At 74.0% G+C, this 56286-nt stretch carries 52 protein-coding genes and 1 pseudogene; 37 read left to right on the plus strand and 16 right to left on the minus strand.

The window, feature by feature from the left end:
• Positions 1–471 precede the first annotated feature (471 nt).
• From DFQ13_RS30490 to DFQ13_RS30510, 5 genes are all read right to left on the minus strand, one after another.
• Entirely contained in the window at positions 472–1347 is an 876-nt protein-coding gene (locus DFQ13_RS30490; RefSeq protein ID WP_110082306.1) for an NAD(P)H-hydrate dehydratase, read from the minus strand.
• Complete coding sequence (locus DFQ13_RS30495) at positions 1325–2038, minus strand: histidine phosphatase family protein (protein ID WP_233427600.1); 714 nt, start codon at positions 2036–2038, stop codon at positions 1325–1327. Before DFQ13_RS30495 ends, DFQ13_RS30490 begins: the two co-directional genes overlap by 23 nt.
• A 761-nt stretch (positions 2039–2799) precedes the next feature.
• Positions 2800–4200, minus strand: coding sequence for a fibronectin type III domain-containing protein (locus DFQ13_RS30500; protein ID WP_110082307.1), 1401 nt, complete (start codon positions 4198–4200; stop codon positions 2800–2802).
• Positions 4201–4394: 194 nt separating this feature from the next.
• Positions 4395–5681, minus strand: coding sequence for a helix-turn-helix domain-containing protein (locus DFQ13_RS30505; RefSeq protein ID WP_110082308.1), 1287 nt, complete (start codon positions 5679–5681; stop codon positions 4395–4397).
• A gap of 427 nt (positions 5682–6108) precedes the next feature.
• Positions 6109–6540 (minus strand): L,D-transpeptidase, encoded by a 432-nt coding sequence (locus DFQ13_RS30510; protein ID WP_233438655.1) that lies wholly within the window; start codon positions 6538–6540, stop codon positions 6109–6111.
• Positions 6541–6844: 304 nt separating this feature from the next.
• Between DFQ13_RS30510 and DFQ13_RS30515 the strand changes: the two genes are divergently transcribed.
• The 4 genes from DFQ13_RS30515 to DFQ13_RS30530 all read left to right on the plus strand — a co-directional run bounded on the left by DFQ13_RS30515 (position 6845) and on the right by DFQ13_RS30530 (position 13365).
• Complete coding sequence (locus DFQ13_RS30515) at positions 6845–8038, plus strand: MFS transporter (protein ID WP_110082309.1); 1194 nt, start codon at positions 6845–6847, stop codon at positions 8036–8038.
• Positions 8038–9144, plus strand: coding sequence for an aminotransferase class V-fold PLP-dependent enzyme (locus tag DFQ13_RS30520; protein WP_110082361.1), 1107 nt, complete (start codon positions 8038–8040; stop codon positions 9142–9144). The genes DFQ13_RS30515 and DFQ13_RS30520 overlap by 1 nt, the downstream gene beginning before the upstream one ends.
• A gap of 268 nt (positions 9145–9412) precedes the next feature.
• Entirely contained in the window at positions 9413–11932 is a 2520-nt protein-coding gene (locus DFQ13_RS30525) for a hypothetical protein (protein ID WP_110082310.1), read from the plus strand.
• Positions 11929–13365 (plus strand): leucyl aminopeptidase, encoded by a 1437-nt coding sequence (locus DFQ13_RS30530; RefSeq protein ID WP_110082311.1) that lies wholly within the window; start codon positions 11929–11931, stop codon positions 13363–13365. Before DFQ13_RS30525 ends, DFQ13_RS30530 begins: the two co-directional genes overlap by 4 nt.
• Before the next feature lie 22 nt (positions 13366–13387).
• Here DFQ13_RS30530 and DFQ13_RS30535 read toward each other — a convergent pair.
• Positions 13388–13966 (minus strand): annotated as a pseudogene (locus DFQ13_RS30535) (TetR/AcrR family transcriptional regulator); the annotation flags it as partial.
• Positions 13967–14080: 114 nt separating this feature from the next.
• Here DFQ13_RS30535 and DFQ13_RS30540 point away from each other — a divergent pair.
• From DFQ13_RS30540 to DFQ13_RS30555, 4 genes are read left to right on the plus strand one after another with little or no spacing between them, the layout of a single operon-like run.
• Positions 14081–14974: an SDR family NAD(P)-dependent oxidoreductase gene (locus DFQ13_RS30540; protein WP_052021511.1), complete on the plus strand. Its 894-nt coding sequence runs from the start codon at positions 14081–14083 to the stop codon at positions 14972–14974.
• Positions 14974–16581 carry an AMP-binding protein gene (locus DFQ13_RS30545; RefSeq protein ID WP_110082312.1) on the plus strand — a complete coding sequence of 536 codons (1608 nt, stop codon included), beginning with the start codon at positions 14974–14976 and terminating at the stop codon, positions 16579–16581. Before DFQ13_RS30540 ends, DFQ13_RS30545 begins: the two co-directional genes overlap by 1 nt.
• Positions 16578–17465: a patatin-like phospholipase family protein gene (locus DFQ13_RS30550; protein WP_110082313.1), complete on the plus strand. Its 888-nt coding sequence runs from the start codon at positions 16578–16580 to the stop codon at positions 17463–17465. The genes DFQ13_RS30545 and DFQ13_RS30550 overlap by 4 nt, the downstream gene beginning before the upstream one ends.
• On the plus strand, positions 17462–18937 hold the full coding sequence (locus DFQ13_RS30555) for a flavin-containing monooxygenase (protein ID WP_110082314.1): 1476 nt from the start codon (positions 17462–17464) through the stop codon (positions 18935–18937). The genes DFQ13_RS30550 and DFQ13_RS30555 overlap by 4 nt, the downstream gene beginning before the upstream one ends.
• A 55-nt stretch (positions 18938–18992) precedes the next feature.
• Here the strand turns inward: DFQ13_RS30555 and DFQ13_RS30560 are convergent, their stop codons facing one another.
• From DFQ13_RS30560 to DFQ13_RS30570, 3 genes are all read right to left on the minus strand, one after another.
• On the minus strand, positions 18993–19841 hold the full coding sequence (locus tag DFQ13_RS30560) for a peptidoglycan-binding domain-containing protein (RefSeq protein ID WP_110082315.1): 849 nt from the start codon (positions 19839–19841) through the stop codon (positions 18993–18995).
• Positions 19842–19912: 71 nt separating this feature from the next.
• Entirely contained in the window at positions 19913–20686 is a 774-nt protein-coding gene (locus DFQ13_RS30565) for a GAF and ANTAR domain-containing protein (RefSeq protein ID WP_110082316.1), read from the minus strand.
• Positions 20687–20812: 126 nt separating this feature from the next.
• On the minus strand, positions 20813–21895 hold the full coding sequence (locus tag DFQ13_RS30570; RefSeq protein ID WP_110082317.1) for a branched-chain amino acid aminotransferase: 1083 nt from the start codon (positions 21893–21895) through the stop codon (positions 20813–20815).
• A 745-nt stretch (positions 21896–22640) separates the two neighbouring features.
• Between DFQ13_RS30570 and DFQ13_RS30580 the strand changes: the two genes are divergently transcribed.
• From DFQ13_RS30580 to DFQ13_RS30585, 3 genes are all read left to right on the plus strand, one after another.
• The gene (locus DFQ13_RS30580) at positions 22641–23579 is read left to right on the plus strand and encodes an alpha/beta hydrolase (RefSeq protein WP_110082318.1); all 939 of its coding nucleotides are present in this window, start codon (positions 22641–22643) and stop codon (positions 23577–23579) included.
• A gap of 132 nt (positions 23580–23711) precedes the next feature.
• Positions 23712–24092, plus strand: coding sequence for a hypothetical protein (locus tag DFQ13_RS33375; protein WP_146241415.1), 381 nt, complete (start codon positions 23712–23714; stop codon positions 24090–24092).
• Positions 24089–25306, plus strand: coding sequence for an aminotransferase-like domain-containing protein (locus tag DFQ13_RS30585; protein WP_110082319.1), 1218 nt, complete (start codon positions 24089–24091; stop codon positions 25304–25306). The genes DFQ13_RS33375 and DFQ13_RS30585 overlap by 4 nt, the downstream gene beginning before the upstream one ends.
• Here DFQ13_RS30585 and DFQ13_RS30590 read toward each other — a convergent pair.
• Positions 25290–26381 (minus strand): alpha-hydroxy acid oxidase, encoded by a 1092-nt coding sequence (locus tag DFQ13_RS30590; protein ID WP_110082320.1) that lies wholly within the window; start codon positions 26379–26381, stop codon positions 25290–25292. The two genes, DFQ13_RS30585 and DFQ13_RS30590, sit on opposite strands and share 17 nt — an antisense overlap.
• A gap of 354 nt (positions 26382–26735) precedes the next feature.
• Here DFQ13_RS30590 and DFQ13_RS30595 point away from each other — a divergent pair, with 354 nt between their 5' ends.
• The 9 genes from DFQ13_RS30595 to DFQ13_RS30635 are packed head-to-tail and all read left to right on the plus strand — an operon-like array spanning position 26736 to position 35141.
• Positions 26736–28121: a class I adenylate-forming enzyme family protein gene (locus DFQ13_RS30595; protein ID WP_233438656.1), complete on the plus strand. Its 1386-nt coding sequence runs from the start codon at positions 26736–26738 to the stop codon at positions 28119–28121.
• A 25-nt stretch (positions 28122–28146) separates the two neighbouring features.
• Positions 28147–28410 (plus strand): acyl carrier protein, encoded by a 264-nt coding sequence (locus tag DFQ13_RS30600; RefSeq protein WP_110082322.1) that lies wholly within the window; start codon positions 28147–28149, stop codon positions 28408–28410.
• Between the two features lies 1 nt (position 28411).
• Complete coding sequence (locus tag DFQ13_RS30605; RefSeq protein WP_181400232.1) at positions 28412–28675, plus strand: acyl carrier protein; 264 nt, start codon at positions 28412–28414, stop codon at positions 28673–28675.
• Positions 28668–29723, plus strand: coding sequence for a beta-ketoacyl synthase N-terminal-like domain-containing protein (locus tag DFQ13_RS30610; RefSeq protein ID WP_110082362.1), 1056 nt, complete (start codon positions 28668–28670; stop codon positions 29721–29723). The genes DFQ13_RS30605 and DFQ13_RS30610 overlap by 8 nt, the downstream gene beginning before the upstream one ends.
• Positions 29720–30262 (plus strand): beta-ketoacyl-[acyl-carrier-protein] synthase family protein, encoded by a 543-nt coding sequence (locus DFQ13_RS30615; protein WP_219994711.1) that lies wholly within the window; start codon positions 29720–29722, stop codon positions 30260–30262. Before DFQ13_RS30610 ends, DFQ13_RS30615 begins: the two co-directional genes overlap by 4 nt.
• Positions 30259–31866, plus strand: a complete 1608-nt coding sequence (locus DFQ13_RS30620; protein WP_110082323.1) for a class I adenylate-forming enzyme family protein — start codon at positions 30259–30261, stop codon at positions 31864–31866. The genes DFQ13_RS30615 and DFQ13_RS30620 overlap by 4 nt, the downstream gene beginning before the upstream one ends.
• Entirely contained in the window at positions 31863–33137 is a 1275-nt protein-coding gene (locus DFQ13_RS30625) for a beta-ketoacyl-[acyl-carrier-protein] synthase family protein (protein ID WP_110082324.1), read from the plus strand. The genes DFQ13_RS30620 and DFQ13_RS30625 overlap by 4 nt, the downstream gene beginning before the upstream one ends.
• A 54-nt stretch (positions 33138–33191) precedes the next feature.
• Positions 33192–34211, plus strand: a complete 1020-nt coding sequence (hppD, locus tag DFQ13_RS30630; protein ID WP_110082325.1) for a 4-hydroxyphenylpyruvate dioxygenase — start codon at positions 33192–33194, stop codon at positions 34209–34211.
• Between the two features lie 15 nt (positions 34212–34226).
• Entirely contained in the window at positions 34227–35141 is a 915-nt protein-coding gene (locus DFQ13_RS30635) for a phytanoyl-CoA dioxygenase family protein (RefSeq protein ID WP_110082326.1), read from the plus strand.
• A 62-nt stretch (positions 35142–35203) separates the two neighbouring features.
• Here DFQ13_RS30635 and DFQ13_RS30640 read toward each other — a convergent pair whose 3' ends face one another.
• From DFQ13_RS30640 to DFQ13_RS30655, 4 genes are read right to left on the minus strand one after another with little or no spacing between them, the layout of a single operon-like run.
• Complete coding sequence (locus DFQ13_RS30640) at positions 35204–35968, minus strand: ABC transporter permease (RefSeq protein WP_110082327.1); 765 nt, start codon at positions 35966–35968, stop codon at positions 35204–35206.
• A gap of 37 nt (positions 35969–36005) precedes the next feature.
• A complete protein-coding gene (locus DFQ13_RS30645; protein ID WP_110082365.1) occupies positions 36006–36962 on the minus strand; it encodes an ATP-binding cassette domain-containing protein in 957 nt (318 codons plus the stop codon).
• Complete coding sequence (locus DFQ13_RS30650; protein WP_035285607.1) at positions 36962–38170, minus strand: glycosyltransferase; 1209 nt, start codon at positions 38168–38170, stop codon at positions 36962–36964. Before DFQ13_RS30650 ends, DFQ13_RS30645 begins: the two co-directional genes overlap by 1 nt.
• Positions 38167–38409 (minus strand): phosphopantetheine-binding protein, encoded by a 243-nt coding sequence (locus DFQ13_RS30655; protein WP_052021507.1) that lies wholly within the window; start codon positions 38407–38409, stop codon positions 38167–38169. The genes DFQ13_RS30650 and DFQ13_RS30655 overlap by 4 nt, the downstream gene beginning before the upstream one ends.
• A 206-nt stretch (positions 38410–38615) precedes the next feature.
• Here DFQ13_RS30655 and DFQ13_RS30660 point away from each other — a divergent pair, with 206 nt between their 5' ends.
• Genes DFQ13_RS30660 through DFQ13_RS30700 form a run of 9 tightly spaced genes read left to right on the plus strand, consistent with a single transcriptional unit; the run spans position 38616 to position 47119 of the window.
• Positions 38616–39962 (plus strand): condensation domain-containing protein, encoded by a 1347-nt coding sequence (locus DFQ13_RS30660; protein WP_035285603.1) that lies wholly within the window; start codon positions 38616–38618, stop codon positions 39960–39962.
• Positions 39959–40978, plus strand: a complete 1020-nt coding sequence (locus DFQ13_RS30665; protein WP_084176054.1) for a 3-oxoacyl-[acyl-carrier-protein] synthase III C-terminal domain-containing protein — start codon at positions 39959–39961, stop codon at positions 40976–40978. The genes DFQ13_RS30660 and DFQ13_RS30665 overlap by 4 nt, the downstream gene beginning before the upstream one ends.
• Positions 40975–41247, plus strand: a complete 273-nt coding sequence (locus DFQ13_RS30670; RefSeq protein WP_035285600.1) for a phosphopantetheine-binding protein — start codon at positions 40975–40977, stop codon at positions 41245–41247. Before DFQ13_RS30665 ends, DFQ13_RS30670 begins: the two co-directional genes overlap by 4 nt.
• Positions 41247–42122 (plus strand): 2-hydroxy-acid oxidase, encoded by an 876-nt coding sequence (locus DFQ13_RS30675; RefSeq protein ID WP_110082328.1) that lies wholly within the window; start codon positions 41247–41249, stop codon positions 42120–42122. The genes DFQ13_RS30670 and DFQ13_RS30675 overlap by 1 nt, the downstream gene beginning before the upstream one ends.
• A complete protein-coding gene (locus DFQ13_RS30680; protein WP_110082329.1) occupies positions 42119–42772 on the plus strand; it encodes a 4'-phosphopantetheinyl transferase family protein in 654 nt (217 codons plus the stop codon). The genes DFQ13_RS30675 and DFQ13_RS30680 overlap by 4 nt, the downstream gene beginning before the upstream one ends.
• On the plus strand, positions 42769–43671 hold the full coding sequence (locus DFQ13_RS30685; RefSeq protein WP_110082330.1) for an aminoacyl--tRNA ligase-related protein: 903 nt from the start codon (positions 42769–42771) through the stop codon (positions 43669–43671). The genes DFQ13_RS30680 and DFQ13_RS30685 overlap by 4 nt, the downstream gene beginning before the upstream one ends.
• The gene (locus DFQ13_RS30690; RefSeq protein WP_233438657.1) at positions 43668–44681 is read left to right on the plus strand and encodes a thiamine pyrophosphate-dependent dehydrogenase E1 component subunit alpha; all 1014 of its coding nucleotides are present in this window, start codon (positions 43668–43670) and stop codon (positions 44679–44681) included. The genes DFQ13_RS30685 and DFQ13_RS30690 overlap by 4 nt, the downstream gene beginning before the upstream one ends.
• Before the next feature lie 24 nt (positions 44682–44705).
• Positions 44706–45689 (plus strand): alpha-ketoacid dehydrogenase subunit beta, encoded by a 984-nt coding sequence (locus DFQ13_RS30695; RefSeq protein ID WP_035285597.1) that lies wholly within the window; start codon positions 44706–44708, stop codon positions 45687–45689.
• Positions 45686–47119, plus strand: coding sequence for a condensation domain-containing protein (locus tag DFQ13_RS30700; RefSeq protein ID WP_146241416.1), 1434 nt, complete (start codon positions 45686–45688; stop codon positions 47117–47119). Before DFQ13_RS30695 ends, DFQ13_RS30700 begins: the two co-directional genes overlap by 4 nt.
• Before the next feature lie 184 nt (positions 47120–47303).
• On the opposite strand, the gene DFQ13_RS30705 is transcribed toward DFQ13_RS30700, so the two are convergent.
• Complete coding sequence (locus DFQ13_RS30705; protein ID WP_110082332.1) at positions 47304–48614, minus strand: condensation domain-containing protein; 1311 nt, start codon at positions 48612–48614, stop codon at positions 47304–47306.
• A 194-nt stretch (positions 48615–48808) separates the two neighbouring features.
• Here DFQ13_RS30705 and DFQ13_RS30710 point away from each other — a divergent pair, with 194 nt between their 5' ends.
• From DFQ13_RS30710 to DFQ13_RS30740, 7 genes are all read left to right on the plus strand, one after another.
• The gene (locus tag DFQ13_RS30710; RefSeq protein ID WP_146241417.1) at positions 48809–50395 is read left to right on the plus strand and encodes a CocE/NonD family hydrolase; all 1587 of its coding nucleotides are present in this window, start codon (positions 48809–48811) and stop codon (positions 50393–50395) included.
• A gap of 66 nt (positions 50396–50461) precedes the next feature.
• Positions 50462–50764, plus strand: coding sequence for an urease subunit gamma (locus DFQ13_RS30715; protein ID WP_110082334.1), 303 nt, complete (start codon positions 50462–50464; stop codon positions 50762–50764).
• A gap of 11 nt (positions 50765–50775) precedes the next feature.
• Entirely contained in the window at positions 50776–51087 is a 312-nt protein-coding gene (locus tag DFQ13_RS30720; RefSeq protein WP_035285677.1) for an urease subunit beta, read from the plus strand.
• Positions 51084–52799: an urease subunit alpha gene (locus DFQ13_RS30725; protein ID WP_110082335.1), complete on the plus strand. Its 1716-nt coding sequence runs from the start codon at positions 51084–51086 to the stop codon at positions 52797–52799. The genes DFQ13_RS30720 and DFQ13_RS30725 overlap by 4 nt, the downstream gene beginning before the upstream one ends.
• Positions 52800–52813: 14 nt before the next feature.
• Complete coding sequence (locus tag DFQ13_RS30730) at positions 52814–53482, plus strand: urease accessory protein UreF (RefSeq protein ID WP_110082336.1); 669 nt, start codon at positions 52814–52816, stop codon at positions 53480–53482.
• Positions 53472–54179, plus strand: coding sequence for an urease accessory protein UreG (gene ureG, locus DFQ13_RS30735; protein WP_110082337.1), 708 nt, complete (start codon positions 53472–53474; stop codon positions 54177–54179). Before DFQ13_RS30730 ends, ureG begins: the two co-directional genes overlap by 11 nt.
• Positions 54179–54910, plus strand: a complete 732-nt coding sequence (locus tag DFQ13_RS30740) for an urease accessory protein UreD (protein ID WP_110082338.1) — start codon at positions 54179–54181, stop codon at positions 54908–54910. The genes ureG and DFQ13_RS30740 overlap by 1 nt, the downstream gene beginning before the upstream one ends.
• A gap of 47 nt (positions 54911–54957) precedes the next feature.
• Here the strand turns inward: DFQ13_RS30740 and DFQ13_RS30745 are convergent, their stop codons facing one another.
• Positions 54958–55212 (minus strand): hypothetical protein, encoded by a 255-nt coding sequence (locus DFQ13_RS30745; RefSeq protein ID WP_035285582.1) that lies wholly within the window; start codon positions 55210–55212, stop codon positions 54958–54960.
• A 185-nt stretch (positions 55213–55397) separates the two neighbouring features.
• On the opposite strand from DFQ13_RS30745, the gene DFQ13_RS30750 reads away from it, so the two are divergent.
• Complete coding sequence (locus DFQ13_RS30750) at positions 55398–56177, plus strand: type 1 glutamine amidotransferase domain-containing protein (RefSeq protein ID WP_233438658.1); 780 nt, start codon at positions 55398–55400, stop codon at positions 56175–56177.
• Positions 56178–56286: the final 109 nt, after the last annotated feature.

The raw sequence follows: 56286 nt of genomic DNA on the forward strand, positions 1-56286 counted from the left end.
CACCCTGAAAACCGCTGGCCCGGCGAGCGATTGCCCGGGTGGGTGGAGGTCCTGAACGCAGGCCGGTCACCCTGAAAACCGCTGGCCCGGCGAGCGATTGCCCGGGTGGGTGGAGGTCCTGAACGCAGGCCGGTCACCCTGAAAACCGCTGGCCCGGCGAGCAAGTGCCTAGGTGGTGGAGGTGCTTGCCCAGCCGGCCACCCGGAAACCGGCGGCCCGGCGAGCCAACTGCCCGGGTGGGTGGATGTGTTTGGCCGGGGGTGGCGATCATGTGACAGCCTGCCTGGGCGGTGGGGCATCTTTTCAGCCCCACCTGACGCACTGGAGCACATGATCGCCATAGGGGCCCCGGCCAAACACATCCACCCACCCGGGCACCACCAACCAAACGACCGGGCTCTGAAAACACAGCCAAGGGAAGCAGACCCCCCCCGGGCATCACAGCAAGAGACCGGCCGCAACGAACAAGTCCTAACCCATCCGCAGCTCCACCAGCACCAGCGGCACCTCGTCGAGCAGTTCGCGCGCCAGCATCCCGGTGAGCCCGGTCCTCGGCACCAGCCGCTGACCCGCCATGGCGTGCGCGTGCCCGGCCCAGCACGCGGCCCGAGCCGGATCGACCGCGCAGGCGAGCAGCCCGCCCACGAGCCCGGCCAGCACGTCCCCGCTGCCCGACGTGGCCAACCCCACGTGCCCGGTCGCGTCCCGCCACACCTGCCCGCCCGGGTCGGCGACCACGCCCATCAGGCTCACCACGGCCCGGTGGCGTTCCGCGATCTCCATGGCCGCGTCCACGAAGTCCTCGACGGGGTCCTCCGGGCGGCCGAGCAGGTAGGCGGCCTCGACGGTGTTCGGCGTCAGCAGCAGCCTGCCGTGCACCGGTTCGGCGAGTTCCGGGTGGGTGCCGATGGCGCCCAGGGCGAACGCGTCGAGCACCACGGGCGTGTCCTCGGCGACCAGGGGCAGCAGCTTTTCGAGGAGCGCGCCGGTTTCGTCCACGTCGGTCAGGCCGGGGCCGAGCACGACGGCGTCGGCGTCGGCGACGAGGTCGGCCAGCACGTCGGCCGCGTCGCGGGACACGGCACCACTGTCGGCCTCCGGCAGGCCGACGACCAGGGCTTCCGGGACGGCGAGGCCGAGTGCGGACGCGTGGCGTTCCACCACCGCCAGTTGCAGGGTGACCGCGCCCGTGCGCAGTGCGGCGATGCCGCTGAGCAGCACCGCCCCCGGTGCGCGCCGGGCGCCGCCCACCACGAGCACGGTGCCGTTGCCGGTTCCGGGCGGCCCCCACTCACGCAGCAGCGCCGAGGTGATCGGGGTGGGGTCAGACCGATTCGGTTTCGGCATCTTCGCTCTCCGTCGGCGGGACGTTGCGCACCCGCAGGTGTTCGGTGGCGTGCTCGTGCTCCATGCGGAACCCGCCGTCGTCCTCGCGCACCCAGGAGGTCACCGACCCGTTGGCGACGACGGTGCTGTGCGCCACGGTGAGCAGTTCCTTCTCGGGGACGCCCTCCAGCAGGTAGCGCAGCAGGTAGGCGGTCATCTCGTGGGCGAAGAGCAGGACCCGCGCCCCGGGGTGGCGGCGTTCGAGGTCGGCCAGCAGGGACCGCAGCCGCAGGGCCACGTCGGCCCACGACTCGCCGCCCGGGGGGCGGTAGTAGAACTTGCCGAGGCGTTCCTTGCGGACCAGTTCGTCGGGGAAGCGGTTGGCCACCCCGCGCGCGGTGAGCAGGTCGAGCACGCCGAGTTCGCGGTCCCGCAGCCGTTCGTCCACCACCCACACCGGCTCGTAGTCGATCTCCGCCACCGCCAGTCGGCCGGTGCTGAACGTCCGCTGGTACGGCGAGCACACGATCACCTCCGGCCGCTGCTCCTCCGGCAGGGTGGCCAACCACCGCCCGACGGCCGTCGCCTGGTCCTCGCCGCGCGGGGACAGCGGCACGTCCGCGTCCCGCTCGGCGATGTCGATGACGTCGCGCCCGCCGTCCTCTGCCTCTTCCCTGGCCACGTTGCCGGTGCTCTCACCGTGCCTGACCACACCAACCCATCCAAGATCCGTCACGCGCCCGACATACCCGTTCTGGGCGGGCCGGAACCCCGGGTGGGGCTTGCCGTGGTCTTGTGCCGCTCGGGGGCTGATCCGCTCAGCGTGCCGTTGGTCTGCAAGCGCCGATCGTTTGGTGGGTGGATCTGCTTCGCGCGGGATTGCGTCGTGTGCTGTCGGTTCAAGGCCCGGTCGTTTTGTGGGCGTGCCCGGGTGGATCTGCTCAGCCGTGTCGTGGTTTCAAAGCCCGGTCGTTTGTTGTTGGCGCCCGGGTGGGTGGATCTGCTTGGGTGGGGCCCCTGCAGCGATCATGTGCCTGGTGTGACCGAGTGGGGCGAAAAGAGTGCCCCACTGCCCAGGCAGGCTTGCACATGATCGCTTCCCCCACCCAAGCACATCCACCCACCCGGGCATATCCGTAGCCGGGCCGGCGGTTGCGGGGGTGGTCGGTTTTCGCTGCGCCGATGAGGTTCGGCGTGGCGGGCCGCCCGGCCGGTGGTTGGCGGCGGCGCCGCTGGCGGTTCGGCGTGGGGGCCGCCTGGCTGGCGGTTGGTGGGGTGGTTGGCCGCTATGCCCGGTGGGATCGCGGGTGGCGGGCCGCCCGGCTGGCGGGTGGTTGGCGGCTGCGCCGCTGGGGGTTCGGCGTGGTTGGGCGCCCGGCCGGCGGGTGGCGGGGCGGTCGACCGCTGCGCGCGGTGGTGCTTTGCGTGGCTGGTTGTTGCTGCGCCGGTGGTTGCGGCTGTCGGGGACCGGGTCTACGACCCGGGGGTCGTCAGGGTGAGGTCGAGGGTGTTGCCGGTGCCCGCCGCCATGCTGCTGATCATCGCCGTCATGCCGCCGCAGCCCGCCAGGGGCGGGATGGTGTAGGTGCTGGAGAGGGTGCCGCCGTCGGCGAGGTCGAACGTGCCGTCGGAGTGCAGGGTGATGTCGGCCGGGACGCTGGTGCGGCAGGCGGGGCCGGTGCTGACCGGGTAGCCGAAGACGCTGATGCCGGGGAGGCGGATGGTGATCCGGGTGGCCACCGACAGGCCCTCCTCGGACAGGGTCCCGGTGGTGGCGCCGGGTTCGAAGGCGACCGTGGCGGTGACCGGGAGCACCCCGTACAGCCGCACCCGCACCGTCGTCGGGTGCAGGCTCAGGTCCACCGTGGAGATGCCGGTGGCCAGGTCGATCTCCGCGTGGGCCTCGCCGGTGAAGCGCAGGGAGACGTCCGAGGCGACGTTGTGGGTGACCGCCGCGATGTCGTAGCTGCGGTTCACCGTCCCCCTGCGGGTCCGGGCGGTGACCGGGTCGCTGGTGCGGGAGCGGCCGCCGGTGTCGTCGCGGGCCTGGATGGCGAAGGTGTACTCGGTGCCGGGGGCCAGGCCGTCGACCGTCGCCGTGGTGCCGGTGACGGCGGTGACGACCTCGTCGCCGCGGCGGACGTCGAAGCCGGTGACCGGGCGGCCCGTCGGGGGCGCCCAGGACAGGGTGACGCTGTCCGCGGTCGTCCCGGTGACCGTGACGTCGGTGGGGGCGGCCCAGTCGACCGCCGCGGAGACCTCGGTGGTGCCCAGGGCGGTGGTGGCGCCCGCGTCCGGGGCGCAGGCCACCTCGACCGGGCCCGCGTCCACGCCCGCCCAGCCCGGCGCCGAGTCCGGGGCCAGGCTCAGGGTGATGGCCGCGATCGCGACCTCGGCCAGGCCGGGGACGGGCAGCACCTGCTCGGGGAAGGTGCCGGTGGCCACGACCGTCAGCTCCCCGTCGGCGGGGACGGCGACCTCGGTGATCGCCGCGGCCACGTGCACGGTCCGCGGCCCCTCCGGGCCGGTGACCGCGGTGTCGACCCTGGCGGAACCGGCGAGGCGGCCGGTGCCCGCCAGCACCAGCGCCCGGGTCACCTCGTCGGGCACGGTGAGCGCCGCGGCGACCGCGAAGCCGTCGGACGGGGCGCCCAGCGGCACCGCGACGGGCAGGTCGGCGCCGACGACCACCCGCACCGGCTGCGCGCCGATCACCGGGAAGTCGCAGGTGTAGGGGATCGGCGCGGTCGGGATCGGCGCCCTGGCCACCGGGGCGGCCTGCTCGGTGGACGCCGGTGGCTCGGTGGCCGCGGCCGGGAGCGCGGGCAGCGCCAGCAACGCCGCCGCGAGCAGTGTCGACAGTCGTCGACCCATCACACACCCCCCTCGGAGCCCGGGTGCGCACCGCCGACCGAGAGAGGTCGGGGTGGGGAAACCGTGCCGTCACGAATCGTATTTTCGGCTGTCACCGGTCGGCAATACCGCGCAGGGTAATTGTCAGCAAACAGCACCCGGATGTGGGGAACCACGTCGGGGAGAACAAACGAACGGAAAAAGGCGAATATGTCTCAGGCTTTGTCGGACGGTTCGCGCATCCGCCGTGACCGCAGCGCGATCTCGATGGTGAACCGGGAGTCCGGGTCGGTGAGCCGGTCGCCGAGCAGCGCCTCCACCTGGTGCATGCGGTAGCGCACGGTCTGCGGGTGCACGTCGAGCCGGGCGGCGATCTCGGCGACCCCGCCCCGGGTGTCCAGCCAGGCCAGCAGGGTGGTCTCCAGCCGCTCGCGCTGCCGCTCGGTCAGCGCGTCGAACGGGGCCAGCGCGGTGGTGGCGATGTGGTCGACCAGGAACTCGTCCGCGGTCAGCGCCAGTTCGGTGAAGTGCTCGCCGGAGCGCACCAGCGGGGTGGCGCCGCGCAGCAGCCCGCGCCCGGACAGCTCCAGCACCCGCCGGGCGACGGCCAGCGACCGCCCCGCCTCGGCGGCTGGGACGCTCGGGCCCAGGGCGCCGACGCCGCGGGTGGCCGGGGTGGCGCCGCCGAGCCAGCGGGACACCTCGGCCAGGGTGGCCTCGTCCGGGTCCGGCAGCAGCACGCACGGGACGTCGCTCTCCAGGTCCAGCAGGCTCTCCGGGCCGAACGGGGCACCCTCGACCGCGGGCACGGCGCGCCGGTCGAGCGCGAGCACCGCGACCCGATCCGGCACGACCCAGTCGGCGGTCGCGGCGAACGAGGCCACCGTCGACGGCGCCGCGGCGGGGGAGCCGAGCAGCAGGTCCAGCAGTTGGCGGCGGCGGCGCTCGCGGGCGCCGGAGGCCTCGCCCTGCGCGTCGGTGTAGCCCTCGATGGCGATGGCCGACAGCTCGTCGACGTAGACGAACAGCGCGTCGGCGATGCCGAAGAGGGTGTCGGCGGGGACGCCCGCGTGCTGGCCCTCGACGCTGAGCAGCCGCCAGGCCACCCGGGTGCCGATGCGGACCGCGGTCTGCAGGGCGTCGCTGGTGCGGCCCTCCTGGAACTCGACGCGGCCCGCGCGGTGGAACTCCGCGCGCCAGCGGGCGTCCGGGGCGGTGGGGTCGATCAGGTGCTCGAAGGCCTGGCGCACGGCGAGTTCGACGCGGGCGGTGAACACGTCGCCGAAGCGGCCCTCCAGCGGCTGGCGGTAGGCGGGCACCGAGCGGCGGATCTCGCGCATGGCCTCGGCGGTCACCCGGCCGGTCAGCGCGCGCAGCCTGCCCGCGAAGGCCGGGGGCACGACCGCCCCGACCGGGGTCCGGTCCGGACCCGCCTGCGCCGGGACGCGCGCGAGGGCCGAGGTGATTCCCTGGCCGACGTCGACGATCCGTTCACTGCGCATTCAGGCCCGCTCCCGTGTGACAAATGGACGACGAATGTCTACTCATGCTGGTGCTGTTCCGGGCGGCGACACTAGGGAAGTCGCCACGATCGTGTCAATGATGCACCGAACAGTAGTCGATCGCCTACTCGGTGCCGCTGTCCGGGTCTCGGTGAACGGACAACTTCTCGCAGGTCAACCCGAAAGTGGGACACCGTCCACAGCGGAACGTGAGGCAATCCGCCAAACCGGTGAACCTCCACCCCCAATGTACAGCCACAATGGCGGTGAATGCTCGGTGACGCGGATCATTGCGAACACCGGTGTCGAAATACCGCGAGCATTGGGATGCCCCGGATTTTCGGCGCCTTCCGTTTTCGAGTGCGATATGCAAGAAGCAGGCCGCAGCTTGCGCTGCGGCCTGCTCCCCGGATCGCCCCGCTGCCGGTTACGGCACCACCTGGACCACGTCACCGGGCTGCAGCGAATCGAAGTACAGCTTCGCCGCGGCCTGCGAGAGGTGGATGCAGCCGTGCGACGCCTGCGTCAGGCTGCCCTCGTGGAACGCGATGCCGCTCTCGGTGAAGAACACCGCGTACGGCATGGGCGCGTCGTAGGCCTTGCTCCAGTGGTCGATGTTCTTGAAGGTCACGTGGTAGGTGCCCGGGGGCGTCTCGTACCCCGGCTTGCCGCTGGTGATCGGCACACCGCCGTAGTAGGCGACCCCGTCGGCCATCAGCCACGTCGTCTGGGTGCTCAGCGAGACGCACGCCTTGGCCTCCGGCGCGCACACCCGGCCCTGCTCGGCGGCGCTCGCGGCCGGGGCCCCGAGCGTCACCGCGGTTCCGACCGCCGCCGTCGCGGCGGCGATCCCTGCCATCCTCCGCAGCGTTCCCATCGGATTCCTCCCATCCGCCCGCCGGGGCGGGCTCGTGATCGGTGCTGCTTGCCGGTTACCTACCACCGTGGAGCGGCGGCATAACGCCAAACTTTCACGCAGCGTGTCAGCGGACACCGTCGCGGCGGACGACTCGCCGCTGTCGGTCGCACCGACCGGGGGTATCCGGATGATCTCCGGCAACGGGTGGTGATGATCGTGTCCACACCGGGCCGACGGGCGGAACACCGACCGGTTGTCGCGCGAAACCCTGTGCCCCGCGGCCGGTTGCCGGTTTGATGTGCCGATGACCTCCGCGGTGAAGGCCCGACCGGGCTGCGGGCAGCTCGGTGCGCTGCTGGCGGCCAAGGCCGTCTCGGACATCGGGTACGCGCTCGACTTCGTCTGCCTGTCGGTGTTCGTCTGGGAGCGCACGCGCTCGGCCCTGGCCACCGGCCTGGTCAGCGTGCTGCTCTACGCGGGCGCCATCGTCGGCGGCAGGCTCGGGCACGCCTTCGGCGACCGGTGGGACCGCCGCACCGCCATGATCACCGCCGACGTGCTGCGGCTGGTGGTGCTGGGGCTGCTCGCGGTGCTGCCGGACGGGGCGCAGCGGTGGTGGCTCTACCCGGCCGTGTTCGCCGTGGGGATCGGGCGGTCGGTGTTCGAGGGGACGCTGTCGGCGGCCACGCCGGTGCTCGCCGGGGAGCGGGCGCAACTGGTCAACAGCGTCCTGGCCGGGCTCAAGGGCGTGGCGTTCCTGCTCGGCATGGGGCTCTCGGCGCTGGTGGTGCCGCTGGTCGGGTTCCGCGGGGTGTTCGCCCTGGACGCGGCGACCTACGCGCTGTCGGCGGCGGTGCTGCTGGCGCTGCGGGTGCGGCTGCGCGAGGACGACCCCGGGGCGGTGGGCACCGCGCGGGTGGCGGCGTGGCCGGTGGTCGTGGCGGCCGGGCTGGTGCCGCTGTTCGCGCTGCGCGCCCTGGACGCCTTCGGCAGCTCCTCGCAGCACGTGGGCATCCCGATCCTCGGCGGCGCGCTGTCGGCGGACGGCGCCGAGCGCGTCGCCGGGCTGCTCTGGGGCGGGTGGGCGGCGGGGTTGCTGCTGGGCAGCTTCGCGCTGCGACCACTGGCCAACCGGCTCATCGCCCGCGCGCCCGGACTGGTGTTCTGCCTGTCCACGGTGGTCATGTCGCTGGGGTTCATCGGGCTGTTCCAGGCGGACACCTGGGGGCTGCGGATCGCGGCGGGGGTGGCCGCGGGCATCGGGGACGCGTTCAGCGAGATCGCGTTCAAGCAGGCCGTGCAGCGGCTGCCGGACCGCGAGCGCGGGTCGGTGTTCGGGCTGTCGCAGGTGGTGGTCAACAGCGGGTTCATGGCGGGCCTGGTGGTCACCAGCGCGGTCCTCGCCCCGTCCAGGGTGGCCGAGTGGGTGCTGCTGCTGCACGGCGTGCCGCTGCTGGCGGCGCTGGGCGTCGCCCTGCTCCGGCGCCGGGCGGCGTGATGGAATCCTACTTGGACTACGCCGGTCTCGGGCGGCTGCGGGAACCGGCGCGGGTGGCCATGGCCGCGGCTCTGAACGACGTGTTCCCCTTCGGCAGTGCCGAGATCGGGCGGGTCTTCCCCGCGCGGCGCCGGGCGCGCGCGCTCGCCGCGGGCCTGCTCGACTGCCGGGAGGACGAGATCGCGTTCGTGCCCAACACCTCCACCGGGTTGCAGTTGGTGGCCGACGGGATCGACTGGCGCCCCGGCGACGAGGTGGTGGTGTTCGAGGGCGACTTCCCGGCGAACGTGCACCCGTGGCGGCGCCTCGACGGCGTGCGCCTGCGCTGGGTCCCGCTGCGCGGCAACGGGTACCGGCTCGACGACGTCGCCGCGGCGCTCGGCCCGCGCACCCGGCTCGTCGCGGTGAGCCACGTCCACTTCGCCACCGGGTTCCGGGTGGACCTCGACGCCGTCGTGGCGCTGGCGCACGCGGCGGGGGCGCTGGTGTGCGTGGACGCCGTGCAGAGCCTCGGCGTGGTGCCGCTGTCGCTGCGGGCGACCCCGGTGGACTTCCTCGCGGCGGGCGCGCACAAGTGGCTGTGCGGTCCCACCGGCACTGGGATCTTCTTCTGCCGCGGGGAAAGGCTCGACGAGCTGCGGCTGCCCTGCGGGTGGGTCGGGTACGAGGGGGCCAACGACCTGTTCGACGGACCCGGCCTGCTGCGCTACGACCTGCGCCCGCGCCCGTCCGCCGCCAGGGTCGAGGGCGGCATGTACGACGTGCTCGCCATGGTGGGCCTCGCCGAGACCCTGGCCGAGCTGGCCGGGATCGGCCTGGGCGCGGTGGCCGCCCGGGTCCGCGGGCTCACCGCGAGGCTGCGCGCGGGGCTGCTGGAGGCGGGCTGCGAACTGGCCACCCCGGGCGAGCCGTCGGCGGACGAGTGGTCGGGGATCGTGGCGTTCCGGCACCCGGCGCGGACCGGCGGCGACCTGGTGGCCGCTCTGCTCGCCGACGGGCACCACGTGTCGCACCCGGACGGCTGGGTGCGCGCCGCCCCGCACCACTGGACCGGTGACGCGGAGATCGGACGATTCCTCACGGCCGTCACCCGCCGGGTTTCTTGACAGGACGGCCCCGGTGACCGTCTTGTCGGACGTGTTTCCCGCTGCTATGTTCCGCTCACGTTCGCCGTCGGGAAAAAGGAGCGCGAAATGTCCTACGAGTCCTGGGAATCCCTGGCCGACGAGGTCGAGATCAGCACCGGTGCCGCCGACTGCTGGGTCTGCCTCGTCGACGCCTGAGCCGCCGCGCTCGAGAAGGCACAACACGTCCGGGAGCCACCGCGGCGGGTGCACCGCCGCGGTGGTCGAACCGGTCCGAGGGGGAGTCGTCGTGGACCGCTGGGAACGCGCCCGCGGCCGGACCGGGGTGCAGGCCCCGAGCTGGCTGACCTTCGAGCTGTACCGCCCTTACCTGGACGGATCGGACTCACCGGCGGCCCCGGTGCACGCCCGCTCGCCGCTGCTGGCGGCCCGCCTGTTCCGACTGCGGGCACCGCTCGCGCCGCGCTTCGGCATGAGCATGCCCGCGAGCTTCCGCACCCTGCTGCACCGGGAGTCGGGGCTGCGCGAGCACCGCGCGACCGACCCGACCGGCCTCCCGGAACCGCTCGCGGGTGCTGATTGGCGGAAACTCACCACCGCATTCGTCCGAAAAGACGAACTGGATTCCGTCGACCGCGTCGGTTTGGCCTATTGGCTGATCGCCGTCTGTCTGCATTCCGCCGTTCTGGACGTGGTTCCGGCGGACCTCGCCGACAATGAATGCGCCGACCCGGTGCTGGCGAACCTGCAATTGGCGCGGGCCACCGCCCTTTTCGCCGTCGAGGGCTTGGGCGAGCGCACCCGCGCCGCCTACGCTCGGCTCGTCGACCACCCGCTGCCCACCCCGGCGCACGCCCAGGCCCTCGCCGCGTACGGCTACCTGCTCGCCCGGCACGCCGACAGCGACGCCGACGCCCCGCTGCACCTCGGCCGCGCCGCCGACCTGCTCAAGCGGATGGTCACCGACCTGTCCGCCTTCGACCACACGCTGCTCACCGCCCGGCTGCGGCTGCGCGAGTCGCTGCACGCCGAGCGCGCCCACGACCTGGGCCGGGCCACCGGGGTCCTCGCCGACGCCGCCGCGCTGACCGCCGCGCTCACCCCGGAGTCGCCGGAGGAGTCCCTGCTGGCGCTGGAGATGCGCCGCCGCGTCCTGGACCGCCGGGCCGACATCGCGGCGAAGTCCGGCGACCGCGCCGCCGAGGACGCGGTGCTCGCCGAGGCGGTGGCCCTGGACCCCACCGACATCAAGGTGCGGGCGCAGCTCGCCCAGGCCGCCGAGCGCGACGGCGACGACGAGACCGCCCTCGCCGGGTGGCTGCACGCCGCCCGGCTCGGCCCGTACGGGACGGCGTTCGCCCTCCTCGGCGCGGTGGGCGCGGCGCGGCGGCTGGGCCACGAGGAGTTCGCCAGGGTGCTCGCCGAGCGCGCCTTCCGCACCGCCCCCCGCTCCACCCGCACCCGCGACGTCCTGCTGGGCCTGTGCGCCGACGACGAGCCGCTGGCCGAGGTCGTCCGCCGCGCCGCCGCCCCGGACCCCGGCCGCCCGCACACCGGCAACTGGCACCACCGGATGCACGCGGCCTACTTCGACCTCGGGCAGTCCCTCTCACCCGGCCTCTACGCCGACCTGCCGACCCTGGCGCACGGGTTCGCCGAGCGCGGCACCCCGCCGGAACCCCACTGGCAGCGGCTGATGCCGCCCGCGTTCCGCGCCAACCTGGTCCGCGAGTCCGGCCTCGACGAGTTCGCCGTCGACCACCCCGCGCAGCTCCCCGCGCACCTGCGCACCCCCGCCTGGGACCGGCTCTGCGCGTGGGTCGAGGAGTTCCCGGGGGCCGACGCCGAGCGCCGGTACCTGACCGCGGCGGTGCTGTTCCGGCTGGGCTTCGGCAAGGTCGTGCTCGACCTGCTGCCCCCGGTCCCGGTGGCCGACCTCGGCGCCGACCCGGCGGAGCTGCGGCTGCGGCACTGGCGCGACGTCGTGGCCTACGTCGGCGGCGTCGGCACCGCCGTGGTGACCCCCACCGCGTCGTTCGAGATCGCCGGGCACCCCGCCTGCCCCACGCACCTGCGGTTCGTGATCGCGGTGTTCGCCGTGGTCTTCCACGCCCGCGAGACCCGTTCCCCCGACGAGGCCCAGGCCTGGCGCGACACGGCGGAGGCGGCGCTGGCGGAACTGCTCGCCGACGACGGGTACTCCGACTTCGAGAAGAAGATGATGGAGAGCCGCTTCTACCGCAGCGTCACCTACGTGCCGTTCCTGCGCGGGGACCGCGACCGGCTCACCCGGGAGATGGACCGCGCCGAGGAACTGGCCCGCGCCCTGGTCCCGAGCACCCCGTACGAGGACTTCCTGGCCCGGGAGAACCTGCGCGCCTGCCTGGAGAGCCGGTCCAAGGAGGCATTCGCCCTCGGCGACACCGCCCTGGGCGCGCGCCGGGTGGCCGAGGTCCTGGCCCTGGACCCGTACGAGCCCAAGACCCACATGGAGGTCGCCGAGGCCATCCTGATGGGGGAGGACCCCGACACCTACGCCGCCGCCGAGAGCTACCTGCGCACCGCCCGCCTCGGCCCGATCGCCACCGCCCGCGGCTACGCGCTGGCCGGGGAGTGCTTCGAGCGCGCGGGCCAGCCCGTCCTCGCCGAGGACTGCTACCTGCAAGCCCTGCGGGTCGACCCGTACGCGATCACCGCCGCCCGCGGCTGGCGGCGCGTCGGCGGCGCCTGCGGCATGGGTGGGCTGGCCGACGAGTACGCCACAACCCTGGAGGCATGGGGCGCGGGGAGGCAGACTCGACGGCCATGAGCATCGAGTGGGACCTGGTCCGGCGCCCGCCCGCCACCGCGGCGGCGGCCGTCGTCGGGGTCTTCGCGGGCGAGGGCGCCGACGCCGTCACCCCGGAATTCCTCCGCGCCGCGGGTTTCGACGCCTCGGTCGGGCAGGTCCTGCCGATCCCCGGTCTGGGCCGCACGGAGGTGCTGGTCGGGCTGGGGCCGCGCGGGCGGGTCGACGGCGCGGTCCTGCGCCGGGCGATGGCGGCGGTGGCCAGGGCCGTGACCGTGCCCAGCCTGGCCGTGACCGTGCCGGGGGAGGTGCCCGCCCCGGTCGCCGTCCGCGCCGTCGTCGAGGGCCTGCTGCTGGGCGGCTACCGCTTCACCCGCTACCGCTCCGACGCCGTGGAGCCGATCCTGGCCAGGGTGGACATCGTGGTCGCCGACGAGCGGGAGACCCGGGCGGCGCTGGCGGTCGCCCAGGTGCTGGGCTCGGCCGTGCTGCTGGCCCGCGACCTGGTCAACGAACCAGGGGAGGACCTGACCCCGGAGGTGTTCGCCGACCGGGCCCGGTCGATGGCCGCCGAGACCGGGGTCCGCTGCGAGGTCTGGGACGTCGAGCGGATGACCGAGGAGGGGCTGGGTGGCCTGCTCGGCGTCGGCCGGGGCTCACCCAGGCAGCCGCGCCTGGTGCGGCTCACGCACGAACCCGAGTCGCCCCGGGCGACGGTGGCCCTGGTCGGCAAGGGGGTGACCTTCGACGCGGGCGGCCTGTCGCTCAAGCCCACGGCCCAGTTGGTGGACATGAAGGCCGACATGGCCGGTGCCGCGGTCGTGCTCGCGGCGGTGTCCGCGCTGGCGGTGCTGGACTGCCCGCTGCGGGTGGACGCCTGGCTGCCGCTGACGGAGAACATGCTCGGCGCCGACCCGATCCGCGTCGGCGACGTGCTGACCCTGCGCGGCGGGCGCACCGTGGAGGTCCGCAACGCCGACGCCGAGGGCAGGCTGATCATGGCCGACGCCCTGGTGCTCGCCGGGGAGCGGGAACCGGACGCGATCGTGGACATCGCCACCCTGACCGACGCCGCGGCGGTCGCGCTGGGGCGCGAGGTGGCGGCGGTGATGGGCACCTCGCCGGTCTGGACCGACGCCGTGCGCCGCGCCGGGGCGCGGGCCGGGGAGGGGATCTGGCCGCTGCCGCTGCCGGGTTCCTACCGCGCGCAGCTCGCCTCGCCGATCGCGGACCTGGTGAACTACACCACAGGGGTGCGGCACGGGACGGCGTTGCTGGCGGGGCTCTTCCTGGCTGAATTCGTCCCCGAGGGCATCCCCTGGGCGCACCTGGACATCCAGGGGACGGCCGTGGCGGACGCCGACAACGGGGAGTGGGTGCGCGGCGGGACCGGTTTCGGCGTGCGCACCCTGGTGGAGCTGCTGATGGCACCCCTGCCGGACTTCGGAGTCTGACCCGCAGATCAGAGCCGGTGGATCAGTCCTTGACCGGGTGCCGGGGGATGACCGCCAGCGTGGTCCGGATGATGTCGACCAGGCTGTCCGCGGTCACCTTGGGGTCGATCACCCGCCGGGTGGCGAGCCCGATCGCCAGGTTGACCCCGGCCTCGACCAGCAGGCGGACCGGCACGGCCCCGGTGTCGGCCCCGATGGCGGTCAGCCGCTGCTCGATGACCTCGGTGAGGAAGTCCACCGTGGAGCGCTGCCGGTCGGCCTCGACCCGCACCAGCGCGTCCTCGGTCCGCGCGTCTAGGGCGAACTCCAGCTCCAGCCGGGGCCAGCCGCAGGTCATGGCGCCGTTGGCCCACTCGCGCAGCCGGTCGAGCTGCTCGTCGAGCTCCAGCGGTTCGGCGATCATCGCCCGCAGCGCGCCGAGTTGCTCGCCGTGGATGTCGCGCAGCACCAGCAGCGCGATCTCGGCCTTGCCCTCGAAGTTGGAGTAGACCGCGCCGGTGCTGAACCCGGCGGTCTCGGCGATCCGCGCGATGGAGGTCGCGTGGTAGCCGTCGGCGAGGAACATCTGCCGCGCGGTCCGCAGCAGCGACTCGCGGTTGCGGGTCTGGCTCTCGACCCGGGTCAGACGCGACATGTGCTCAACTCTACAGGTTGACAAGGAATGGATCGTACGGGTATTCAAATTCCCATATTATCCCAACGGCGGGCGGGGAACATGGCAGGCATCAACCCGGTGCTGGCGGCACTGACCCGGGGCCCGGTGGCGGATTGGCTGACCAATCCGCGCGGTGGGGTCGACGAGCGGGCATTGCGCGACGCGGTCCACGGCAAGATCGTACTGGTGACCGGCGCCTCCTTCGGGTTGGGTGAGGCCACGGCGCGCCGCCTGGCCCACGCGGGGGCCACCGTGCTCCTGGTGGCCAGGACCCGCGACGCGCTGCGGGAGGTGGTCAAGGACCTCGCGGACGCGGGCAGCACCGCCCACGCCTACCCCACCGACCTCACCGACATGGACGCCGTGGCGGCGCTCACCGAGCGGGTGCTGGCCGAGCACGGGCACGTGGACGTGGTGGTCAGCAACGCGGGCAAGTCGATCCGGCGGTCGATCTCGGACTCCTACGACCGGATGCACGACTTCGAGCGCACCATGGCGATCAACTACCTTGGCCCGGTCAAGCTCCTCCTCGGCCTGCTGCCGTCGATGCGCGCCCGCGGCGAGGGGCACCTGGTCAACATCTCCACCATCGGCGTGCGCATCCCGCCCGCCCCGCGCTGGGCGGCCTACCAGGCGTCCAAGACCGCCTTCGACGTGTTCTTCCGCAGCGTCGCCTCGGAGGCGGCCAGCGACCACGTCACCGCCACGTCCATCTACATGGCACTGATCAAGACGCGGATGTCCGCGCCCACCAAGACCTTCGACAACATCCCCGGCATGAGCCCCGAGGAGGCCGCGGAGATCGTCTGCCGGGCCATCGTGGACCGCCCGGCCAAGATCAGTCCGTGGTGGGCGGACGTGGCCGAGGTCGCCACCGCCGCGGTCCGCAGGCCGCTGGAAGCCGTCGTGAGCAAGCGGTTCGCGCTCGGCCGCAGGCGAAAGGAACTCCGCTGATGCCCCTCCCCCCGACCGCGGCGGTGCTGGGCAACGCCGTCGCCGCGCTCGCCTCCACCGGCCTGGCCCGGCAGGCCAGACCCCGGCACCTGCGCGCCTCGGCCCGCGCGCTGCGCACCACCGGCACCTCCGCGGCCACCCTGCTCGCCCTCGCCGCCGAGCACCGCCCGGACGCCCCCGGCCTGGTCGACGACGCCGGGTCGCTCACCTTCGCCCAGCTCGACGACCTGGCCGCCCGGCTCACCCAGGGCATCGCCGAGCGCTACCGCCCCGCCCAGGGCGCCACCCTGGCCATCCTGTGCCGCAACCACCGCGGCTGGGTGGCCGCCACCGTCGCCGCCGCCCGGCTGGGGGCGAACGTGGTCTACCTGAACACCGAGTTCTCCGGCCCGCAGCTCGCCGGGGTGTGGGAGCGGGTCAAGCCCGACCTGCTCATCACCGACGCGGAGTTCCTGCCGCTGGTGCCCACCGGCGAGGTCCCCACCCTGGTCGGCTGGCACGACGGCGAGGACCTGCCGGTGCCCACCATCGACGAACTCGCCGCCGAGCACACCCCGTTCGTGCCCCAGGGCAAGGTCCCCGCGGGCAAGGTCACCATCCTCACCTCGGGCACCACCGGCACCCCCAAGGGCGCCGCCCGCAAGCTCAGCCCGATGGCCGTGCTCAGCCCGGCGGTGACCATCATCCGCCGCACCGGTCTGCGCTCCGGGGACCCGGTGTCGGTGGCGGTGCCGCTGTTCCACGGCTTCGGCCTGGCGATCTGGGCGCTGGCGCTGTTCGTGCGCTGCCCGGTGGTGCTGCGCCGCCGGTTCGACCCGGAGCAGGCGCTGGCCGACGTCGCCGCGCACCGGGTCGCGTTCGTGGCCATGGTCCCGGTCATGCTGCAACGGGTGCTCGCCCTGCCCGAGCCGGTGCGCCGCGCGCACGACCGGCGCAGCCTGCGCACCGTCCTGTCCGGCGGGTCGGCGCTGCGCCCGGAGCTGGCCGAGCGGTTCATGGCCGAGTTCGGCGACGTGCTCTACAACGGCTACGGCTCCAGCGAGATCGGCATCGCCGCCCTGGCCACCCCGGCCGACCTGCGCGCCGGGGCGGGCACGGTGGGCAGGCCGACCATCGGCGTGCCGGTGCGCATCCTCGACGACAACCGCGTCCCGGTCCCCGACGGCCGCTCCGGCACCATCTTCGTCGGCGGGCAGGGCCACTTCGAGGGCCACGCCACCGGGGCCACCAAGGAGGTCGTCGACGGCCTGATGGACACCGGCGACCTGGGCAGGCTCGACGCGGCGGGCAGGCTCTACGTCGAGGGCCGCGCCGACGATATGATCGTCTCCGGCGGGGAGAACGTGTACCCGCAGGAGGTCGAGGACTGCCTGGCCCGGCACCCCTCGGTCGCCGACGTGGCCGTGCTCGGCGTGGACGACGAGGAGTACGGGCAGCGGCTGGTCGCCTTCGTCGTGACCAGGGGCGAGCAGCCCCCGGCCGAGGCGCTGACCGCCCACGTCAAGGCGAACCTGGCCCGGTACAAGGTGCCCAGGGAGATCCGGTTCCTGGGTGAACTGCCGCGCACCCCCACCGGGAAGCTGCTGAAGCGGGAGCTGCCGTCATGACCCGACGCGGACTGGTGCTCGGCTGCGGCGGCACCCTGGGCCTGGCCTGGTCGGTGGCCGCGCTGCACTCGCTGCGCCGGGAACTCGACTGGGACCCCGCCTCGGCGGAGGTGGTCGTCGGGACCTCCGGCGGCGCGGAGCTGGCGGCGATCCTGGCCGCCGGGTTCGACCTCGACGACGTCCTCGCCGCCCGGCTCGGCGACCCCGGTGCGCCCGCGCTGCTGCTGGAGCACTTCGCCGCGGGCCCGAGCGGGGTGCCGCCGCTGCCGCGCCCCGGGTTCGCCGCCCCCGGCCTGCTGCGCGCCCGCGCCCGCGGCCGGGTCGACGGCACCGCCGCCGCGGCCGGGCTGCTGCCGATCGGCACCGGCGACGCCTCCTGGCTGCTGCGCCTCGGCGAGGCGCTGGCGCCGTCGGTGCGCCACCCGAACCTGATGCTGGTGGCCGCCGACCGGCGCACCGGCAAGCGGGTGCCGCTGCGCGAACCGCTGGGCCACGCCATCGCCGCGTCCTGGGCCATCCCCGGCTGGTTCCCACCGGTCACCGTGGGCGGGCGGGAGTACATCGATGGCGGGGTGGTCTCACCCACCTCGGCGGACCTGTTGGTGCCGTTCGGGCTGGACGAGGTGGTCGTGGTCGCGCCGATGACCTCCTCCGGGCCGGTGCCCGCGCGCGGGATCGACCGGGTCGAGCGGGTGCTGCGGCGCCCGATGACCCGGCGGCTCGACGCCGAGGTGGCGGTCCTGCGCGAGACCGGGGTCCGGGTGCGGCGGGTCGAACCGACCGCGGAGGCCCTGGCCGTGATGGGGCCCAACTTCATGGACCGGCGCCGCGTTCCGGCGACGCTGGAGGCAGCGCTGCGCACCACGGTCACGGGGGAGAGATGAGCCGGTCGTTCGAGGTCCTGGTCGTGGGCGCGGGGTGCTCCGGCATCGGCGCCGCCGTGCGGCTCAAGCGGCTGGGGGTCGACTTCGCCGTGCTGGAGAAGGCCGACGACTTCGGCGGCACCTGGCGGGCCAACACCTACCCCGGCTGCGCCTGCGACGTCCCCTCGGCGCTGTACTCCTACAGCGACGAGCCGAACGCCGACTGGTCCCGGGTCTACGGCACCCAGCCGGAAATCCTGGCCTACCTGCGGGACGTGGCCCGCCGCAACGGGATCGCCGAGCACACCCGGTTCGGCGTGGAGATGTTCGGCGCCCGCTGGGACCCGGCGGCGGCGCGCTGGCGGCTGGAGACCACCGACGGCGAGTACGACGCCCGGTTCCTGATCGCCGCGCCGGGCCCGTGGAACGAGCCGCTGGTGCCCGACATCCCCGGGCTGGCGGGCTTCCCCGGGGAGATCTTCCACTCCGCCCGCTGGAACCACGACTTCGACCTGACCGGCAAGCGGGTCGCCGTGCTGGGCACCGGGGCCTCAGCGGTGCAGTTCGTGCCGGAGATCGCGCCCAGGGTGGCCGCGCTGCACCTGTTCCAGCGCACCGCGCAGTGGGTGCTGCCCAAGCCGGACGTGCGGGTCGCGCGGGCGGTGCGGCGGCTGATGGGGGCGTTCCCGGTCGTGCAGCGGTGGCTGCGCGGGGCCGAGTACGGGGTCATGGAGGCCCTGGGCACCGGCTTCCGCCACCCCGGCCTCATGCGCGCCATCCAGGCCATCGGCCGCGCCCACCTCCGGGCGCGGGTGCGCGACGACGCCCTGCGGGCCGCGCTGACCCCCGACTACACCATCGGGTGCAAGCGGCTGCTGTTCTCCAACGCCTACCTGCCCGCGCTGACCCGGCCGAACGTCACCGTGGTCCCCAGCGAGGTCGCCGAGGTGCGCGGCAGCACCGTGGTCGCCGCCGACGGGACCACCACCGAGGTCGACGCGATCATCCTGGGCACCGGCTTCCACATCCTCGACATGCCCCTGGCCGACCTGCTCCGCGACGGCGGGGGCCGCACCCTCGGCGAGCACTGGCGGGGCAGCCCGCAGGCGTACCTGGGCAGCGTGACGGCCGGGTTCCCGAACGCGTTCACCCTGCTGGGGCCGAACCTGGGCACCGGCCACTCGTCGGCGTTCATGATCCTGGAGGCGCAACTGGACTACGTCGGCGACGCCATCGCCCACGCCAGGGCGCACGGCTGGCAGACCATGTCGGTGCGCCCCGAGGTGCAGGACGCCTACAACGCCGAGGTCCAGCAGGCCGTGGCCACCACGGTCTACAACACCGGCGGGTGCCGCAGCTACTACCTCGACGCCAACGGCCGCAACAGCTTCATCTGGCCCTGGTCGACCCCGCGCCTGCGCCGCCGGGTCGGCACCTTCGACCCGCGCGCCTTCACCCCCACCACCGCCGACGAACCGGCCCAGGCGGGCTGATCCACCGTGGACGCGGGAGCGCCCGCACCGGCGAGCGGTGCGGGCGCGTCGGCGGTCAGCGCTGGTACTCCTCCCAGGTGACCTTCGGGGTGACCACGGGGCCGTCGTCGGCGCCGTGGTTCGCCAGGCCGTTGAAGCCCAGGTAGTAGTCGCCGGACTGGTGCTGGGCGGGGGTCGACTGGTCCGGGTCGCCCAGGGCCACCGCGTGGATGTGGTAGGCCCAGTCACCCTGGGCGGGGGTGCGCACCCAGGCGGCGAAACCGACCTGGCGCAGCACCCTGGCCACCGAGGTGCGGGTCGCCGCGGTCATGCCGGACACCGACAGGTCCACCACACCACCGCCGTCGTGGGTGCCCGCGGAGGTGGGGTCACCGCCGGGGTTGTACGAGCCCTGGGTGATGACCAACTGCCGGTTCAGCAGGCGCTCGGCCTCCACCAGCATGGCCCTGGTGCGGGTGTTCACCGTGGCGCCGCGGAAGGTGACCCGGGTGCCCGCGGTGACGACCCTGGTCACCGTGTAGCGGTTGGTGCCCAGGCTCTTCAGCGAGGTCTGACCGGGCAGGCCGGAGGCGTCGATGCCGGTGTAGCCCAGCGAGCGCTGGTAGGCGGCGTACGCCTCCACCGTCTTCGTGCCGAAGTGCCCGTCGACGTACCCCGAGGTGAGCAGCCCCTTCGCGTTCAGCGCCCGCTCGACCAGCAGGACACTGTCCTTGCTACCGGGGGTCAGCGCGGAGTCCGGCCTGCGGGGGTCGATCTGCGCGGCCTTGAGCACCGCTTCCATATCGACCACCGCCATGTCCACTGCTTTGATGTCCACCCCGGGCAAGGCCGCCTGGGCGGGCGAGGCCAGCCCCACCACACCCAGCAGCGCGGTCAACACCAGTGCTATCCGTCGTCCCGACATGTCCGCCAGCCAAGCGAGTCCGGCGGAGCCGGGCAAGGGGCCGTAGGGGTCACGCGCACCGGTTCAGTGGGTCACTGGAGTTCGCCGCCGCGGTGGGCGAGGGCCTCGGCGATCTCGAACAGCTTCACGTTGAGCTGCTGGGAGGTCCGCCGCAGCACCTCGTAGGCCTCGTCGGCGTCGATGCCCCTGCGCTGCATGAGGATGCCCTTGGCCTGGCCGATCACGTCCCGGGTCTCGATCGCCCGGGTGAGCTGGGCGACCCGCAGCTCGGCGAACTCCACCGCCTGGGTGTGCGCCAGGGCCAGGGAGGCGTGCGTGGCCAGCAGGAGACCGGTGTCGATGTCGGTGGGGGTCAGGGCGCCGCGGCCCCCGGAGTAGACGTTCAGGGCGCCGGATACGGGGCGGTTGTCGGTCAGCAGGGCCACCGCGAACATCGAACCGTAGCCGCGCTCCGCCGCTGCCCGCCCGAACCGCGGCCAGCGCGGCTCGTCGGCCATGTGGTCGCTGAGGGTGTAGGCGGGCCCCTCCGGGGCCGCCGCGTCCACGCAGGGCCCCTCACCCAGGGCGTACTGGAGTTCGTCGAGCTGCACCGCCACCGGGTCGGTCTCCACGGGGGTGTGGAAGCTCCCGTCCGGGCCGCGCAGCGTCACCGACACCACGTCCGCCGCCGGGATGACCTCCTTGGCGGCGGCCACCACCCGCCGCAGCACCTCCGCCACGCTCCCCGCCGCCACCAGCGCCCTGGTCAGCCCGGCGAACTGCACCGCCAGCATCCCGGCGCTGACCTCGGCGTCGTCCATCCCCGCGGTCAGCGGCATCCCGAGCACGCCCTCGTTCCCAGCCATCCTTCACCTTTCGCCCCCGCACACCCTACGTGCCCGCCCACCCGGAACCGCAGCGACGAGCGACACGCCCGCGCGCCCCGCCCGGCGCCGTCTGCGCAGGTGGGGGCGGTTCTCCCCGGGCAACGCTCAGACGACGCGGCGCAGCCACCCCCGGGTGTCCGCCACTCGGCCGTACTGCAGGTCCAGGATGTGCTCCCGCAGCGCCAACGTCGTCTTCCCCGGAGCGCCACCGCCCACCCGGACGTCCAGGTCGGCCCCCTTGAACCCGACGATCGGCGTGATCACCGCGGCGGTCCCGGCCGCGAACACCTCGGTGACCGACCCGTCCGCGCACCGCTCCCGCAACTCGGTGACGCTCACCGGCCGCTGCACGGCGGTCAGCCCGTGCTCGCCCGCCAGCGCCAACATGCTGTCGCGGGTGACGCCCTCCAGGATCGTCCCCAGCGGCGGGGTGACCAGCTCACCGTCGGAGGTCACCAGGCAGACGTTCATCGTGCCCGACTCCTCCAACCACTCGTGCTCCACACCGTCGACGTAGAGGACCTGGTCGCACCCGTGCTCGTGCGCCTCGGTCTGGGCGGCCAGGCTCGCCGCGTAGTTGCCGCCGCACTTGGCCTCCCCCGTGCCCCCCGCCGCCGCCCGGGTGAAGGTCGTGCTGATCCACAGCGTCACCCCCGACCCGGAGGAGAAGTACATCCCCGCCGGGCAGGCGATCACCGAGTACTCCACCCGGTGCGCGGGCCGCACGCCCAGGAACGTCTCACTGGCGAACATGAACGGCCGCAGGTACAGGCTCTGCTCCCCGCCGAACGCGGGCACCCACGCCTCGTCGGCCCGCACCAGTTCCTCGACGCCCGCCAGGAACTCCGCCTCGGACACCTCCGGCAACGACAACCGCCGCGCCGACCGGGCGAACCGGGCGGCGTTGATCTCCGGGCGGAACAGCCAGACGCTCCCGTCGGCGTGCCGGTACGCCTTGAGCCCCTCGAACACCTCCTGCGCGTAGTGCAGCACGGCGGCGCCGGGGTGCAGGGTGTACGGGGTGACGGGGCCGATCCGGTGGCCGTGCCAGCCCGCGTCGGGGGTCCAGGTGGCGGAGGCCATGTGGTCGGTGAAGTGGGTGCCGAAACCCGGGTCGGCCAGGATCGCGTCCCGGTCCGGGTCGGGGGTCGGGCGGGTGGTGCGGTGCAGCGGGAAGACGGCGGTCATGGGCGAATCCTAGCGGTGGGGGTGGGCGGGGGATGCGAGCTGGTGATCGGTATTTTCTATTTCCTATCTTGATAGCCAGTGGTCCTGAGTGGGGTAGAGGTGGGGTGGGGTGATCCGCTCGGCGCAGCCGCAGCCGCAGCCGCAGCCGCAGCCGCAGCCGCAGCCGCAGCCGCAGTCGCAGTCGCAGTCGGGCGATTGGCGGGATGGTGGGTTGGCCGGGTGGGAGGTTGGCGGGGTGGGCGGTTTGGGAGTGGGAGGTTGGCCGGGTGGGCGGTTCGGTGGCGGGAAGTTGGCCGGGTGGGAGGTGGCTGTGCTCGGTGGGGTTTCGGGTGGTTTGCCGCCGGGGCGGCGGTTCGGGGGTGGGATCGTCGGGTGGTCGGGGAGTGCCGGGGTGGTTGGGTGGCGACTGTTCGCGGGGTGGGTTGGTGGGGAGGTTTCGGGATTGTCGGTCCGGGCTGGTCCCCCTGGTGGAACAGGTGGGGAAGGTGTGTCCACAATGGATGGATGGGCTGTTCGGCTCAGTGGTGGGGTTGCTGTTTTCGGCGTATCGACCGGGGTGTCGGGACCCGCATATACTCACGCGGCAGTTGACCGTGCTCCGGTGTGGGCGGGAGGTGTTGTCGATGCGCAGCGTCCGCGAGGTCTGAGTTCCCTTCGGTCCACACCACTTGTGTGACCGGGTGCGGTGTGGGTGTGGTCGCGGCGCACGCGTGGTCGCACCCGCACTTCTCCCGGGAGTTCTTCCATGCCTTTGGATTCGCAGGTTCTCCGCCACCGCGAGCTTCGGGCGGAGAACGGGGTCGTTCCGCTCTACGAGTTGTCGTTGGCCGAGGCGCGGGCGGAGGACCTCAAGTCCATTCGGGACAATGAGGGTGCTCGGGAGGTCGTGGCCGAGGTGGGGGAGCGGGAGATCGCGGGGCCGGGTGGGGCGATCCGGCTTCGGGTCTACCGGCCGGGGGCGGGGGTGCTCCCGGTGCTCGTCTACTTCTTCGGCGGGGGGTGGACGCTGGGGACGATCGAGACGGCGGACGCCATTTGCAGGCGGCTGGCGAACGCGGCGGGGTGTGTCGTCGTTTCCGTGGGGTACCGGTTGGCCCCGGAGCACAGGTTCCCCGCCGCTGTGCACGATTGTGCTGCGGCGACTGCCTGGGTGGGGGAGCACGCCGGGGAGTTGGGGGTGGATGCGGGCCGGGTGGCCGTGGGTGGGGACAGTGCCGGGGGGAACCTGGCTGCGGCGGTGACCCTGGTGGCTCGGGAGCGGGGGGTCGGGCTGGTGCACCAGTTGCTCGTCTACCCCAACACCGAGTATGGGGCGGACACCGCTTCCCTGCGGGAGAGCACCGATCGGTACCTGTTCAACCGGGACTCCGTGGCCTGGTACTGGGGGCACTACCTGGCTTCCCCCGAGGACGGGGAGAACCCGCTGGCCTCACCGCTCAAGGAGCCGGACCTCTCCGGCCTGCCCCCGGCCACGGTCATCACCGCCGAGTACGACCCGCTGCGCGACGAGGGGGAGCGCTACGCCGAACGCCTGCGGGAAGCCGGGGTGGCCGTCGACCTGACCCGGTACGACGGGATGGCGCACGGGTTCTTCGCCATGTTCGGCACCGTCGACGCCGCCGGGCACGCCATGCGGGCCGCCGCCGACCGGCTGCGCGCGGCGTTCGCGGCGGACGCGGGATGACCGGCCTGGTTCCCGGCCCCGGCCCCCGCGCGGCCGACCCGCACCCCGACGGCAGGCCCACCGCCGATCTCCGCGCCGCCCACCCGCACACCGACGAGACCCGCACCTCCGGTTCGCCCCCCGCTGACCCGCGTGCCGCTGACCCGCCCCCCGCTGACCCGCGTGCCGCTGACCCGCGTGCCGCTGACCCGCGTGCCGCTGACCCGCGTGCCGCTGACCCGCGTGCCGCTGACCCGCGTGCCGCTGACCCGCGTGCCGCTGACCCGCGTGCCGCTGACCCGCGTGCCGCTGACCCGCGTGCCGCTGACCCGCGTGCCCCCGAGGCCCGCCCTTTCGGCTCGCCCTCTGTCGAACCGCCTTCGGCCGGTTCGCGCCCCTCCGGGCCGCTCTCCGCCGATCCGCACTTCGCCTGCCCGCGCCCCGCCGACCCTCGTGCCGCTGAACCCCGCGCCGCCGATCTGCGGCTCGCGGAGCTGCACCGCAGCCTGTCCGATCCGCTGCTGTCGGCCATGACCTTCCTCAACGAGGTCACCGCCCGCTTCCCCGAGGCCATCTCCTTCGCCCCGGGCAGGCCGTACGAGAAGCTCTTCGACCCGGACAGCATCGCTGAAAACCTCGCCGCCTACCGCGACCACCTGCACGCCCAGGGCCTGGACCGGGGGCAGGTGCGCACCGCGCTATTCCAGTACGGCCGCACCAAGGGGCAGATCCACGACCTCATCGCCCGGACCGTGGCCAACGACGAGGGCATCCACGTCCCGGCCGACGCCGTGGTGGTGACGGTGGGGGCGCAGGAGGGGATGCTGCTGGTCCTGCGCGCGCTGTTCGCCGACCCGGATGACGTGCTGCTGGTCGCCTCCCCCTGCTATGTCGGGATCACCGGGGCCGCTCGGCTGTTGGGCATCCCGTTCGAACCCGTGCCGGAGACCGATGCGGGGTTGGACGTGGGGCGGGTGGCCGAGGCGGTCGGGCGGGTGCGGGCGGCGGGGCGGCGGCCGAGGGCGCTGTACGTGGTGCCCGATTTCGCCAACCCGTCGGGGGCGAGCATGTCGGTGGCGCAGCGGGAGCGGTTGCTGGCGCTCGCGGCGGCCGAGGGGTTGTTGGTGGTGGAGGACAACCCGTACGGGTTCTTCACCGGTGTCGACGTGCGGGTGCCGACGCTCAAGGCGCTCGACCGGGATCGGTCTGTGGTGCACATCGGGTCGTTCGCGAAGACCTGCTTCCCCGGTGCCCGGCTGGGGTACGTGCTCGCCGACCAGCGGGTGGTGGCCGCCGATGGGTCGACCTCGCTGCTGGCTGACGCGTTGGCGCAGGTGAAGAGCATGACCACGGTGAACACCCCGTCGTTGAGCCAGGCGGTGATCGGGGGGTTGTTGGTGCGGTCGGGTTGTCGGTTGCGGGAGGCGAACGCGGAGGGGATCGCGTTCTACCGGCGGAACATGGCGTTGTTGCTCGCGGAGTTGGGGCGGCACTTCCCGCCGGGGTCGGGGGTGCGGTGGAACACCCCGGCGGGTGGGTTCTTCGCCGTGCTGACCGTGCCGTTCGCGGCGGACGCCGCCGCGCTGGAGGTGTCGGCGCGGGAGTTCGGGGTGCTGTGGACGCCGATGGAGTCCTTCCACCTCGACGGTGGTGGGCGGGACCGGTTGCGGCTGTCGTGCAGCTACGTCGACCCGGAGGAGTTGGTGGAGGGGGTGCGCAGGCTGGCGGCGTTCATCGGGTCCCGCTGACCGCGCTGCGGTCGAGGTCGGCGAGGGTCGGTCGGCCGGTGAGGGTCATGGCCTCGGTCAGCTCGTCGACGACCAGGTCCAGCACCGCGCGGACGCCGTCCGCGCCCGCGTGCGCCAGGCCCCAGACGACGGGGCGGCCCAGCAGCACGGCGCGGGCGCCCAGGGCCAGGGCGACCAGGGCGTCCCGGCCGCTGCGCACGCCGCCGTCGAGCAGCACCGGGAGTCCGGCTGCCGCGTCGACCACCTCGGTGAGGGCGTCGACGGTGGCGGGGGCGCCGTCGAGTTGGCGGCCGCCGTGGTTGGACACGATGACGGCGTCGACGCCGTGCGCTCGGGCGAGTCGGGTGTCCTCGGCGGTCAGGATGCCCTTGAGCACCAGGGGCAGCGGTGACCGTTCGCGCAGCCAGGCCAGGTCGGCCCAGGTGGTGGTCCGGTCGAACTGCTCGCGCGAGTGCCGTTCGATCGCGGAGCTGCCGTCCTGGGCGACGTGGCTGCTCGCCATCACCGACGCGGCCACGTTCACCGCCGCGACGCCCGGGGGTACGGTGAACCCGTTGCGCGCGTCGCGGGGCCGCCGGGCCACGGTGGGGGTGTCGACGGTCAGGACCAGGGCGTTGAACCCGGCGGCCTCGGCGCGGCGGACGAGGTCGAGGAGCACGGTCCGGTCGCGCAGCCAGTAGAGTTGCATCCACAGTGGACCGGATGCGGCGGCGGCGATGTCGGCGAGCGGGGTGCTGGCGAACATGCTGACGACGTGCAGCGCGCCCGCCGCGCCGGTGGCGGTGGCGACCTCGCCGTCCGGGTGGGCCAGGCGGTGGTAGGCGGTGGGGGCGATGCCGATCGGGTGTGGCAGGGCCGCGCCGAGCAGGGTGGTGGCGGGGGACACCCGGGACACGTCGGTGAGCACCCGGGGGCGCAGGGTGCGGCGGGCGAAGGCGGCGGTGTTCTCCCGCAGTGTCCACTCCGCACCGGCCCCGCCGTCGAGGTAGTCCCACACCTCACCCGGCAGGGTGGCGGCCGCCGCGGCGGCGAAGTCGGCCAGTCGGTCGGGTTTCGCCTTTTTCCCGCCGCCCATTGCGCCGTTCGGACGCACAATGCCCTCCAGTGAAGAGAATGGTCGATATCCGGTTAATTCCACACGGTTGCGGGGGTCGGCCACGCACCGCTCCCCCCGGTCACTCTACGCTGCTCGACGTGGGCGGGGTCGGACCGTGGACACCCTGCCGCAACTGGGAAAACGGTCGTACGGGCGAGTGCGGGCTACTCCTTACGGTCGACATTGACGCGGGCTGGTCCCTATGCGATTGTTCCTGCCAGTCGGACGGTAATTGAGTCGATGCGACATTCGGCCCACCCGGGTCAATGAAAGGTTTCGATGACGCACGCCGATTTCTTCTCGGACCCGTCCCCGTTTTCCGCCGGGGAATGGGTGGACACCGTTCTGCTCGCCGGGGACCCCGGCGAGGTGTGCCTGCGGCTGGTGTCCCCGGTCGACCGGGCGGCGCTGCGCGCGGTGGTCGGCGAGCGGGAGGCGGCGCTGCGCGCGGCGGGGTTGGGCGCGGGTGGCACCGTCGCGTTGCGACTGCCGCCGTCGTTGGAGTTCGTGGCCGTGCTGCTCGCCGGGTGGCGGATCGGCGCCCAGGTGGCGCTGCTGGACCACCGGTTGACCGAGCACGAGGTGGCGGGCGCGCTCGACCGCGTCGCCGCCCAGTTCGTCGTGGGCGTCGTCAGTTCCCGGGGGCACCGGTTGTGCGGCTACGCCGAGGTCGTGTCCTCGGTCGCCGCGCGCCCCGGTGGTCTGCCCGCGCGCACGCCGCATGCCCTGGTGCAGTTCAGCTCCGGGTCCACCGGCGCCTCCAAGGTCATCGCCCGCACCGCCGGGGACCTGGTGGCCGAACTCGACCGCTACGACCGGCTGCCGGGGTTTCCCCGGCGCGGTGAGCGGGTCGTGGTGCTGGCCTCCGTGGTGCACGTCCTCGGCCTGGTCGGCGGTCTGCTCAACGGGTTGCACGCGGGTGCCGAGCTGGTGTTCCCGCGCAGGCTCACCGCCGAGGGCATCCTCGCCGCGGTCGCGGGCGGGGACACGCCCGCGACGGTGCTCGGTGTGCCGTTCCACGCCGAGTTGCTGACCTCCGGCCCGGAGCCCGCGCCCGTGCCGCTGCTGCGCCGCATGGTCGTGGCGGGGGAGTTGGTGCGCCCGGAGGTGCCGCCGCGCTTCCGCGAGCGCTTCGGGGTGCCGCTGGGCACCATGTACGGGATGACCGAGGTCGGGGTGATCGCCACCGACCTCGACGGCGACCTGTGGCCCGCGGTGCGGCCCGCGCACGGCGTGGAGCTCAAGGCCGACGGCGGCGAGCTGTGGTTGCGGGTGCCCGCTTCCCCGTACCTCGGGCTGGCCGACCCGACCCGGTTCGTCGACGGCTGGCTGCGCACCCGCGACGCGGGCGCGGTCGACCCGGGCACCGGGGACGTGACCGTGCTGGGGCGGTTGGACTCGCAGATCTCCGTGGGCGGCCTCAAGGTCGACCTGACCGAGGTCGAGCAGATCCTGTCCGGGGTGGACGGTGTCGCGGAGGCGGTGGTGCTGTTCGACGGCACCGTGCGCGCGTACCTGGTGCTGTCCGGGGGTGGCGCGGTCGAGGCGGTGGAGGCGGCGCTGGCCGGGCGGCTGGCGGCGTTCAAGCGCCCGCGCGAGCTGGTGGTGCTGCCCGTCCTGCCCAGGACGGCCACCGGGAAGATCGTCCGCGACCCCGTGGTCCTGCGCGCCGCGCGGGACCGGGCGGGCGCGGTGGCGGCGACCGCCGCCCAGGCATGAGGTCCGGCACGAGGGAGGACACCCGATGAGGGACAAGGTGCGCGAGTTCGTCGTGGCCGCGCTGGCGGAGATGAACTACGACGTCGGCGACGTGACCGGGGACAGTGAGCTGGGTCCGGCGGGCCTGGACATGGAGTCGCTGGGGATGGCCGAGTTGGCGGTGCGGGTCGAGGACGAGTTCGGGGTGGCCTTCGACGACGAGGAGGCCGAGGGGTTGGCGCTGATGACCCTCGACGAGTACGCGGCGGCGGTCGTGGCGCGGTTGCCGGTCGCCGAGGCGTCCGCCTGAGATGGCCGCCGCGCAGATCCCGCCCCCCGACCGCGACGCGGTGCTGGCCATGGTCGCCGGTTACCGCGACCGCGCGCCGGGTGAGGTCGGCGAGAAGCTGGACTCGCTGGAGCTGACCTGGCTGGTGGCGCAGGTCGAGCAGCGCTACGGCGTGGAGCTGGAGCTGACCGACGAGGTGTTCGCGGGCATGGCCACGGTCACCGGGGCGGTGGACGCGCTGCGCGCGGTGCTCCCGGCGGCGACCGGTGGTCGAGCGGGTGGTTGAGCGGGTGGCGGTGGCGGCGGTGGCGGTGCGCACCGGCTTCGGCCGGGGCGGCGCCGGGCTGCTGGGCGCGGGGTTCGCGGGCACGCCCGCGTTCGCGCCGGTCACCCGGTTCGACACCGCGGGCCGCCGCACCGACCGGGCCGCCACCCTGCCCGGGTGCCCGGACCTGGCCGAAGAGTTGACCGGGGTGGTCGCGGAGGTCTGCGCCGGGCTCACCGCGGCGCAGCGGGCCGCCACCCCGGTCCTGCTCGCCGCGCACGCCGACGCGGCGAACGCCGAGGTGGCCGCCGCGGTGGTCGCCGGGACCGGGGTGGCGGGGGTGCCCAGGACCTACACCAACGCCTGCGTCGCGGCGAGCACGGCGGTGGCCGACGCCGCCACGGTGCTGCGCACCGGCCGGGCGGAGCGGGTGGTTGTGGCGGCGGGGTACCTGGTGGAGCCTGCCATGTTCGGCCTGTTCGACGCGGGCCGGGCGCTGGCCCGCGACGGCCGGGCGCGGCCGTTCAGCCGGGGCCGCCAGGGCATGGTCCTCGGCGACGGGGTGGCCGCGGTGCTGCTCACCCCGAACACCTCAAGTCCACTCGCGACGATCGAGGGCTGGGGTCGCACCGGCGACGGGCACCACGTGGTCAAGCCCGCCCCGGACGGCGGCGGGCTGGCCCGTGCGATCGGGACCGCCCTGGAGCGCGGTGGGGTCGACCCGGCGGAGGTGGGCTACGTCAACGCCAACGGGACCGGCACCGAGTTCAACGACGCCGCCGAGGTGGCCGCGCTGCGCCGGGTGTTCGCCCGCGCGCCGGTGCCGGTCAGCTCCACCAAGTCCGTGCACGGGCACGCGCTGGAGGCCTCCGGGCTGGTGGAGCTGGTGGTGACCGTCCTCGCGCTGGGCGAGGGCAGGCTGCCGGTGAACGCCGGGTACCTCGGCCCGGACCCGGCCTGCGAGCTGGACCTGGTCCTTGAACCCAGGGTCGCCGCGCCGCGCTACGCGTTGACCCTGAACTCCGCGTTCGGCGGGGCCAACACCGCGCTGCTGGTCGGTGCGCCGTGACCGGCACCCGGAGCACCGCCGAGGCGACCCTGGGCGCCCGGGTCGTCGACGCCAGGTGGCCGGAGTCCGATGTGGACACGCTGCCGTCGATCCCCGGGTTCATCCTGTCGGACTTCACCCCGCTGGTGGCCGCGGTGGCCGAGCGCTGCCTGCGGGTGCACCACGGCGAGCCGCCCGCCGACCCGGCGCGGGCCGCGCGCACGGGGCTGGTGCTGGCCAGCGCGCGCGGGGACACCACGACCCTGCGGATCGTGACCGAGGCGGTGGCGGCCGGGCGCCGGGTGCCGCCGCTGCTGTTCTTCCAGTCCAACCCGAACGCCGTGCTCGGGCACGTCGCGGCCCGGTGGGGACTGGGGGGTCCGGTGGTGTGCGTGAGCCCCACCGGCGACCCGATGGCCGACGCGCTGGCGTGCGCGGAGCTGCTGTTCGACGCGGGCGACGCGGACGAGGCGGTGGTCGTGGTGGCCGAGCTGGGCGAGGACGGGGATCAGACCGGTGGCGCGGAGGCGCTGCTGGTGACGGCGGAGGGACGGGCATGAGGAGCATCCGGGCGGCACTGGCCGCCGAGACCGGGTTGGGCGCGGGCAACGTGCTCACCACGCTGGTCGAGCGCGACCTCGACCTGGGCCGGCCCGCGCTCACCTTCGACCGCGAGGTCGACGGCGTGCCCGCCGGGACGGCCGTCACCGTGCGCCGCCTCGACGAACTGGTCCGCGCCCGCGCCGCCACCCTGCACGCCCGTGGCATCGGGATGCGCGACCCGGTGGGGGTCACCGCGAGCAGCGTCGGGGAGAACGTCCTGACCTTCCTCGCCCTCGCCCGCTTGGGGGCGATCCCGGCGCTGGTCAACGCCGGGGTGTCACCGGAGATCACCGCCCTGTACCTCAACCGGGTCGGGGTGGTCACCGTGCTGGCCGACGCCGCCCGCCGCGCCGCGCTGTCGAGCACCGGACTGTCGGGGCTGACCCCCGTCGAAACCCTCGGCACCGGCGACCCCGCCGACGCCCCCGAGCCGTACCGGTTCCACGGGGACGACCCGGTGGCGATCACCCACTCCTCCGGGACCACGGGGGTGCCGAAGGCGGTCGCGCACTCGCACTCCAGCCTCTTCGCCGCGATCCGCCACCGCCTGCGGATGCCGAAGGCCCAGGGCATCGAACGCGTCCTCTCCGCCCTGCCCGCCCCGCACGCGGCCACGCTGATCGCGCTCAACCTCGCCCTGTGCAGCGGCAGCGAGCTGTTCGCGCTCTCGGAGCAGACTGGCCGGTCGGTGGTGGCGGCGATCGAGCGGTGGCGCCCGAGCGGGGTGTTCGGCTTCGCCGCGACCTGGTCGGAGATGGCCAGGACCGACCTGCGCGGCCGGGACCTGGACTCGGTGTCGCTGTGGTGGAACACCGGCGACTGCGCGCACGAGGCGCACATCCGCAGGTTGATCTCCCACGGCCACCGCACGGTGTTCACCCGGGAGGGCCGGGTCCGGCTGCCCGGGTCGGTGTTCATCGACGGCCTGGGTTCCAGCGAGATGGGGCACTCGCACTTCCACAACACCCACACCACCGAGACCGACCGCTACGGCCGCTGCATCGGCCGCGCGCACGCCTTCGCCGAGCCGATCGTGGTGGACGCCCGGGGCAACGAACTGCCGCACGGGGAGGTGGGTGAGCTGGCGACGAAGTCGCCGACGCTGTCACTGGGGTACTGGAACGACTCGGTGAGCACCCACCGCACCCGCGTCCGCGGCTACTTCCTCACCGGCGACGCGGTCTACCGGGACGCCGAGGGCTACTTCTACCACGTGGACCGGGTCGTGGACTCGGTCGACCTCGGCGGCGGGAAGCGGCTGCACACCGCCATGTCCGAGGAGCGCGTCCTCAACGCCTGCCCCGACGTCGCCGACTGCACGGTGGTGGCGGTGCGGGCGGGAACGGGGGTGGTCACCGACGTGCTGGTGCAGCTCGACGCTGCCGCGGACCCCGCGCTCGACCGCACCGCCGCCGTCCGCGCGGCCCTGGGCGAGGACGTCGCGGCCACGCTGCGCGAGGTGGTCGTGGTCGACGACGCGCAGATCCCGCTCGGCCCCACGGGCAAGGTGCGCAAGGTGGCGCTGCGCGAGCGGTACCTGGCCGACCTGGGCGCCCGGTGAGCCGAGCGGGGGCGGTCACCGGCATCGGGCTCGTCACCCCGGTGGGCCGCAAGCCGGGCGAGGTGTTCGACGCGCTGTGCGTCGGGCGCACCGGGATCGTCACCCCACCCGAGGGGCACCCGCTGGCCGGGCTGGTGGAGGCGGCCGGGATCGGGCCGGAGGTCGACGCCGCCGAGGTGCTGCCCGCGCGGGAGTCGCTGGCGGTCGACCGGTTCGTGCTCTACGCCGTGGCCGCCGCGGACGACGCGCTCGCCGACGCCCGGATCACCGTGGGCACCGACGTCGACCCCGAGCGGGTGGCCGTGGTGGTCTCCACCGGCGGGGCCGGGTTGGAGACCTACGACCGGTACGCGCGGCTGCGGGCGGGCGGCGGTCGGGCCAAGGTGACCCCGTACCTGCTGCCCGGGATGCTGGCGAACATGGCCGCCGCCCGGATCGCGATCAAGCACGGCGTGCGCGGGCACAGCGCCTGCCTGGCCACCGCCTGCGCGGCCGGGGCCCAGTCCATCGCCGAGGCGCTGCGGCTGCTGCGCTCCGGCGACGCGGACGTGGTGGTCTGCGGCGGTGTGGACACCCCGCTGCACCCGACGGTCGCCGCCGCGTTCGGCAACGCCCGCGCGCTCGCCCGGGGCTGGGCCGAGGACCCCGGCCGGTCCAGCAGGCCGTTCGACAGGCGGCGCAACGGTTTCGTGCTCGCCGAGGGCGCCGGGGTGCTGGTGGTGGAGCGCCCGGAGTTCGCCGACGCCCGCGGCGCCGCCGCCTACGCCGGGCTGCTCGGCTGGGGGGTGACCACCGACGCCCACCACCCGACCACCCCGCGCCCGGACGGCGCGGGCGCCGCCGCGGTGATGCGCCGGGCCCTGGCCGACGCGGACCTGCGACCGTCCGACGTGGACCACGTCAACGCCCACGGCACCTCCACCCCGCTCGGCGACGCGGCGGAGGCGCTGGCGCTGCGCGCGGTGTTCGGCGACGACGGGCCAGCGGTCAGCTCCATCAAGGCGCTGACCGGGCACATGCTCGGCGGTTCCGGCGCGGTCGAGGCCGCCGCCACCGCGCTGAGCATCGCCGAGGGCGTGCTGCCGCCGACCCACCACCTCGACGACCCCGACCCGGCCTGCCCGCTCGACCACGTGCGCGGCGCCCCGCGCACCGGCGCGGTCCGGGCGGCGCTGAGCAATTCCTTCGCCTTCGGCGGGCACAACGTGAGCCTGCTCCTGGGCGCCCCCACCACCACCCGCACCCGCACCACGGCACCGACCCCGGACTGACCCCGCCCGACCCCGCCACACCGACCGCAGCAGCGCAGAGCAAGAGGACCAGCCATGCACGTTCACACCATCGACCACGTCGAGTTCCACGTCGGCGACGCCGACGACGCGGCGGCCGCGTTCCGCGCCGACTACGGCTTCCGGGTGCGCGGCGGGCTGACCGGGCCGGGCAGCCGGTCGGTGCTGGTGACCCAGGGCGCCATCCGCGTCCTGCTCACCGAGGCCACCGACGCCGGGCACCCGGCGGCGGCCTACGTGGCCCGCCACGGCGACGGCCTGGCCACCATCGCCCTCGCCGTGGACGACCCCGACGCGGCCACCGCCGAGGCGGTGCGGCTGGGCGCGGTCGTCGGGCCCGGCGGGCGGATGGGCGGCTTCGGCGACGTGGCGCACACCTTCGTCCGCGCCGACGCGCTGCTGGAGCGGGTGGAACCGGTCGACGGGGGCGCGGACAGCCCGCTGGAGCTGCTGGAGACCATCGACCACGTCGCGGTGTGCGTGCCCGCCGGTGAGCTGCTGTCCACGGTGGCCCACTACGAGCGGGTCCTCGGGTTCGGGCAGGTGTTCACCGAGCACATCCAGGTGGGGTCGCAGGCGATGAACTCCATCGTGGTGCAGAGCCCCAACGGCCAGGTGACGCTGACCCTGCTGGAGCCCGACACCACCGCCCTGCCCGGCCAGATCGACGCGTTCCTGGCCGCGCACGAGGGGGCGGGCGTGCAGCACCTGGCGTTCGGCACCGCCGACATCGCCACCGCCGTGCGCACCCTGGCCGGGCGCGGGGTGCGCTTCCTGTCCACCCCCGGCGCCTACTACGACGAGCTGGAGCGCCGGGTCGGGCGGGTCGCGGTACCGGTGGACGTGCTGCGCGAGCTGAACGTCCTGGTCGACCAGGACACCGAGGGCGAGCTGTTCCAGATCTTCGCCCAGAGCACGCACCCGCGCCGCACCCTGTTCTTCGAGCTGATCGAGCGGCTGGGTGCGCTGACCTTCGGCAGCGCCAACATCAAAGCCCTCTACGAGGCCGTCGAGCGCGAGCGGGCCGCCGCCCCGACACCGACCGCGACCCGCTGACCGGGGAGGACCCCCATGACCGCTGAACTCACCGACACCCACGCCCTGTCCGACGTCGAGGCGGCGCTGCTGCCCACCGACGCCGAGGTGGCCGAGTACGCGCGGCGCGGCTGGTACCTCAGCCGCAAGCTGTTCACCGACGACGAGGTCGCCGCCCTCATCGACGCCAGTGAACGGTTCTACGCCCACGGCGCCGACCGCGAACTCCCGGTGCGCCCGCCGAACCTTGCCTACTGGACCCCGGAGGACGGCCCGGACGTGCAGCGGCACAACGACTACGTCCACCACCTGCACGACGAACTGGGCTCGATCCTGCGCAAACCGCTGATCGGCGCCGTCGCCGCCCGGCTGGCCGGGGCCCAGGAGATCCGCATCTGGCAGAGCACGCTGATCCTCAAGCCGCCGCGCCCGCACGAGCCGTCGAACCTGGTGCCCTGGCACCTGGACCGGCACTACTGGCAGACCTGCACCTCCGAGCGGATGCTGACCGCGTTCATCCCGTTCCACGACTGCGCGGTCGTCAACGGCACCATCACCATGGTCGACGGCAGCCACCGGTGGGCGGAGGTCCCCGGCGACGACTCCACCCGGCACTTCGCGGCCCGCGACAAGGCCGAACTGGAGGCGCTGCTGGCGGCCAACGCCGCGCACAACGGCGCCGAGGTGTCCCGGGTGCCCGTGCTCATCCCCGCCGGGCACGTGAGCTTCCACCACTGCCGCACCTACCACGGCAGCGGCCCGAACCTTGCGGCCTCCCCGCGCCGGGCGGTGTCGCTGCACCTGCAGGACGGCGACAACCGGTGGCGGCAATACCACCGGCCCGACGGTTCACCTGTCATCTACAACCACGACGTCCTCGTCCGCCGCGACGCCGCCGGGAATCCCGACTACACCGACCCGGAATTCTGCCCCGTCCTCTGGCGGGCCTGACCCGGGAAAAGCGGAAAAGCCCGGCCGGAAGTCGGCCGGGCTGTTTCCGCGCGACAATTCCGCTATCGGATCTGCCGGGCGAACATCCGGGTCGCCCAGAACACCGAAAGGGCGGCCAAAGCGATCACGATCAGCATTCCCTGCCACACCGCCGGGTCGCCGGGGGAGCCGGTGAACAGCGCCCGGGTGCCGTTGGTCGTCCAGTAGATCGGGTTCCACTCGGCGATGCCCACCAGCCACGCCGGGGCCAGCGTCAGCGGCAGCAGCACCCCCGACAGCAGCGACAGCGGCTGCGACACCGCGTTGATGATCGGGCCCAGCGCGGCCGGGCTGGGGATCAGCATGGCCATCGCGTAGGACAGCGCGCACGCCATCAGCGCCATCAGGGCCAGCATCAGGTACGCCAGCAGCAGCCAGCCGACGTTGACGCTGAGCCCGAACGGCAGCGCGATCACGGTGATCACCACCGCCTGCCCCATCAGGGTGGTGACCTCGGAGAACGCCCGGCCCAGGATCAGCGCGGGCCTGCTCACCGGGGTCACCCTGGAGCGCTCGATCACCCCCGAGCGCAGCTCGGCGAGCAGGCCGAACCCGGCGAAGAAGCCGCTGAGCAGCACCAGCACCACCAGCAGGCCGGGCACGTAGACCCGGTACGCCTCGGCGTAGGTGGTGGCGCCGGTGGGGGCCAGCGCCGTCTTCAGCAGCGGGGCGAACAGCACCAGGTAGGTGATGGGCTGCACGAACCCGATCACCAGCCGCGCCGGGGTGCGCAGCACGAGCAGCAACTGCCGCTGGTAGACGAGCCAGGTGTCGCGGAGGAACTTCATGTCCGGGGGTCTCGCTTCCTCGTCGTCGTGCCCGCTGCTACTTGTCGCGCAGGGAGCGGCCGGTCTTGATCAGGAACACGTCGTCGAGGCTGGGCCGGTGCAGCTCCAGGGTGTCGAAGGCGATGTCGTCGGCGTCGAGGGCGCGCATGATCTGCGGCATGGCCGTGGTCGCGTCGTCGACGTAGAGGCGCAGCCCGCCGCGCTCGTCCAGGTCGAGCTTGCGCACGTAGGGGCGGTCGCCGAACAGCTCCCTGGCGCGCGGGCCGGAGCCGTTGACCCCGACGGTGACCACGTCACCGGCCACCTCGTGCTTGAGCTGCGCCGGCGTGCCGCCCGCCACGACCTCGCCGTGGTCGATGATCGCGATCCGGTCGCACAGGGCGTCGGCCTCGTCCAGGTAGTGGGTGGTGAGGAAGACGGTCATGCCCTCGTCGCGCAGCCTGCGCACCTCGTCCCACAGGTGCGCCCGGGACTGCGGGTCCAGGCCGGTGGTGGGTTCGTCGAGGAAGAGCACCCGGGGGCGGTGGATGATGCCCATGGCGATGTCCACCCGGCGCCGCTGCCCGCCGGAGTAGGTGCGGCAGAGCCGGTCGGCGAAGTCGGCCAGCTCGAAGGCCACCAGTGCCTGCTCGGTGCGCTCGACCGCCTCGGCCTTGCCGATGCCGTACATCCTGGCTTGCAGCACCAGTTCCTCGCGGCCGGTGACCTCGTCGGTGGTCGTGCCGCCCTGGGCGACGTAGCCGACCCGCCTGCGCACCAGGCCCGGCTCCCTGCGCAGGTCGGCGCCCGCGATGGTGACCGTGCCGCCGTCGGGTTCGAGCAGGGTGCACAGCATCCGCAGGGTCGTGGTCTTCCCCGCGCCGTTGGGGCCGAGGAAGCCGAAGACCTCGCCCTCGCCCACCGACAGGTCCACCCCGCGCACCGCATCGACCTGGCGGGTCTTGCCCCGCTTGCCGACGCTGAACGACTTGCGCAACCCGCTGACCTCGATCATCACGCGCTCCTGCTCCGGCAGGCCGCGGCCTGCTCTGTGGGTTCGGGTGGCGGTTCGGGTGCCGCCGCGCCCGCGAGTGCGGCCAGGTGCCGGGCGGCGGCCGGTGCCCCGCCCGCCGCGGCGAGGGTGTCGCGGACCGCCGCCGCGCCCGCCCGCGGCGCCGGGTCGTCGAGCACCCCGGTCAGCGCCGCGCGCAGCACCGGCGCGGTCGAGCGGGCGAAGTTGACCCGCACCCCCGCCCCGGCGCCGACGACCCGCGCGGCGTTGATCGGCTGGTCGTGCCGGATCGGGGCCACCACCAGCGGCACCCCCACGGCCAGGGCCTCGCTGACGGTGTTGAGCCCGCCGTGGGTGAGCACCGCCGACATGCGCGGCAGCAGGTCCAGCATCGGCACCCGGCGCCGGGCCAGCACGTGCGCGGGCAGCGGCGGCAGCGCCTCCGGCGGGGCGACCACCACCGCCCGCACCCGCTCGCCCAGCGGGGCCAGCGCCGCGACCGCCTCGCGCAGGAAGCGCGCGGTGATGTCGTCGGCCAGGGTGCCCATCGACACCAGCACCCCGGCCCGCCCGTCCAGCCACTCCCAGGGGAAGTCCGGTTGGTCCGGGCGGGTGCCCACGGTGGGGCCGACCAGGGCGAAGTGGTCCGGGAACGGGCCCGGTCCGGCGAGCGGGCCCGCCGCGCAGGACAGCACCAGGTGCGGGGAGAAGCGCGGGTCGGTGTAGGCGTGCGCGGGCAGGCCCGCCTTCGCCCACAGGCCGCGCAGCCGCTCCTCGATCCACGCGGTGACCTGCGGCATCGCTGAGAGCGGGTGCCCCAGGTCCATGGTGGAGGCGACCACGGTGGCCCAGGTCAGGCCCAGCCGGTGGGCCACCAGCGCGCCCGCCGGGCAGTGCTGGTCGACCACCAGCACGTCCGGGCGGAACTCGCGGGCGGCCCGCTCGACGGCGGGCAGGGTGAAGGTGGCGAACGGGACGATGAACCGCTCCCAGACCGACTTCACCGCCGCCAACCCGTGGTCGGACTGCGGGCGCAGCAGCCGCGACCCGGTCGGGAAGACCACCGCCCCGGCGCCCAGCAGCGGGCGCAGCACCGCCTCCGACCCGCACCAGGCCACCTCGTGCCCGGCGGCGAGCAGTGCGTCGGCGATGCCCTGGGCCGGGTTGACGTGCCCGGCCAGCGGCGGCACGACCAGCAGGAACCGGCTCATCCGGCGACCGCCGCGCGCACGTGGTCGACGACGTCGGCCACGGTCAGCCCGATGATCGCCTCCAGCGGCAGTGAGTTGACGTGCGCGGGCAGGTCCACCCCCGGCCCGAACCGGCGCGCCAGGGCCGCCTGGAGCGCGGCCAGGTCGACGCTGTCGAACCGCAGGTCGCCCTCCAGAGTGGCGTTCGGCCCAATCTCCGGCACCTGCCCGCCGCAGGACTGCGCGACCTGTCGGACCATTCCGGCGATCTCGTGGGAAATGCACACCGCCAAACCCTTTCCCTCGCTTGCGCGGAACGTACCCCAGGACTCGCGCGGCCGTCACGGGAAAGTTCACCGGCGCCGCCATTCGGCACTTCCCGGCTGGCGATCGGTGTATTGACACGGTCGGAGTCCGCTGCTGAGAATGCCCCGGAGAACGCATTGTCCGGCGGGGGAGAAATCACATGGCCGACACCATCCTCGTCGATTTCCACGGACCGGGCGCCGGGGTGGGGGAGCTGACCTGGGGGCAGCGCACGGTGTGGCGGGCGATCGCGCTCACCGGGGAGTCCGAGACCATGGGCGGCATCGTGGAGCTGCCGCCGGGGACCACCGTCGAGCACACCACCCGGGTCCTGCGCTACGTCATGGGCAGGCACCAGTCGCTGCGCACGCTGCTGCGGTTCGACGCCCCCGACGGCGGCCCGCGCCAGGAGGTCCACGCCCGCGGCACGATCGGCCTGGAGGTCGTCGACGCCGGGGGCCGCGACCCGGCGGCGGTGGCCGCCGAACTGCGCAAGCGCTACGAGACAACGGGTTTCGACTCCGCGAAGGAGTGGCCGGTGCGGATGGGCGTGGTCGTCGTCGACGGCGCCCCCACCCACTCGGTGGCCGTCTACAACCACCTCGCGCTCGACGCGCACGGCATGGAGGCGCTGATCGCCGACCTGGCCACCATGGACCCCGAGACCGGTGAGGCCACGGTTCCGCTGACCGCCGTGCAGCCGCTTGAGCTGGCCCGCCAGCAGCAGCGCCCGCACGTGCGCCGCAACAGCGCCTCCGCCCTGGACTACTGGGAGCGGGTGCTGCGCACCGTGTCCCCGCTGCGCGTCGAGGGCACCTCCGAGGACCCGCGCTCCCCGCGCTGGGGCACCGTCGAGTTCACCTCGCCCGCCGCCCTGCTGGCGGGCCGCGCGGTCGCCGCCCGGCTGGCCACCGACACCTCCCCGGTGCTGCTCGCCGCCTTCGCCACCGCGCTGGCCACCACGATCGGCAACAACCCGGTGGCACTGCAACTGGCCGTCGGCAACCGCTTCCGCGACGCCGTGCGCGACTCGGTGTGCACCATGGCCCAGACCTGCCCGCTGCTGATCGACCTCGCGGGCGCCACCTTCCCGGAGGCGGTCGCCCGCGCCCGGCAGGCGGCCGTGGTGACCTACAAGTACGCCTACTACGACCCCGAGCAGCGCGCCGCCATGGTCGCGGCGGTCAAGGAGGACCTGGGCGTGCCGGTGGAGCTGGACTGCTACTTCAACGACCGCCGCCCGCCCGGCAGGCAGGAGCGGTTCACCGAGGTCGCCACCCCCGCCGAGATCGAGGCCGCCCGCGCGCTGTCGATCCACGAGTGGACAGAGTGGACGGACGCGCCCAGTCCGCTGCTCTACCTCAACATCGACGAGGAACCCGGCGCGCTGCGCTTCGGCCTGACCGGCGACACCCACCGGGCCGCACCCGCCGCCCTGCTCGGGGTGCTGACCGAGGTGGAGTCGGTGCTCGTGGCCGCCGCCGATCCCGGCGGGGTCGGCGCGTGACGGCGCTGCTGGAGGTCGCCGCGCACCTGCCGTCGACCCGGTTCCCGATCGAGGACCTGGCCGAGCGGCTGGGCCTGCACGACCGGCAGGTCCGGCTGTTCCGCCGCTTCCACGGCCTGGCCGAGGTCCGCCTCGCCCCGGGCGGCTCACTGCTGGACCTGCTGCTCGCCGCCGCCGCGCGCCTCGACGGCCTGGCGGGCAACGAGCACCGGGTCCGGTACGTGGTCCACGCCAGGGGGATGCCGGTCGCGGTGCCCTACCCGCACAACCCGCTGCGCGAGCTGTGCCGCGCGCTCGGGCTCGAGCACGCCCTGTCGTTCACCCTGACCCACCAGGCTTGCGCCACCGGCCTGCTGGCCGTGGACGCGGTGGGCCGGATGCTCGCCGCCGACGGCGACCCGGACGCGCTGGCCCTGGTGCTGGCGGGGGAGAAGACCTACACCCCGGACGCGCAGCTCGTGCCGGAGACCGCGATCTTCGGCGAGGGCGCCGCCGCCGCCCTGGTGTCCACAGGGGACGGACCGGGGCGCGGTGACCGGTTGCTCGCCTACGCCACCAGCGCGCACGGCGAGTTCGACGGCAGGCTCCGGCTCGACCGCGACCTGGCCGTGCGGTTCCAGAACGAGTATCCGCGACTGCTGGCGGAGGTGCTGCTGGCCGCCGTGGACAAGGCCGGGCTGACCTTGGACGACATCGCGCTGCTGCTGCCGCACAACGTCAACGCCGTCTCCTGGCGGCGGGTGTGCAAGCGGATCGGGTTCCCGGTGCGGCGGGTGGTGCTCGACAACGTCGCCGTCGTCGGCCACAGCTTCGCCGCCGACCCGTTCCTCAACCACCGCACCGCCGTCGACGGCGGGCGGCTGGCACCGGGGGACCGGTACCTGGTCGGCGCCGCGGGCCTGGGCGCCACGTTCTCGGCCATGGTGCTGCAACACGACCCGACCGGACCGACCCACAACAGCACAGACCAGGACAACACAGACCAGGACGGCGTGAGAGCGAGAGGGAACCGATGACACAGGTTGCGGACCTGCGCGGGCAGGTCGTGGAGAGCATCGGCCTGCTGCTGCCCAGGGTGCTCAAGCGCGAGGTCCCCGACCTCACCCCGGACACTCGGCTGTTCAGCGAGCTGGGCCTCAGCTCGGCGGGCACGCTGGAACTGCTGCTGGAACTGGAGGACACCCTGGAACTCCAGATCGACGTGGAGGAGATCGACCAAGCCGACCTGGAGACCGTCGCCACCCTGGCCGAGTACGTCGCCACGCACACCGTCGCGGACGAGTGATGCTGACCGTCGGCCCGCCCCCCGCGATGGCCGCCGCCGCGCCCCGGCTGTCCGGCGCGGTGGGCAGGGTCTTCACCGGCACCTCGCCGACGGCGTGGGACCCGGCGCTGCGCCCGTTCCTCGCCGACCTGGTCCGCCCATTCGGCACCGGCCTGCGCGAGGACCTGCTCGTCGACGGCGCCGGGCACTCCTTCGGTGAGATGGCCGAGGCGCTGCTGCCCGACCTCGTCGACGACCGGGAACCGGTGGACCTGCTTGTCCTCGCCTACGCCCTGCACGACCTGCGGCTGGGCCGCTCCACCGCGACCCACCTCAGCGACCGCTGCCCCGGCCGCCCGGCCGCGTTCGCCGTGTGCGACCAGGGTTCGGCCGCGCCCTTCACCGCGGTGCGGCTGATCGAGTCCTACTTCGCCGGTGGCGCCTGTTCCCGGGCGGTGCTGCTGGTGGTGGAGCAGTCCGCGCTGCACTACGAGCTGGCCGCCCCCGCGCCGCTGCCGGACCGGCACACCGCCGTCGGGCTGCGCTTCGACACCGACGGCGCCCCGCTGACCGTTCGCCAGCGCACGGCGGTCGAGCCCGCGCGCGTCGCGGCAGTGCTGGCCGCCGAGGTCGCGGCGCTGCGCGGCGACCGCGCCGACACCACCCTCATCGCCTGCGCCCGGCTCGCCGGGCTGCTGCCCCCGGGCATCGCGCACGTGGTCGCCGCCGAGGGGCAGCCCTGCACCGGGGTCTGGTACGAACTGGCCACCGGGCGCCCGGAGGGCCTGGTGCTGCTGGCCGAGTACACACCGGAAGCGGGCGTGCTCAGCCTGTCCGCGCTCGACGTGCCCGCCCCCGCCCGCCCACTGGCCGACGCGCGGGCGGTGGCCGGATGACCAGCGTGCACGTCTGGCTCGTCCCCGACCTCCCCGACGCCGTCCTGGACCGGCTGGAAGGCGTGCTCGACCCCGAGGAGCGGCGCCGGGCCGCGGCGCTGGACCCGCCGCGCCGCCGGGAGTTCGTCGCCGCGCACGGCGCCGCGCGGGCCGTCGTCGGCAGGCGCCTGGGCCTGGCCCCGGCCGAGGTGCGCTGGCGGATCGGCGCGCACGGCAAACCGGAGGTGCCCGGGGTCAGCGTGAGCCTGTCCCGCTCCGCCGGGGTCGCCATGGTGGCGCTCACCCGCGACCGGCCGCTCGGCGTGGACCTGCAACGCCTGCTGCACACCGACGCGGTCCGCACCGCCGAGAGGTTCTTCGCCGCCGAGGAGGCGCACCGGGTGCGCGCCGCCGCCGCGGCCGAACGCCCCGCCCTGCTCACCCGCCTGCTCACCCGCAAGGAGGCCTGCGTCAAGGCCGCGGGCGGGCGGCTGTTCCCCGGCCTGCGCCGCGCGGTGCTCGACCGGGACATGGTCGGGGAGGCGGACGGGGGCCGGTACCGGGTCCGCGACCTCACCGCACCCGCGGGCTTCGCCGCCGCCGTCGCCGTCGGGGGCACGGCGCCGTACCGGGTGCGCGCACACCGATGGCACGAACGGGAGACCCCATGACCAGCACCATCCCCAGCGCGAACCCCACCGCCCCCGTGCCGCCCCGGGTCCCGGGGAGCGGCCTGCCGATCCCCACCGCCGTCCCCGGGGTCTTCCTCTACCCGGAGGCGTTCGAGCGGGTGGTCGACGCGCTGCGCGCCGGGGTGGCCCGGCTGGCCGCGACCGAGCCGTTCCAGCGGTTGGTCGTGCCGCCGGTGATCTCCCGGGCCACCATCGAACGCGCGGGCTACGTCGAGGCGTTCCCGCAACTGCTCGGCACCGTGCACGGCTACCGGGGCACCGCGTCGGGCTGGGCCCGGCTCCGCCCGCTGGTCGGCGCGGGCGGCGACTGGCACGCCCAGCAGGAGATCCGCGACCTGGTGCTGCTGCCCGCCGCCTGCTACCCGGTCTACGCCGCGCTCGCGGGCACCGCCGTCGACACCCCGGCCAGGGTCACCGTGCAGGCCACCTGCTTCCGCGACGAGGCCACCGGCGAGGCCGGGCGGCTGCGCTCGTTCCGGATGCTGGAGCTGGTCACCGCCGGGGCCGAGGAGCACTGCCTGCGCTGGCGGGCGGACTGGCTCGACCGGGTCGGCCGGTGGTTCACCGACCTGGGGCTGGCGCCGGTGGTCGAGGCCGCCGACGACCCGTTCTTCGGACCGGGCAAGAAGGTGTTCCAGGCCGCGCAACGCCTCCAGGAACTCAAGTTCGAGCTGAAGGTCCCGGTGGCCGACGGCGTGGTGCAGGCCGTGGCGTCGGCGAACCACCACAAAGACCACTTCGGCGTCGCCTTCGACCTGACCGCCGACGCCGCCCCCGCGCACACCGCGTGCCTGGCCTTCGGCCTGGAACGGCTGGCCATGGCGCTGATCCACGCGCACGGCGACGACGCGGCGGCCGTGCTGGAGGCGACCACGTGAGCGTCCTCGACGAGGTGCCCGCCACCGAGGCGCGCAGCGCGGTGCCGGACAGCGCGGCGCTCTACCGGACGATCCGGTTCATCCGCCGCTTCGAGGAACGCGCGGTCGAGCTGGTCAAGGCGGGGGAGATCCGCAGCGGCATCCACCCCTGCATCGGGCAGGAAGCCGTCGCCGCCGGTGCCGTCGCCACCCTCGACGCCGACGACGTGGTGCTCTCCGGTCACCGCGGTCACGGCCACCTGCTGGCCAAGGGCTGCGACCCGGCCCGGCTCATGGCCGAGCTGGCGGGCCGCGCCACCGGGATCGACCGCGGCCGGGGCGGGTCGTTCCACCCCTCGGACTTCTCCGCGAACGTCTTCAACGCCACCGGCACCGTCGGCCACGGCGCCGCCATCGCCGCGGGCATCGGCTGGGCGGCGGCCACGGCGGGCTCCCCGCGCGTGGTGCTGAGCTTCTTCGGCGACGGCGCGGTCAGCCAGGGCGCGCTGCTGGAGGGCTTCAACCTCGCCGCGCTGTGGCGGCTGCCGGTCGTCTACGTGTGCGAGAACAACGGCTACGCCACCACCCTGCCCGCCGGGGCCGCCATCGCGGGCACGGTCGTCGGCCGCGGCGAGGCGTTCGGCATCCCGTCGTCCTCGGTGGACGGTCAGGACGCGGAAACCGTGTACGCCGCCGTGCGCGAGGCGGTGGTCCGCGCCAGGTCCGGCGGTGGTCCCTCGCTGCTGGAGATGCGTACCTACCGCTACCACGGGCACCACACGTTCGAGCTGAAAACCCGGCTCAGGTACCGCGAACAATCCGAAGTGGACTCGTGGCTGGGCAGGGACCCGCTGCTGATCCAGGCTGCCCGGGTCGCCGAGGACGAGCGCGCCCGCGTCGACGCCGAGGTGGAGGCGCGGCTCGACGAGGTGGTCCGGTTCGCGGTGGCGAGCCCGTACCCCGACCCGGCCACCGCCACCGACCACCTGCACGCCGACGGACTCCGCCCGCGCCCCGGGTCCGCCCGATGAGCCCCGCCGGGGAGGAGTGACGCCGTGCCCAAGCTGTCGTACCTCAAGGCCCTGCACCGCGCGCTCCGCGACGAGATGGACCGCGACGAGTCGGTGTTCGTGCTGGGCGAGGACATGAACTTCGCCCTCACCAACACCACCTCCGGCTTCCTGGACCGCTTCGGCGCCGACCGGGTGCTGGAGATGCCGCTGTCGGAGCAGGGCTTCACCAACTTCGCCACCGGCGCCGCGCTGGCCGGGCGGCGCCCGGTGGTGGAGTTCCAGATCCCGTTCCTGCTGCTGCTGGTGTTCGAGCAGATCACCAACCAGGCCAACAAGTTCCTGCTGATGAGCGGCGGGCAGCGCAGCGTCCCGGTCACCTACCTGATGCCCGCGGGCGGGCACCGGCCCGGCTGGGGCGCTCAGCACTCCGACCAGCCCTACAGCCTGTTCGCGCACATGGGCGTCAAGACGGTCCTCCCGGCCACCCCCACCGACGCCTACGGCCTGCTCACCACCGCGATCCGCGACGACGACCCGGTGGTGGTGATCGGCCCGCTGGCCTGCCTGGGTGTCCGCGAGGACGTCGACCACGCCGACCTGGTCCCGGTCCCGCTGGGGAAGGGCCGCATCCACCGCGCGGGCACCGACGTGACCCTGGTGGCCACCGGGCACTTGGTCCACGAGGCGATCGCGGTCGCCGACGACCTCGCCGGGGACATCTCGGTGGAGGTGTTCGACCCGCGCACGGTGTACCCGTTCGACTGGGACCTGCTGGCCGAGTCGGTCGGGCGCACCGGGCGCCTGGTCGTCGCCGACGACACCAATCGCTTCTCCGGCCTGGGCGCGGAGGTCCTGGCCACCGCCGCGGAGGAACTGCCGCTGCGGGTGCCGCCGAAGCGGGTGAGCAGACCCGACGGCGCGGTCGTGGGCGCCGCCCCCGAACTGGACGCGGTGTTGCAGCCGACCCGCGAGCAGATCGCCGACGCCGTCCGCTCGGTGCTCAAGGAGTCGGGGTGGGGCGCGTGACGGCGACCCTCCCGGCGGTCGAGCGGGTCCCGGTCCCCTTCCGCGGCGACGGCGCGGGCACCGGACCGCTGACCTGGGGGCAGATCGGCATCTGGCAGGCCATCGCCGGGTCCGGCGAGTCGCGGACCATGGGCGGGTCCACCTCGATCGCGGGTCTCGGGCTCACCGTGGCCGACCTGACCGACCTGCTGGCCTACGTCATGCGCAGGCACCCGGCGCTGCGCACCCGGCTGTTCCTGCGCGCGGGCGCCGACCCGCTCCAGGTCTGCTCGGCGGCAGGCGAGGTGCCGCTGGAGGTCGTCGACGCGGGCAGCGCCGACCCGGCCGAGGTCGCCGCCGCCCTGGAGGAGCGCTACGCCGCCGTCCCGTTCGACTACGAACACGAGTGGCCGGTGCGGATGGGCGTGGTCCGCGTCGGCACCGAACTGACCCACATGGTCGCGGTCTACCTGCACCTGTCCATGGACGCCGGTGGCCTCGCCGCCCTCATCGCCGACATGGCCGCCCGCGACCCCGCCACCGGGGAAGGCCCCGACCTCGACGCCGTGGCGCCGCTGGAGCAGGCCGCGCAACAACAGCGACCCGCCGCGCTGCGCCAGTCCGCTGCCGCGCTGCGCCACTTCGAGCGGGTGCTGCGCACCGCCCCGGCGAGCCGGTTCGGCCCACCCCGGCACACCGACCCGCGCCCGTACCGGATGATCCGCTACCGCTCGCCCGCCACCCGGCTCGCCGTGGACGCGGTGGCCCGCCGCTCCGGGGTGAGCACGTCGGCGGTGCTGCTGGCCTGCTTCGCGGTCGGCCTGGCCAGGGTCACCGGGTCCAACCCGGTGCTGGCGATGCTCATGGTCGGCAACCGCTTCCGCCCCGGCTTCGCCCGGTCGGTGAGCACCCTGGTCCAGATCAGCCCGTACCTGATCGACGTCGGCGACACCACCGTGGCCGAGGCGGTCGCCAGGGCGGCGCGCAGCACGATGAACGCCTACAAGCACGCCTACTACGACCCCAACCACCAGGACGAGGTCCTGGCCCGGGTCAATGGCGAGCTGGGCACCCCGTTCGACTACTCCTGCTTCTACAACGACCGCCGCGCCGCCGACCGCGTCGCCGAGGACGCCCCCGACCCCACCCCGGAGCAGATCGCCGCCGCCCTGGCGCGGTCGGAGGTCCACTGGGAGGACGAGCCGGGGATGCCGAGGCAGAAGCTGTACCTGCACCTCGACGACCCGGTCGACCCGGTCACCGGGGAGGTGGTGGTCGACTTCGCGCTGTCGGTGGACACCCGGTACTTCACCGCCGCCGACACCGAGGCCGTGGTGCGCGCGATCGAGGCCGCCGCCGTGCAGGCCCACACCGACCCGGGCGCCCGCACGGGCGTTCCCGCCACCCCCGCCGAGCACCCCGGCCAGGCACCCGAGGAGGTGTCCGCATGATCGAGATCAAGTGACCCCGCCGCGCGGGCCGAACCCACCGTCCCCGCCGAGCACGCGGGCCAGATCCCCGGGAGGTGCGCACATGATCGAGATCAAGTGAGGCAGGCGACCGCCGGGCGCAGGCCCGGCCCGTCGACCCCGGTTGTGGGGGCGTGCCCCGCCCGCCCCCACAACACCCGGCCGCTCAACCGGTCCTGAGCACCCCGATCGCGGCCTCGGCGATCACCGTCTCCATGATCACCGGCAGTTCCAGCAGTTCCTCCGGGCTCAGGTGGTCGGTGTCGCCGCACACGGTGAACACCGTGCCCGCGTCGGTGTCGTCCACGTGCAGGTACAGCGTTTCCCCGGGAGGCGCCGGGAACGGCCAGGGCTCCCACTGCGCCGTCGCCCGCCCGAGGGCCGCCCGGACCTCCTCGGCGGAGGCGGTGGCCGGGGTGTCCCGGACGCGCCTGCGGTCGTTGAACAGCACGTCGGTGTGCACCTGCTCGCCGCGTTCGGCGGACACCGAATCCAGCAGCGCCAACCGTTGCACCGGGTCGTGGTAGGCGTTCTTGTACGCGTGCAGCGAGGCCCGCCAGGCGTTGCCGACCACCGCGCGGAAGTCGGCGCCGGTGTCGATGGCGCACAGGCCGAACTGGCTCACCGCGCCGACCGACCCGGCCAGGTCCGGGCGGAACCGGTTGTGCACCACCAGCCGCACCACCGCCGTCGCCACCCCGGTCAGCCGGGCCACCGCCACCGCGTACGCCGCCAGCAGCACGTTGCCCGTGCCCTGCCCGGTGTTCTCGGCCAGCACGGCCGCCCCCAGCGCGGCGGCGGGGGAGGTGTGCAGCAGCTTGCGGTAGCCCACCCCCGGACCGCCGCGCCCGCGCGGGAAGCGGCGGGCGGGCGCCCCGCGCAGCAGGGTGCGCCAGCGCCGCAGCGCCCGGTCGCTCTGCGCGGCCCCGGCGGGGGAGTTCTGCCACCGCGCCTGTTCGCGCGGGGTCCGCCCGGTCGCGGGGTCCTTCCCGGCGACCTGGGCCAGGAGCAGGTCGAGGCCGCCGAGGTCGATGGCCAGGTGGTTGTAGAACGCCACCGCGTGGGTGAGCGCGCCGCCGTCCACCACCACCGCGGTCCGGATAGGCCAGTCCTCGACGCAGTCCACCCCGCGCTCGTCGTACCGGGCGAGGACGCCGCGCGCGGTCGCCTCCCCGTCCCCGTCCACGTCCACGACGGGCACGACCTCCATCTCCACCTCACCTTCGGCGGCCACGGCCTGCTCGGCCAGCGAACCGCCCGCGCCGACGGTGAACCGGGTGCGCATCGCCTCGTGCCGCACCAGGTCCCGCAGCACCCGGGCGCCGTCGTCGACGGTCGTGCCGGGCGGCAGCGGGACCAGTCCGCGCAACGAGATCACCGTCCCCGAACCGCCGACGCACCACACCTCCCGCTGCCCCCACGACGGCGGCGCGGCCCCGCCCGGCAACCCCTCGAACGCGACCCGGACCGTCTCCACGGCGACCTCCGTCCCTTCCGGTCACCCTCCCGCGTACCGGGCGGGCGGACAAGCCTCCACTCAGCCGCAGCGGGCCCGGCCCGCCACCCGGTGCCGGTTCCCGGTCTCGAATTCCGGCGGCCCGCCCGTTACTGTGGACCGAACGTTTCAGATAATGACACTATCTCGATGGTGCGTCGGTTTCGGGAGGTCCTGTGCGGGGACGGTTGGTCCGGGTCGCGGTCGCGGCGCTGGCGGTGCTCGGGCTGGCCTTCGCGGTGCCCACCGGGGGCCCGGCGTCCGCGCTCGGCTTCGACGCGAAGCTCCAGATGATCCCGGTCGAGGGCGGGGTGTCGCTGGAGGCGCTCGTGCTGCGCCCGTGGGGCAGCGGACCGCACCCGCTGGTGGTGTTCATCAGCCCGTGGTCGATGGACTGGACCGAGAACACCCTCCCCGCGCTCACCCTGGCGAACAAGGGCTACACCGTCGTCAGCTACGTCACCCGGGGCTTCAAGAACTCCGGCGGCGAGGTCGGCGTGGCGAGCCCGACCGACGTGCGCGACACCAGCACCGTTCTCGACTGGTCCCTGGCCAACACCGCCTCCGACGCCACGCGCGTCGGCGTCTACGGCCTGTCCTACGGCGCGGGCATGGGCATCCTCGCCGCCGCCAAGGACAGCCGCATCAAGGCCGTGACCGCCCTCAGCGGCTGGTACGACCTGCCCGCCTCCTTCGCCCGCGACGACGTGCGCAGCGCCTCGGCCGGGAAGCTGCTCCACGACTCCGGCCGGGCGGGTGGGCGCCTCAGCGCCGAGACCGACCTGCGCCTGCGCCAGGTCATCGACCCGGCCCTGTCCGACGCCGACTACGCCGACCTGGTGGCGTGGGCGGAGATCCGCTCACCCAAGACGTACCTGGCCGAGCTGAACGCCAACAAACCGGCGATCCTCATCGAACAGGCATGGGGCGAGACGGCCTTCCCGCCCGGCCCCATGCTCGACTTCTACAACGCCTACCGGGGCCCCAAGCGCGTCGAGTTCCGCCCCGGCGACCACGCCACCCCGGAGATCCCCGCCCTGATGGGCCTGCCCACCGGCGTGCTCGACCCGGTCTACCGCTGGCTGGACGCGTACGTGGCGGGCACCGACAGGTCGATCACGACCGAACCGAACCTCCAGTACACCCCGCGCCCGGTGGCCCGTGGCACCGAGAGGTACACCGACACCGCCTCCGCCTTCGGCACCCCCAGGCGCTACCGGCTCACCGAGAACGGCCTGACCACCTCGACCGCGACCGGCCCCGCCTGGTCGAAGTCCATCGCCACCGACACCGACAGCGCGGTCTCCGGTGGGCAGGCCATGGTCACCGGCACCCTCCAGACCTTCCTCCTGGAACCCAGCCCGATCGACGTCAGCGCCCTGGACCGCACCGTCGCGGCGGTCTGGTCCGCCGAACCCACGTGGACGGCGACGACCCGCATCCGCGGCGCCGCCACCCTGCACCTGCCCCACACCCCGTCGGCGGCCAAGGGCACCCTCGTCGCCTACCTCCTCGACGTCGACCACCTGGGCAAGGCGCGCATCATCGGCTACGCCCCGCACGCCTGGGCGAACGCCGCCCCCGGCCGACCCCGCGCGGCCGACTTCGCCTTCCAGCCCACCGCCTACGACCTGGACCCCGGCCACCGCCTGTCGGTCGTGGTGGACGGCAAGGACACCATCTTCGTCGACGCCAACCAGCCCGGCAGCGGCGTCACCCTGACCAATGACGGCGGCGCCCACCTGGACCTCCCCGTGAGGTGAGCCGGGGCCGGTTAACAACATGTGTCAGGGGCGTGCCCGGCGGTTCCGCGTGGTAGACCTTGGCCCATGCACCTGACGCCGCACGAGCGGGACAAACTGCTCGTCCACGTCGCCGCCGACGTCGCCCGGCGGCGGCTGGAACGCGGGGTCGTCCTCAACCACCCCGAGGCGGTCGCGCTGATCACCGACCACGTGCTGGAAGGCGCGCGGGACGGGCGGTCGGTGGCCGAGCTGATGTCCAGCGGGCGGTCGGTGCTCTCCCGCGAGCAGGTGCGGGCCGGGGTGCCGGAGATGATCGACTCGGTGCAGGTCGAGGCGACCTTCCCGGACGGCACCAAGCTGGTCACCGTGCACGACCCGATCCCGTGATGGAGGGCCAGTTGATCCCCGGTGAGGTGATCCCCGGCGCGGAGCCGGTCGAGCTGAACCCCGGGCGGCCCCGGGTGCGGGTGACCGTCCTCAACGCCGCCGACCGGCCGGTGCAGGTCGGGTCGCACTACCACTTCGCCGCAGTCAACCCCGGGCTGGAGTTCGACCGCGAAGCCGCCCACGGCCACCGCCTCGACATCCCGGCGGGCACGTCCGTCCGGTTCGAACCGGGTGTGGACCGGGAGGTGGACCTGGTGCCGATCGCGGGCAACCGGGTCGTGCCGGGGCTGCGCCCGGAGTGGGCCGGGGAGCTGGACCGATGACCGAGCTGGACCGGGCCCGCTACGCCGCGCTGTACGGCCCCACCACCGGCGACCGCGTCCGGCTCGCCGACACGAACCTGCTCATCGAGGTCACCGAGGACCGCAGCCGGGGCCCCGCGGCGGGCGACGAAGTGCTCTTCGGCGGCGGCAAGGTCATCCGCGAGTCGATGGGCCAGGCCCGGGCCATCCGCGCCGAGGGCGCCCCCGACCTGGTCATCACCGGCGCGGTCATCCTCGACCACTGGGGCGTGGTCAAGGCCGACGTGGGTGTGCGCGACGGCCGGATCGTCGGCATCGGCAAGGCGGGCAACCCCGACACCATGGACGGGGTGGACCCGACGCTGGTCATCGGCCCGTCCACGGAGGTGCTGGCGGGCAACGGCCGGGTGCTGACCGCGGGCGGCATCGACTGCCACGTCCACTTCATCACCCCGACCATCACCGACCAGGCGCTGGCCTCCGGCCTGACCACCCTCATCGGCGGCGGCACCGGCCCGGCCGACGGCACCAAGGCCACCAGCCTCACCCCCGGCTCCTGGAACCTCGGTCGGATGTTGCAGGCGATGGACCACCAGCCGGTGAACGTGCTGTTCCTGGGCAAGGGCAACACCGTCAGCGAAGAGGCCCTGCACGAGCAACTGCGCGGCGGCGCGGGCGGCTTCAAGCTGCACGAGGACTGGGGCACCACCCCGGCGGCGATCGACACCTGCCTGACCGTGGCCGACCGGTCCGGGGTGCAGGTGGCCATCCACACCGACACGCTCAACGAGGCCGGTTTCGTCGAGTCCACCCTGGCCGCGATCCGCGGCCGGTCGATCAACGCCTACCACACCGAGGGCGCGGGCGGCGGGCACGCGCCGGACATCATCCGCGTGGTCGGCGAGGCGAACGTGCTGCCGTCCTCGACCAACCCGACCCGGCCGCACACGGTCAACACCATCGACGAGCACCTCGACATGCTGATGGTCTGCCACCACCTGAACCCGTCGATCGCCGAGGACCTGGCCTTCGCCGAGTCCCGCATCCGGCCCTCCACCATCGCCGCCGAGGACGTGCTGCACGACCTGGGCGCCATCTCGATGATCGGTTCGGACTCCCAGGCCATGGGCCGGGTCGGCGAGGTCATCATCCGCACCTGGCAGACCGCGCACGTCAACAAGGCCCGCCGCGGCGCGCTCGCGGGCGACGGCGCGGCCGACAACCTCCGCGCCCGCCGCTACGTCGCCAAGTACACGATCAACCCGGCCATCGCGCACGGGATGGACACCCACATCGGCTCGGTGGAGGTCGGCAAGCTCGCCGACCTGGTCCTGTGGGAGCCCAAGTTCTTCGGCGTCCGCCCCCAGGTGGTGCTCAAGGCGGGGTTCATCGCCTACGCCGCGATGGGCGACGCGAACGCCTCCATCCCCACCCCGCAGCCGGTCCTGGCCCGCCCGATGTACGGCGCGGCCCCGACGCCCGCCGCCGCGAGCAGCCTGTACTTCGTCGCCGCCGAGGCCGACGAGGACCTGGCCGACCGCTGGGGCCTATCCACGCCGCTGATCGCCGTCACCGACACCCGGCGGGTCGGCAAGCAGCACATGCTGCGCAACGACGCCACCCCGGACGTCCGGGTCGACCCGGACAGCTTCGCCGTGACCATCGACGGCGACCCCGTCGTGGCGGACCCGGTGGCGGAGCTGCCCATGGCCCAGCGCTACTTCCTGTTCTGAGCCGGAAGGCCACTGTGGACATCAGCGCGCTCGTGCTGGCCGACTCCCGCTACCCCGGCGGCGGCCACGTGCACTCCGGCGGCCTGGAGGAGGCGGTGTCGCGCGGCCTGGTGCGGGGCGAGCGCGAACTGCCCGGGTTCCTGCTGGGACGGTTGCGCACCGCCGGTGAGCTGGCGGCCGTGTTCGCCGCGGCGGCGGCCCTGCTGCCCACCGACTGGGCCGGGCTGGACGCGGAACTGGACGCCCGCACGCCCTCGCCCGCGCAGCGGATCGCGTCCCGGGCGCAAGGGCGCGGCACGATGCGCGCCGGTGTCCGCGCCTGGCCGTCGCCGGTGCTCGACGCCCTGCTGGCGGCGGTCCCCCGACCGCACCACCCGATCACCCTGGGCGCCCTGACCGGGGTCGCGGGCGGAACCCCGGCCGACGCGGCGGCGGTCGCGGGCTACCTCGCGGTCAGCGGCCCGGCGAGCGCCGCCGTCCGCCTCCTGGGCCTGGACCCCTTCGCCGTCAACGCGATGGTCGCCGACCTGTCCGCCGAACTGCGCGCCCAGGCCACCCGCGCCGCGGCGACGGCGGCCCTGCCCGCGGCGGACCTGCCCGCCCCCGGTTCCCCGGGCCTGGACCTGCTCGCCGAGGCCCACGCCCGCCACCACAAGGAAGAGGTACGGCTCTTTGCAAGCTGACCAGCACAGCCACGAACACAGCCACGGGCACGGCCACACGCACACCGTGAACTTCGACCCCACGGCCACCGACCCGGACGCCCACGAGCCCACCCCGGCCACGGGCCGCGCCTTCCGCATCGGCATCGGCGGCCCCGTCGGCAGCGGCAAGACCGCCCTCACCGCCGCCCTGTGCCGGGCGTTGACCGAGGTCCGGCTGGCCGTCGTCACCAACGACATCTACACCACCGAGGACGCCGACTTCCTGCGCCGCGCGGGCGTCCTGGACACCGACCGCATCGAGGCCGTCCAAACCGGGGCCTGCCCGCACACCGCCATCCGCGACGACATCACCGCGAACCTGGACGCGGTCGAGGCGCTGGAGGAACGCCACCCCGGCCTGGAACTGGTCATCATCGAGAGCGGCGGCGACAACCTCACGGCGGTGTTCAGCCGGGGCCTGGTGGACGCCCAGGTCTTCGTGGTCGACGTGGCGGGCGGCGACAAGGTCCCCCGCAAGGGCGGCCCGGGGGTGACCACCGCCGACCTGCTGGTGATCAACAAGACCGACCTGGCCCCGCTGGTCGGCGCGGACATGGCGGTCATGGTCTCCGACGCCCACCGGATGCGCGGCACCCTGCCCGTGATCACCCAGTCCCTGGTCGAGACACCCGACGCGCCCGACGTCGCGGCCTGGGTCCGGGGCCTGCTGCGGTGATGCGCGCCCGGGCCCGCCTGGTGGTCGAGGCCGTCGGCCCCAGGTCGGTCATCCGGGTGCTGGAGTCCGCGGCGCCGCTGACCCTGCTCCCGCGGCGGGGGACCCGGGGCGCGGCGGTCGTCCACCTGGTCAACTCGGCGGCGGCGCCCCTGGGCGGCGACCACCTGACCCTGTCGGTGGAGGTGGCCCCTGGGGCCGCGCTCCGCCTGGTCGGCGTCGCGGCCACGGTCGCCCTCCCCGGCACCGGCCGCAGCGCCACCCACCTGCGCCTCACCATCGGCGACGGGGCGAGCTTCGAGCACCTGCCCGAACCGACGGTCGTCACCCGGCACGCGGACCACCACGCGACCCTGACCGCGGAGCTGACCGGCACCGCCCGCCTGCGCCTGCGCGAAACCCTGGTCCTGGGCCGGAAGTCGGAGGCCCCGGGGCACCTGACCACCGAAACCCACATCACCCACGACGCGCGCCCGCTGCTGCGGCAATCCCTCACCACCGGTGACCCCGCCACCGATCAATCCCTGGCGGGCCTGGCCGGGCACAAGGTCCTCACCACGGAGATCTCCGTGGGAACCCCACCGCCTCCCGCCCCGGTCAGCGGCGACTGGTGGTCCCTGGTGCCCCTCGGTCCCGCGACGGCCCCACGGGGGCACCTGGCCACCGCCCTGGGCCCGGACGCGGTGACCGCGTCCGCCCGCCTGGGCACCGCCCTGGCCGCCGCGACGGGCTGATCACCGCGATGGGGTGACCGCCGCTCGACCGGCGGCCACCTGGTGGGTCAGCGGTTCTGGAGGATGCGGCTGCCCAGCCACCCGACGTAGCCGAGGAGGCCGACGAGGCCGAGCTTGCGGGTCTTGGCGTTGCTCACCGCGAGGCCCAGGGCGAGTTCGGTCGCGCCGTTGCGCAGCACCCACTGCTTGGTGTCGCTCGGGAACGCCTTGACGGTGATCGGGACGAACGCCTTCGGTGCCACGAAGTGCGCCGCGCCGGTCCCCGCCAGCACCAGCCCGGCGGTCTTGGCCGACAGAGCCATCTCGGTCCCCTTTCCTCGACAGTGAGTCCACCCCGAACCCTACCCAGCAGTAGGTCCAAGTGGAAGGACCGGGTCGTCGCTCGTCGGCGGTGCCTGGACCTGCGCGTCCCAGGTTGCCGCGTCCCAGGTCGCACAGGGCGCGCTGTGCGCCCCCGGGGCGGGTTCCGGTGGGCCACGGTGGAGTCATGCCACCGGGCACCGCCCGGACGGCGCGGTCCACGACCCCCGCGAAGGGCGACACCATGAGCAAGGTCCTGATCGTCATGTCCGCCGCCGACACCTGGGAGCGCACCGACGGGTCGGCGTACCCGACCGGTTACTGGGCCGAGGAGGTCGCGGCGCCGCACCAGCGGTTCGTCGAGGCCGGTTTCACCGTCGACTTCGCCTCCCCGGGCGGGGTCCTCCAGCCGCTCGACCGGCACAGCGCCGACCCGGAGGTCGCCGGGGCGGACTGCGCCCGCCACGTGGAGCACGCCGAACGGGCCCTGCGCGAGTTCGGGCCGCTGCTCGACCTCGCCGAGGTCGACGTCGAGGACTACGCCGCGGTGGTGCTGCCCGGTGGGCACGGGCCGGTGGTCGACCTGCACCGGGACGCCGACCTCGGGCGCCTGCTCACCGCGGCGGACGCGGCGGGCAAGCCCATCGCGGCCGTCTGCCACGGCCCGGCGGCCCTGCTGTCGGCTGTGGACCCCGAAGGCGGGTGGTTGTTCGCCGGGCGGCGGATGGCGGCCTTCACCGACGAGGAGGAGCGGCTGTTCGGCACCGCGGACGCCGCACCGTGGCTGCTCGCGACCCGGTTGCGCGAACTGGGCGCCGAACACCTGGCGGGACCCGCCTACGCGGCGTTCACCGTCCGGGACGGGAACCTGTTCACCGGCCAGAACCCCGCGTCGAGCGCCCCGATGGCCGAGGCCGTGATCGCCGCGCTCACCCACCCCGACCACGGGCCCGTCCACCCCGGCTGAGCCCGACCGCTGTGCCGGTTCCCCGCCGCCCGCACCGCGTTGTCCGGCTGACCGCGCCCGTGCGGGCGGCGCGGTGCCCGGACGCACCTGTGCCGCCGAGGTGTTCGGG

This window comes from Actinokineospora spheciospongiae (genome assembly GCF_003182415.1).
In the GTDB taxonomy this organism is placed as follows: Bacteria; Actinomycetota; Actinomycetes; order Mycobacteriales; family Pseudonocardiaceae; genus Actinokineospora; species Actinokineospora spheciospongiae.

Bases quoted from the DNA above. Each gene is read 5' to 3' on its own strand.
- DFQ13_RS30490 (WP_110082306.1), bottom strand. From the start codon at position 1,347: ATGCCGAAACCGAATCGGTCTGACCCCACCCCGATCACCTCGGCGCTG.
- DFQ13_RS30500 (WP_110082307.1), bottom strand. From the start codon at position 4,200: ATGGGTCGACGACTGTCGACACTGCTCGCGGCGGCGTTGCTGGCGCTG.
- DFQ13_RS30505 (WP_110082308.1), bottom strand. From the start codon at position 5,681: ATGCGCAGTGAACGGATCGTCGACGTCGGCCAGGGAATCACCTCGGCC.
- DFQ13_RS30510 (WP_233438655.1), bottom strand. From the start codon at position 6,540: ATGGCAGGGATCGCCGCCGCGACGGCGGCGGTCGGAACCGCGGTGACG.
- DFQ13_RS30515 (WP_110082309.1), top strand. From the start codon at position 6,845: ATGACCTCCGCGGTGAAGGCCCGACCGGGCTGCGGGCAGCTCGGTGCG.
- DFQ13_RS30520 (WP_110082361.1), top strand. From the start codon at position 8,038: ATGGAATCCTACTTGGACTACGCCGGTCTCGGGCGGCTGCGGGAACCG.
- DFQ13_RS30530 (WP_110082311.1), top strand. From the start codon at position 11,929: ATGAGCATCGAGTGGGACCTGGTCCGGCGCCCGCCCGCCACCGCGGCG.
- DFQ13_RS30540 (WP_052021511.1), top strand. From the start codon at position 14,081: ATGGCAGGCATCAACCCGGTGCTGGCGGCACTGACCCGGGGCCCGGTG.
- DFQ13_RS30545 (WP_110082312.1), top strand. From the start codon at position 14,974: ATGCCCCTCCCCCCGACCGCGGCGGTGCTGGGCAACGCCGTCGCCGCG.
- DFQ13_RS30550 (WP_110082313.1), top strand. From the start codon at position 16,578: ATGACCCGACGCGGACTGGTGCTCGGCTGCGGCGGCACCCTGGGCCTG.
- DFQ13_RS30555 (WP_110082314.1), top strand. From the start codon at position 17,462: ATGAGCCGGTCGTTCGAGGTCCTGGTCGTGGGCGCGGGGTGCTCCGGC.
- DFQ13_RS30560 (WP_110082315.1), bottom strand. From the start codon at position 19,841: ATGTCGGGACGACGGATAGCACTGGTGTTGACCGCGCTGCTGGGTGTG.
- DFQ13_RS30565 (WP_110082316.1), bottom strand. From the start codon at position 20,686: ATGGCTGGGAACGAGGGCGTGCTCGGGATGCCGCTGACCGCGGGGATG.
- DFQ13_RS30570 (WP_110082317.1), bottom strand. From the start codon at position 21,895: ATGACCGCCGTCTTCCCGCTGCACCGCACCACCCGCCCGACCCCCGAC.
- DFQ13_RS30580 (WP_110082318.1), top strand. From the start codon at position 22,641: ATGCCTTTGGATTCGCAGGTTCTCCGCCACCGCGAGCTTCGGGCGGAG.
- DFQ13_RS30585 (WP_110082319.1), top strand. From the start codon at position 24,089: ATGACCTTCCTCAACGAGGTCACCGCCCGCTTCCCCGAGGCCATCTCC.
- DFQ13_RS30590 (WP_110082320.1), bottom strand. From the start codon at position 26,381: ATGGGCGGCGGGAAAAAGGCGAAACCCGACCGACTGGCCGACTTCGCC.
- DFQ13_RS30600 (WP_110082322.1), top strand. From the start codon at position 28,147: ATGAGGGACAAGGTGCGCGAGTTCGTCGTGGCCGCGCTGGCGGAGATG.
- DFQ13_RS30605 (WP_181400232.1), top strand. From the start codon at position 28,412: ATGGCCGCCGCGCAGATCCCGCCCCCCGACCGCGACGCGGTGCTGGCC.
- DFQ13_RS30620 (WP_110082323.1), top strand. From the start codon at position 30,259: ATGAGGAGCATCCGGGCGGCACTGGCCGCCGAGACCGGGTTGGGCGCG.
- hppD (WP_110082325.1), top strand. From the start codon at position 33,192: ATGCACGTTCACACCATCGACCACGTCGAGTTCCACGTCGGCGACGCC.
- DFQ13_RS30635 (WP_110082326.1), top strand. From the start codon at position 34,227: ATGACCGCTGAACTCACCGACACCCACGCCCTGTCCGACGTCGAGGCG.
- DFQ13_RS30640 (WP_110082327.1), bottom strand. From the start codon at position 35,968: ATGAAGTTCCTCCGCGACACCTGGCTCGTCTACCAGCGGCAGTTGCTG.
- DFQ13_RS30645 (WP_110082365.1), bottom strand. From the start codon at position 36,962: ATGATCGAGGTCAGCGGGTTGCGCAAGTCGTTCAGCGTCGGCAAGCGG.
- DFQ13_RS30650 (WP_035285607.1), bottom strand. From the start codon at position 38,170: ATGAGCCGGTTCCTGCTGGTCGTGCCGCCGCTGGCCGGGCACGTCAAC.
- DFQ13_RS30655 (WP_052021507.1), bottom strand. From the start codon at position 38,409: ATGGTCCGACAGGTCGCGCAGTCCTGCGGCGGGCAGGTGCCGGAGATT.
- DFQ13_RS30660 (WP_035285603.1), top strand. From the start codon at position 38,616: ATGGCCGACACCATCCTCGTCGATTTCCACGGACCGGGCGCCGGGGTG.
- DFQ13_RS30670 (WP_035285600.1), top strand. From the start codon at position 40,975: ATGACACAGGTTGCGGACCTGCGCGGGCAGGTCGTGGAGAGCATCGGC.
- DFQ13_RS30675 (WP_110082328.1), top strand. From the start codon at position 41,247: ATGCTGACCGTCGGCCCGCCCCCCGCGATGGCCGCCGCCGCGCCCCGG.
- DFQ13_RS30680 (WP_110082329.1), top strand. From the start codon at position 42,119: ATGACCAGCGTGCACGTCTGGCTCGTCCCCGACCTCCCCGACGCCGTC.
- DFQ13_RS30685 (WP_110082330.1), top strand. From the start codon at position 42,769: ATGACCAGCACCATCCCCAGCGCGAACCCCACCGCCCCCGTGCCGCCC.
- DFQ13_RS30715 (WP_110082334.1), top strand. From the start codon at position 50,462: ATGCACCTGACGCCGCACGAGCGGGACAAACTGCTCGTCCACGTCGCC.
- DFQ13_RS30725 (WP_110082335.1), top strand. From the start codon at position 51,084: ATGACCGAGCTGGACCGGGCCCGCTACGCCGCGCTGTACGGCCCCACC.
- DFQ13_RS30740 (WP_110082338.1), top strand. From the start codon at position 54,179: ATGCGCGCCCGGGCCCGCCTGGTGGTCGAGGCCGTCGGCCCCAGGTCG.
- DFQ13_RS30745 (WP_035285582.1), bottom strand. From the start codon at position 55,212: ATGGCTCTGTCGGCCAAGACCGCCGGGCTGGTGCTGGCGGGGACCGGC.
- DFQ13_RS30750 (WP_233438658.1), top strand. From the start codon at position 55,398: ATGCCACCGGGCACCGCCCGGACGGCGCGGTCCACGACCCCCGCGAAG.